This is a genomic window from Streptomyces sp. 63XJN7_1_ISO-PGPR-S23-121, from assembly GCF_056173025.1.
On sequence record NZ_CM149653.1, the window covers coordinates 1468453 to 1526123 of the forward strand.

Genomic DNA, 57671 nt, shown 5'->3' on the forward strand with positions numbered 1-57671 from the left:
TTCGATCCCGTGCTCGAGAGCAAGTCGACAAAGCCGTAATCCACGGCGGGTGTAGGCCGGTCACCACCGGCGAGAGGGGTCGGGTCACTGTGACCGCACCGATCGAGACCACCGGGGCGCAAGCCGAGGCACAGCCCGAGGCTGTCCTCGCCGGTGCCGATAAGGGGCAGATCGAGGGCCGTTCCCTGGGGCAGATCGCCTGGTCCCGTTTCAAGAAGGACAAGGTCGCCATGGCCGGCGGGGTCGTCGTGATCCTGCTGATCCTCCTCGCGATCCTCTCCCGCCCCATCCAGGCGATCCTCGGCCTGGACCCCAACGCCCTCAACCAGGACCTGATCGACCCCAACACCTCGCTGCCCAAGGGTGACTTCGGCGGCATGAGCTGGGACCACCCGCTCGGTGTGGAGCCGAAGTTCGGCCGGGACATCGCCACCCGCATCCTCGAGGGCTCCTGGGTCTCGCTGGTCGTCGCCTTCGGCGCCACGATCCTGTCCAACACCATCGGCGCGGTCCTCGGCGTGGTGGCCGGCTACTACGGCGGACGCGTCGACACGATCATCAGCCGGCTGATGGACACCTTCCTGGCCTTCCCCCTCCTGCTGTTCGCGATCGCCATCTCGGCGACCCTGCAGGGCGGCGCCTTCGGACTGGAGGGCCTGCCGCTGCACATCATGGTGCTGGTCTTCGTCATCGGCTTCTTCAACTGGCCCTATCTGGGACGCATCGTCCGCGGCCAGACGCTGGCCCTGCGTGAACGGGAGTTCGTCGACGCCTCCCGGGGGATGGGCGCCAAGGGCCCCTACATCCTCTTCCGGGAACTGCTGCCGAACCTCGTGGGCCCGATCATCGTCTACTCGACGCTGCTCATCCCGACCAACATCATCTTCGAGGCGTCCCTGAGCTTCCTCGGCGTCGGCATCCAGCCCCCGCAGGCCTCGTGGGGCGGCATGATCAACCAGGCGGTCTCCTTCTACCAGGTCGACCCCCAGTTCATGATCGTTCCTGGTCTCGCCATCTTCGTGACCGTCCTGGCGTTCAATCTGCTCGGCGACGGTCTCCGTGACGCTCTCGACCCGCGCAGCCGCTGACCGGCGACTGCCGCGAGAGTCCCAAAGATTTTGCCAACAATGGAGGGGAAGCAGACCATCATGCGAAGGTCAGCGCTGGCCGCGGTCGCGGCCATCGGCAGTGCGAGTTTGCTGCTTTCGGCTTGCAGCAAGGCCGATGACAACTCGGACAACAACGGTAAGAAGTCGGCTGAGGCCAACGCTGCGACCAAGGGTGTCGTCAACGCCTCTACCCAGAAGGGTGGGACGGTCACGTACGAGTACTCGGACGTGCCGGACTCCTTCGACCCCGGCAACACGTACTACGCGTACATGTACAACCTCAGCCGGCTGTACGCCCGCCCGCTGATGACCTTCCAGCCCGGCGCGGGCGAGAAGGGCAACACCCTGGTCCCGGACCTCGCCGCGAGCAAGGGCGTGCCGAGCGAGGGCGGCAAGACCTGGACGTACAAGCTGCGCCCGGGCCTGAAGTACCAGGACGGCACCCCGATCACCGCGAAGGACGTCAAGTACGCGGTCGAGCGCTCCAACTTCGCGCGTGACGTGCTCTCGCTCGGTCCGAACTACTTCCAGCAGTTCATGAAGGACGGCGACAAGTACAAGGGCCCGTACAAGGACAAGAGCCCCGAGGGCCTGAAGTCCATCGAGACGCCGGACGACACCACGATCGTCTTCCACCTCAACCGGTCCTTCCAGGAGTTCGACTACCTGGTCGCCACGCCGCAGACGGCTCCGGTGCCCAAGTCCAAGGACAAGGGCGTCGACTACGTCAAGAGCATCGTGTCCTCGGGCTCGTACAAGTTCGAGAGCTACGAGGAGGGCAAGCAGGCCGTCCTCGTCCGCAACGAGAACTGGGACCCGAAGACGGACCCGCTGCGCAAGCAGTACCCGGACAAGATCGTCGTCAAGCTCAAGGTCAACGCCGAGACGATCGACCAGGACGTCCAGGCCGGCACCGCGATCGACCTCGGCGGCACCGGTGTCCAGGCCGCGACGCAGGCGAAGGTCGTCAACGACACCGCCCTGAAGGCCAGCACCGACAACACCTACGGTGGCCGCCTGGTCTACATGGCGATCAACTCGCAGGTCGCGCCGTTCGACAAGGTCGAGTGCCGCAAGGCCGTCGAGTACGCCGTCGACAAGGTCTCCGTGCAGACCGCCCTCGGCGGCCCGATCCGCGGTGAGATCGCCACCACCGTCCTCCCGCCGGACATCACCGGCTACGCGAAGGCCGACACCTACGCGACGGACGGCAACAAGGGCGACGTCGCCAAGGCCAAGGAGCAGCTGAAGGCCTGCGGCAAGACCAGCATCAACACCAACATCTCGGCGCGCAGCGACCGCCCGCAGGAGATCGACGCGGCCACCGCCATCATCGCCTCGCTGAAGAAGGTCGGCATCAACGCCAGCCTGAAGCAGTACCCGTCGGGCAAGTACTTCACCGACTACGCGGGTGTGCCGACGTTCGACAAGAAGCAGAACATCGGCCTGCACATGATGCAGTGGGGTGCCGACTGGCCGTCCGGCTACGGCTTCCTCCAGCAGATCCTGCACGGTGACGCCATCGGCGCCTCGGGCAACACCAACCTGTCGTACATCAACGACAAGCAGATCAACGAGACGCTCGAGAAGGCCATCGCCACCGAGAGCGACAGCGAGCGCAACGCGCTGTACGGCCAGATCGACAAGCGTGCGATGGACCTGGCCACCATGGTCCCGCTGACCTACTTCAAGGTCCTGCTGTACCGCCCGTCCAACTTCACCAACCTGGTGTCCACGGCGGCCTTCAGCGGTCAGTACGACTACCTCAACATCGGCACGACCAAGAAGTAGCCCCGGAAGGCAGGTGAAGGCATTGGTGCCCGCGGGCTTCGCGGCCCGCGGGCACCAGCGCCGGTCCCCGTGATCTCGTACATCCTCCGTCGGACGTTCGCGGCAGTGATCCTGCTGCTGGTCGTCACCGCGGTCACCTTCGCGATCTTCTTCCTGCTGCCGCGGCTCGCCGGTCAGACCGCCGACCAGCTCGCGCAGCAGTACATCGGAAAGAGCCCGACGAAGGCGGACATCCTCGCGGTCAAGCAGAACCTCGGTCTGGACGAGCCCCTCTACGTCCAGTACTGGCACTTCATCAAGGGGATCGTCAGCGGCGCCACCTACAACCTGGGCCCCACCACGGCGCAGTGCGACGCGCCCTGCTTCGGCTACTCCTTCAAGACCCACGAGGCCATCTGGCCTCAGCTCACCTCGCGCCTCCCGGTGACCCTCTCGCTGGCCGGCGGCGCCGCCGTGCTGTGGCTGGTCTCCGGCGTCCTGATCGGCGTGATCTCCGCCCTCAAGCCCCGCAGCGTCTTCGACCGTACCTTCATGGGCGTCGCGCTCGCCGGTGTGTCGCTGCCCATGTTCTTCACGGGCAACCTGCTGCTCCTGCTGTTCACCTACCAGTGGCCGATCTTCGGCCGCACCTATGTGCCGTTCACCGAGAACCCGGCCCAGTGGGCCAACACGCTCATCCCGGCCTGGTGCTCGCTGGCCCTGCTGTACTCCGCCATCTACGCGCGGCTCACCCGCTCGGGCATGCTGGAGACGATGAACGAGGACTTCATCCGCACGGCCCGCGCCAAGGGCCTGCGGGAGCGCAGGGTGGTGGCCCGGCACGGGCTGCGGGCCGCGCTGACGCCGATCATCACCGTCTTCGGCATGGACCTCGGCCTGCTGCTCGGCGGTGCCGTGATCACCGAGAAGGTGTTCTCGCTGCCCGGCATCGGCCAGTACGCGGTGCAGGGCATCACCGACAACGACCTGCCCAAGATCCTCGGCGTCACCCTGCTCGCAGCCTTCTTCGTCGTGATCGCCAATCTCCTGGTGGACCTGTTGTACGCCGCCGCCGACCCACGCGTGAGGCTCTCGTGACCGAACTCTCCAAGACCGGGGCCGCCGTGGGTGAGCCCACGACCCCGCCGTCGAACGCGCCCGACGCGTTCCTCGCGGTCCGCGACCTCAAGGTGCACTTCCCCACCGACGACGGCCTGGTCAAGTCCGTCGACGGGCTCAGCTTCCAGGTGGAGAAGGGCAAGACCCTCTGCATCGTCGGCGAGTCGGGATCGGGCAAGTCCGTCACCTCGCTCGCGATCATGGGCCTCCACCGGCTCGGCTCGCGCGGCAAGGACGTGCGGATGTCCGGCGAGATCTGGCTCGGCGGCAAGGAGCTCGTCTCCGCCGACCCGGACGAGGTCCGCCGGCTGCGCGGCCGCGAGATGGCGATGATCTTCCAGGACCCGCTGTCCGCGATGCACCCGTACTACACGATCGGCAACCAGATCGTGGAGGCGTACCGGGTCCACCACGACGTCAACAAGAAGACCGCGCGCAAGCGGGCGATCGAGATGCTCGACCGGGTCGGCATCCCCGAGCCCGGCAAGCGGGTCGACAGCTACCCGCACGAGTTCTCGGGCGGTATGCGCCAGCGCGCCATGATCGCCATGGCGCTGGTCAACAACCCCGAGCTGCTCATCGCGGACGAGCCGACGACCGCCCTGGACGTGACCGTCCAGGCGCAGATCCTCGACCTCATCCGCGACCTGCAGAAGGAGTTCGGCTCCGCGGTCGTCCTCATCACCCACGACCTCGGCGTCGTCGCCGAGATCGCCGACGACGTCCTGGTGATGTACGGCGGCCGGTGCGTGGAGCGCGGTTCGGTCGACGACGTCTTCGAGCGGCCGCAGCACCCGTACACCTGGGGCCTGCTCGGCTCGATGCCGCGCATCGACCGCGACACCTCCGAGCGGCTCATCCCGGTCAAGGGCTCGCCGCCGAGCCTCATCAACGTCCCCTCGGGCTGCGCCTTCCACCCCCGCTGCCCGTACGCGGACATCCCCAAGGGCGATGTCACCCGTACCGTGCGGCCGGAACTCCAGGTGGTCGGCAGCGGGCACTTCTCCGCCTGTCACCTCTCGCAGGAGGACCGCACGCGGATCTGGACCGAAGAGATTGCGCCGAAGCTGTGAGCGATACGAAGAAGACGGACGCGAAGACGGTCCCGGCCCAGGCATCCTCACCCGAGGAGCGTGAGGTGCTGCTGAAGGTCGAGGGCCTGCAGAAGCACTTCCCGATCCACAAGGGTGTTCTCCGGCGCCAGGCCGGCGCGGTCAAGGCCGTCGACGGCATCGACTTCGAGGTGCGCAAGGGCGAGACCCTCGGCGTGGTCGGCGAGTCGGGCTGCGGCAAGTCGACCATGGGCCGGGTCATCACCCGGCTCCAGGACCCGACGGGCGGCTCGATCCACTTCGAGGGCAAGGACATCACGCGGCTGAACACGGCCGGGATGCGCCCGCTGCGGCGGGACATCCAGATGATCTTCCAGGACCCGTACGGCTCGCTGAACCCGCGCCACACCATCGGCGGCATCGTCTCGGCGCCGTTCCGCCTCCAGGGCGTGGAGCCCGAGGGCGGGGTGAAGAAGGAGGTCCAGCGGCTCCTGGAGCTGGTGGGTCTCAGCCCCGAGCACTACAACCGCTACCCGCACGAGTTCTCCGGCGGTCAGCGCCAGCGCATCGGCATCGCCCGCGCGCTCGCGCTGAAGCCGAAGCTGGTCGTGGCGGACGAGCCGGTCTCCGCGCTGGACGTGTCCATCCAGGCGCAGGTCGTCAACCTCATGGACGACCTCCAGCAGGAGCTCGGCCTGACGTACGTGATCATCGCGCACGACCTGTCCGTCGTCCGGCACGTCTCGGACCGGATCGCGGTGATGTACCTGGGCAAGATCGTCGAGCTCGCCGACCGCACCTCGCTGTACGAGGCGCCGATGCACCCGTACACCAAGGCGCTGATGTCGGCGGTGCCGGTGCCGGACCCGAAGCGCCGGGGCGCCAAGAGCGAGCGGATCCTGCTGCGCGGCGACGTGCCCTCGCCGATCTCCCCGCCGAGCGGCTGCCGCTTCCACACGCGGTGCTGGAAGGCGACGCAGATCTGCAAGACCACGGAGCCGCCGCTGAAGGAGCTGCGTCCGGGCCAGCAGGTGGCCTGCCACCACCCGGAGAACTTCGAGGACCAGGCCCCGCAGGACGTCGTCCTGCTCACCGCGGCCAAGGAGGCGGCGGAGACGGTCCCGGACGAGGCCCTGGCGGAGTCCGCGAAGACCTCCGCGGCGGTGGCCGCGGAGGTGGAGGGCACGAAGGCGGACCCCGCGAAGGCGGAGACCGCCGAGGCGGAGGCCTCGGAGGCGGAAGCGGCTGAGGCGGAAGCCCCGGCGGCGGTCGTCACGGAGCCGGAGGCCGCCGACGCGGAGCCCGCCGAGCCGGAGTCCGCCGACGCGGTCGCCGCGAAGGCGGAGGCCTCGGCGGCGGTGGTCGCGGAGGCGAAGGCCGCGAAGGCGGAGGCCGCAGACGAGAAGGCCGAGGCGGCCGCTCCCGAAGCGGAGGCCGGCTCGAAGCCGGAGGCCGGCGCCAAGCCGGAGGCCGGTTCCAAGGCGAAGGCGGCTCCCGAGGCCGGTTCGGACGAGCCCGAGGCCGCCGCGTCCGGTGCGGCGGAGACGGGCGGCGACGCCGGGCCCCCGGCCAAGAAGAAGAAGAAGAAGTAGCCCGGCCCGGCCCGTGAGCCCCCGCCTTCGTTCGCAAGGCGGGGGCTCACCGGCAGGTGAGAATGGCAGGGTGTACGAGCAACTCTTCAGCCCCACCGTGCAGCACACGCTCGACCTGATCGGCATCTTCGTCTTCGCCATCTCGGGCGCCCTGCTGGCCGTCCGCAAGAACTTCGACGTCTTCGGCATCGCCGTGCTCGCCGAGGTCACCGCGCTGGGCGGCGGGCTGTTCCGGGACCTGATCATCGGCGCGGTGCCGCCCGCCGCGTTCTCGGACCTGGGCTATTTCCTGACCCCGCTGCTCGCCACCGCGCTGGTCTTCTTCCTGCATCCCCACGTCGAGCGCCTCCAGACCGGCGTCAACGTCTTCGACGCGGCCGGCCTCGGCCTGTTCTGCGTCGCCGGCACGACCAAGGCGTACGACTACGGGCTCGGCCTGACCGCCTCCGCCTGTCTGGGCATGGCCACCGCGGTGGGCGGCGGTGTGCTGCGCGACGTGCTGGCCAACGAGGTGCCCTCGCTGCTGCGCTGGGACCGCGACCTGTACGCCGTCCCGGCCATCGTCGGCGCCACCATGGTCGTCCTGTGCATCCGCTTCGACGCGCTGAGCCCGTTCACGAGCGGTTTCGCGGTGGTCACCGCCTTCGTCCTGCGACTGCTGGCCCTGCGCTACCACTGGCGGGCACCGCGCGCGTGGAACCGGCGGTCGACGGTCGTCGAGGGGGAGTGAGAGGTCTCTCGCCGCCGTCCGCGCCCGAACGCCAGAAAAGCTACCGCTTAGTAGTCTCTTGTTGTACCGTGCAGCCATGCCAGAAGCAGCCTCCGCGCCGGCCACTCGGGCCACCATCGGCGACAGCGAGTTCGACCGGGACACCCGCGTCACCCGGCGCGCACCCGGTGTCTACGACATCGACCTCTCCGCCGGCTGGACGATCATCAACGCCGTCAACGGCGGCTACCTGCTGGCCGTCCTGGGCCGCGCCCTCGGGGACGCCCTGCCGCACCCCGACCCCTTCACCGTCTCGGCGCACTACCTCACCGCGTCCCAGCCGGGCCCGGCGGTCGTCCGCACGGAGACGGTCCGCGCCGGCCGCACGCTCTCCACCGGCCAGGCGTCCCTCTTCCAGTACGACGACGAGGGCAACGAGGTCGAGCGCATCCGCGTCCTCGCCTCGTACGGCGACCTCGACGCGCTGCCCGACGACGTCCGCACGTCCGCGAAGGCGCCCGTGTTCCCGCCGGTGAGCGAGTGCTTCGGCCCGGAGGACGGCCCCGCCCCGGTGGAGGGCAGCTCCGCCATCGCCGACCGGCTGATGCTCAAGCTGGACCCCGCCACCCTGGGCTGGGCCCTCGGGCAGCCCTCGGGCAAGGGGGAGATGCGGGCCTGGTTCGGGCTCGCCGACGGCCGCGACTCCGATCCCCTCTCCCTGCTCCTCGCGGTGGACGCGCTGCCGCCGACCGCCTTCGAGCTCGGGCTGAAGGGCTGGGTGCCGACGGTCGAGCTGACCGTGCACGTGCGCTGCCGCCCGGCGCCGGGTCCGCTGCGCGTCTCCATCACCACCCGCAACCTCGCCGGCGGCTTCCTCGAGGAGGACGCCGAGGTCTGGGACGGCGCCGACCGCCTGGTGGCCCAGTCCCGCCAGCTGGCCCGCGTCCGGCTCGGCTGACGGACCCCACGGGGGCGTCCACCCCCTCGCACCGCACACCGGGACGCCGGGACCGATGGTCCCGGCGTCCCGTGCGTGGGCCGGCGTTCCCCGCCCGGTCAGTCGAGCCAGTGCCGGCGGCCGATGCTGATCAGCCGCACGCGGCGGGTCGCGACGGCGGCGACGCGCCGGCGCTCCTCCTCCGGTGCCTCCAGCGTCTCCAGGAACAGCGAGGCCGTGATCAGCATCTGGTCGACGTAGAGGCCCGCGAGCATCAGCAGGTCGTCGTCGTTCCAGCCCGCCGACTGCGGGTCCTTGGCCAGCTCGGCCTGCACCTCCTCGGCGAACCGGGCCAGTTGGTCGCGTATGGCCTCGCGCACCGGCTGCACCCCGCCGTGGCGCTCCCGGGCGATGAACCGGACGTGGGCGGGGTGCGCGGCCACATGACCGGCGATCAACTCCACGGCACGGGCGATGCGTTCGTCACTGTCCTCCACGGGCGACACCGTCGTCCGGATCATCGGATGCAGGCTGCCCAGCGCCTCCTCCACCAGTGCCACGCCGAGGTCGGCGGTGGAACGGAAGTGCCGGTAGAAGGCGGTCGGCGCGACGCCGACCGCACGGGTGACCTCGCGCAGGCCCAGGCTGCTCAGGCTCTGCTCCTCCAGCAGCGCGAGGGCCGCGTCCAGGAGCGCCTGACGGGTCTTCTGCTTCTGGGCCTGCCGGACGCCGAGAGTGTGACTCATGCTATGCAGTTAACAACTGTTCTCTGGAATTGGAAAGCCATGGGGTGCGCTAGACTGGGAAGTCAGTGAACAACTGTAACTACAACCGTTCACCGAAGGTTGGGGGATCCGTTCCATGCTGTTTCTCGTCGTCGCGCTCCTGCTCCTCGGTGCCGTCCTGGGCACCGTCGCCCACGCGCCGCTCACCTTCTCCGTCGCCGTCGGCCTGGTCATCGCCGTCTGGCTGGGCGTCTTCGCGGTCCGGGAGCGGCACGGCCGCCACCGGAGCACCTCCGCCCACTGACCGCCGCCGGCCCATCGAGGCCCCGCCCGGTCCACCGACGCACCGTAAGGAGAACGCCGTGCAGCTCACCGCACCGGCCACCCGCCGGACCGGTATCCGGGACACCGACGGCATGGCCGTCGCGTCCTTCGTCCTCGGCCTCCTCGGCCTGCTCGTCCTCAACGTCTTCCTGGGCCCCGTCGCCATCGCGCTGGCCGGCGTCGCCCTGTGGCGGGGCACCGCCCGCCGCGGCCGGGCGCTCCTCGGTCTCGGCCTGGGCGTCGCCGACCTGCTGGTCCTGGTGGCCTTCATGTCCGCGGACAACACCATGTCGTGGAGTCTGTGAGCCACCCGACACCCGGACCGGTCCCGGTCCGCCGAAGAGACCGGCCTTGATCCGTGGCCGGGCCGGGCGGCCCCGTAGAATCGGCCCCACCATGGCTTACCTCGACCACGCCGCGACCACCCCGATGCTCCCCGAGGCGGTCGAGGCACTCACCGCGCACGTGGGCGCCACCGGCAACGCCTCCTCCCTCCACGCGTCCGGCCGCCGCGCACGGCGCACCGTCGAGGAGGCCCGCGAGACCCTCGCCGACGCCCTCGGCGCCCGCCCCAGCGAGGTCGTCTACACCTCCGGCGGCACCGAGGCCGACAACCTCGCCGTCAAGGGCCTGTACTGGGCCCGCCGCGACGCCGACCCGGCCCGCACCCGCGTCCTGGCCAGTCCCGTCGAGCACCACGCCGTCCTGGACGCCGTCCACTGGCTCGGTGAGCACGAGGGCGCGACCGTGGAGTACCTGCCGGTCGACGCGTACGGCCGCGTCCACCCCGAGGCGCTGCGCGAGGCCATCGCCCGCGACCCCGCGGACGTCGCCCTCGCCACCGTCATGTGGGCCAACAACGAGATCGGAACGGTCATGCCGGTCCGTGAACTCGCCGACGTGGCAGCCGATTTCGGCGTCCCGCTGCACGCCGACGCGGTCCAGGCCGTGGGGCAGCTCCCGGTCGACTTCGCCGCCTCCGGGCTCGCCGCGATGACGGTTTCCGGCCACAAGATAGGCGGCCCCTACGGCATCGGCGCGCTGCTGCTGGGCCGCGAGTACAGCCCCGTGCCCGTCCTGCACGGCGGCGGCCAGGAACGCCACGTCCGCTCCGGCACCCTCGACGTGCCCGCCGTCGCCTCCTTCGCGGTCGCCGGCCGCCTGGCCACCGAGCAGCGCGAGTGGTTCGCCCGCGAGATCGGCGCCCTGCGCGACGCCCTGGTCGACGCGGTCCGTTCGGCGGTCCCGGACGCCGTCCTCGGCGGCGACCCGGTGGACCGGCTGCCGGCCAACGCCCACTTCACCTTCCCCGGCTGCGAGGGCGACTCCCTGCTCCTCCTCCTCGACGCCCAGGGCATCGAGTGCTCCACCGGCTCCGCCTGCACCGCCGGCGTCGCCCAGCCCAGCCACGTCCTGCTGGCCACCGGCACGGATCCCGACCTCGCCCGCGGCACCCTGCGCTTCTCGCTCGGCCACACCTCCACGGCGGACGACGTGGAGGCGCTCGCCAAGGCGATCGGCCCGGCGGTGGAACGCGCGCGGGCGGCGGGGCTGTCCTAGGTGTACTGCCCAGCCAGGTTGGTCGAGTTTGTGTGACGACACGCTCCAGCCCGCGGCACCGCCGTACGCGACGGGCCGGGTCAGACGCCGGTGCTGCCGGCCCGCCCGGCGGTGGGACCGGGCGACGGCCCGCTCGTCGCGGCCCGCCGGACCAGCTTCATGTAGCGGTCCCAGTCCCAGTGCGGACCCGGATCGGTGTGGTCGGTGCCCGGCACCTCCACGTGCCCGATGACGTGCTCGCGGTCGACGGGTATGTCGTACCGCGCGCAGATGCCGGCGGTCAGCCGGGCCGAGGCGGCGTACATCGCCTCCGTGAAGTCCTCCGGCCGGTCCACGAAACCCTCGTGCTCGATGCCGACACTGCGTTCGTTGTAGTCCCGGTTGCCCGCGTGGTAGGCCACGTCCAGCTCGCGGATCATCTGGGTGACGTGCCCGTCCTGGCCGACGATGTAGTGCGTGGCCGCCTTGTGACCCGGGTCCTGGAACGCCTTCACCGCGCTCGCGAAGCTGCCCTGCGTGACATGGACGACCACCATGTCGATGCCGAAGTCGTCGGGCCGGTCCGCACGCCGCCAGTTCGCGTCCGACGCCGCCACCCACCGGGCGCCCGCGTAGTCGACGGCGCCCTCCTCGCGCGGCTTCTCCACGCCCGGCGTACGCCACCACAGCCGCGCCAGCTCGTCACGCGCCAGCACCGCCGTGCCCAGGGCCGCCGCCGCGCCGCCGACGATCAGCGTCCGGCGCCCGAGGTGCCGGTCCGCATCCCTGGGTCCGCCCGTGGACCCGCTCTTCGCCCCCATGCGATCTTCAACGCATACTCGCGCGCTCCGGTTCCCGCGCCCCCTTACTCTGGAAGGGTTATGACTGACACCCCGCAGCGCACCCGTCCCCTCCGCGTCCTCGCCGCCATGTCGGGCGGAGTCGACTCCGCCGTCGCCGCCGCCCGCGCGGCCGAGGCGGGGCACGACGTGACCGGCGTCCACCTGGCGCTCTCCGCCAACCCGCAGTCCTTCCGCACGGGCGCACGGGGCTGCTGCACCATCGAGGACTCCCGCGACGCCCGCCGCGCCGCGGACGTCATCGGCATCCCGTTCTACGTGTGGGACCTCGCCGACCGCTTCCGCGAGGACGTGGTCGAGGACTTCGTCGCCGAGTACGAGGCCGGGCGCACCCCGAACCCGTGCCTGCGCTGCAACGAGAAGATCAAGTTCGCCGCCCTGCTGGACAAGGCCCTCGCGCTCGGCTTCGACGCGGTCTGCACCGGCCACTACGCCAAGGTGATCCTGAGCGAGGACGGCACCCGCGAACTGCACCGCGCCTCCGACATGGCCAAGGACCAGAGCTACGTCCTCGGCGTGCTGGACGACCGGCAGCTCGCGCACGCGATGTTCCCGCTCGGCGACACGCTCACCACGAAGGACGAGATCCGCGCGGAGGCCGAGCGCCGGGGACTGGCCGTCGCCAAGAAGCCCGACTCGCACGACATCTGCTTCATCGCCGACGGCGACACCCGGGGCTTCCTCGCCGACCGCCTCGGCAGGGCCGAGGGCGACATCGTCGACGAGTCCGGCTCCAAGGTCGGCACCCACGAGGGCGCGTACGGCTTCACCATCGGCCAGCGCAAGGGCCTGCGGATCGGCACCCCCGCCCCCGACGGCAAGCCCCGCTACGTCCTCGACATCTCCCCGGTGGACAACACGGTCACGGTCGGCCCCGCGGCCGCACTCGACGTCACCGCCCTGTCCGCGATCAAGCCCCGCTGGTGCGGCGCCGCCCCGACGGGCCCCGGCACCTACACGGCCCAGCTGCGCGCCCACGGCGGCGAGACCGAGGTGACGGCGGAACTCGTCGACGGCTCCCTCGAGGTCTCCTTCACCGAGCCCGTCCGGGGCGTCGCCCCCGGTCAGGCGATCGTGCTGTACGACGGCACGCGCGTGGTCGGCTCGGCGACCATCGCCTCCACCGTGCGCGCGACGGCCGGCGTGGCCTGAACCACCCGGCGCGCGGACCGGTTCACGCGGCGAAGAACTCCGCCAGCACCGGCGCCAGCACGCCCGGCTCCACCATGTGGCTCTGGCCCCCGAGGGCCCGGTACGTGCCGTCGGGCACGGCGTCGGCGACGGCCCGTGCCGCCTCGCGCATCCACGCGGCGCCCGCGTCGCCCGCCAGGGCCAGCACGGGCACGGTGATCTCCGCCAGCCGGGACCGCGGCACCCGGGCGTCGCCCATCACCGCGTCGTCGTACGCGAGGCTCGGCGCGACCGACTCCAGGCCGGCCCACATCGGCGACTGGCGGGCGCCCCGGATCATCTCCTCGCCCAGGCCGGTGAGCCGCAGGAACAGCTCCACCGCGTCCCCGCGCCGGCCCTGCCCGAGCGCCTCGCCCAGCCGCTCGGTGTACTCCGCGCGGGCCCGCGCGGCGTCGTCGTCCATGGCGTACGGCACCTCGTACACGGCGGCCCGGCGCACCGGCAGGCCGCTCGCCGCCGCCCGCAGCACCAGCGCGCCGCCCGACGAGATGCCGTACAGGGACGCCTCGCCGCCGACCACCCCGATCAGGGCCGCCAGGTCCTCGACCTCGCGCTCCACGGCGTAGGGCGCCGTGTCACCGCTCTCGCCGCGGCCCCGGCGGTCGTACACGGTGACGTCGAAACGGTCCGACAACTCCGCGGCCAGGGGCGCCACAGTCGCACCCGTGGACATCGCGCCGCTGACCAGGATGACGGCCGGCCCCTGCCCGGCGCGCTCGTACGCGATGCGTGTGCCGTCAAGCGAAAGGGTCTTCTTGTTCATATTTGTGCACATTGCCCTACGGCACGCGTTTCATCCCTCAGGACACCTCGACGTCGTAGAAACACAGGTGGTCCTTGATCTCCGCCACGTCCGGCTTCGGGTCCGGGTAGGCCCAGACGAGGTCCGCCGTGTCCGGCAGCGACCAGTAGGACGCGTCGCCCTTGAACGGGCAGTGCGTGCGGGTGCCGGACGGCGTCAGCAGGTCCAGGCGTACGTCCTCGGCCGGGAGGTAGTACCGGTCGGGACAGCCCGTCTCGCGCAGGACCAGTGCCCCGTCGCTCTCCGCCAGGACCTGCCCGCCGTGCACCACGCGCACGTGCCGGTCGCTCCGCTCGATGGTGATGCGATGACCCTTCGTCACGATGCTCGCTCCTCCTCGGTTGGCCACGTCTGTCCTTACAGCGTGCGCCGGAGCCGGGTTCTTCCCGGGCGGCACCACCGCCGTACCGTGGGCGCATGAACATCTGCGTCTTCCTCTCCGCCGCCGACCTCGACGAGCGCTACAGGCGCCCCGCGAAGGAGTTCGGCACCCTCCTCGGCAAGGGCGGGCACACGCTCGTGTGGGGCGGTTCGGACACCGGGCTGATGAAGGTCGTCGCCGACGGCGTGCACGAGGCCGGAGGCAGGCTGCTCGGCGTGTCCGTGGACTTCCTGGCGGCCAAGGCGCGCGAGGGCGCGGACGAGATGGTGATCGCCAAGGACCTCGCCGAGCGCAAGCGGCTGCTGCTGGAGAGGGCCGACGCCGTGGTGATCATGGTGGGCGGCACCGGCACCCTGGACGAGGCGACGGAGATCCTGGAGCTGAAGAAGCACGGGCACACCGACAAGCCGGTCGTCCTGCTCAACACGGAGGGCTTCTACGACGGCCTCAAGGAGCAGTTCCGCCGCATGGAGGACGAGGGCTTCCTGCCGCGTCCCCTCACCGAGCTGGTCTTCTTCGCCGAGGAGCCGGTCGGCGCGCTGGCCTACCTGGAGGAGAGCCAGGGCGTGGCGTGAGCCGGCGATGATGCGAGCATGGCGGGCATGGCTACACATGTGATCACCGGAGCGGGCTCCGGCATCGGCGCGGCCGTGACCCGCCGCCTGCACGAGCGCGGCGACGAGGTCGTGCTGCACGCGCGCGACGCGGGCCGCGCTAAGGAACTGGCGGCCGCGTTCCCCGGCGCGAAGACGCTGGTCGGCGACCTGGCGGACCCCGAGAAGCTCTCCTGGGCGTTCTCCCACCAGACGCTGCCCGACCGCGTCGACTCCCTGCTGCACATCGCGGGCGTGGTCGACCTCGGCCCGGTCGGCGACCTCACCCCCAGGACCTGGCGGCACCAGCTCGGCGTCAACCTGGTCGCCCCCGCCGAGCTGACCCGTCTCTTCCTGCCCCAGCTCCGCGTCGCCCAGGGCCACGTCCTCTTCGTCAACTCCGGTTCCGGGCTCAACGCCCACGCCGGCTGGTCGGCGTACGCCGCCTCCAAGCACGGTCTGAAGGCCCTGGCCGACTCCCTGCGCCAGGAGGAGCACGCGAACGGCGTCCGCGTCACCTCCGTCTACCCCGGCCGCACCGCCAGCCCCATGCAGGCCAAGGTCCACCGGCAGGAGGGCAAGGAGTACGACCCCGCGCGGTGGATCGACCCCGAGTCGGTCGCCACGACGATCGTCATGGCCCTGGACCTCCCCCGGGACGCCGAGGTCAACGATCTGACGGTGCGCCCGGGGCGGTGACGGCGGCTTAGGCTGGCCGGGTGAGCGACAACAGCCAGACCAGCCCGCGTTTCGGCCCCGCGACCGGCGTCGGTTCCCTGCCGGGGGACGACGCGCGCGAGGCCGTCAAGACCGCCACCGGCACCTTCGAGGACTTCCCCTTCCTGCCCGAGCTGCCCGCCCGCGGCCCCGGCGCCGACATGATCGGCCGCAGCGCCGGGATGCTCGTCGAGCTGTACGCGCGCGTGGAGCCCAGCGGCTGGCGCCTCGGCGACCGCCCGGGCCGCGACACCAAACGGGCCCGGGCCTGGCTGCGGGAGGACCTCGACGCGCTCGAGGAGTTCACGCAGGGTTACGAGGGGCCGCTGAAGGTCCAGGCCGTCGGTCCCTGGACCCTGGCCGCCGCCCTGGAACTGCGAGGCGGCGAGGCCGTCCTGTCCGACGCCGGTGCCACCCGGGACCTCGCCGCCTCCCTCGCCGAGGGCCTGCGCCTGCACCTCGCCGAGGTGCGGCGCCGCGTGCCCGGCGCGACGCTCGTGCTCCAGCTCGACGAGCCGTCCCTCACCGCGGTGCTGCGCGGCCAGGTGCGCAGCGCCAGCGGCTACCGCACGTACCGGGCCGTGGACCGGCAGGTCGTGGAGGCGACCCTCCGGGACACCGTCGGGGTCCACGGCACAGGGCCCGTCGTGGTCCACTCCTGCGCCCCCGACGTCCCGTTCGCCCTGCTGCGCCGGGCCGGCGTCGCGGGCATCTCCTTCGACTTCTCCCTCCTCACCGAGCGTGACGACGAGGCGATCGGCGAGGCGGTCGAGGGCGGTACGCGGCTGTTCGCCGGTGTCGTCCCGGGCACGGACACGGCATTGTCGGACCCTGCCGGTAGCGTCATGGGTGTCAGGACGCTGTGGCGCAGGCTGGGGCTGCATCCGGGGCTTCTCGCGGAGGCGGTGACGGTCACTCCGTCGTGCGGACTCGCGGGCGCGTCCCCCGAGTATGCCCGCGGGGCCCTCGCCCACTGCGTCCGGGCGGCGAGATCCCTCGCGGACAACCCAGAGTAACGGGAGGACCACACGGTGGCCGGCGACAAGCAAGCGGAGACCACGAACGTGCCCGCCGAGGCGCGCGAGAAGCACGTGCAGCTCGCTGAGCAGATCGAGGAACACCGCTTCCGGTACTACGTGAACGACGCCCCCGTCATCACCGACGCGGACTTCGACCGGCTGCTGCGCTCCCTGGAGGAACTGGAGGAGGAGTACCCGGAGCTGCGCACCCCGGACTCCCCGACCCAGAAGGTCGCCGGGTCCTACGAGACGGAGTTCACGGCCGTCGAGCACCGTTCCCGCATGCTCTCCCTGGACAACACATTCAACGACGAGGAACTAGCCGCCTGGACCGAGCGCATCGCCAGGGAACTGGGGGAGCAGGAGTACCACTTCCTGTGCGAGCTGAAGGTCGACGGACTCGCCGTCAACCTCACCTACGAGCGCGGCCGCCTCGTCCGCGCCGCCACCCGCGGCGACGGCCGCACCGGTGAGGACATCACCCCCAACGTCCGCACCATCGCCGAGATCCCGGAGCGGCTGCACGGCGACCGGCTTCCCGACCTCGTGGAGATCCGTGGCGAGGTCTACTTCCCGATGGAGAAGTTCCAGGAGCTCAACGCCCGGTTGAACGAGGCGGGGGACAAGCCCTTCGCCAACCCGCGCAACGCGGCGGCCGGTTCGCTCCGCCAGAAGGATCCGCGGGTCACCGCCACCCGCCCCCTGCACATGGTGGTCCACGGCATCGGCGTCCTGGAGGGCTACTCGGGCATGACCCGGCTCTCCCAGGCCTACGACCTGCTCAAGACCTGGGGCCTGCCCACCTCCCCGCACAACAGGGTGGTCGACGGCCTCGACGGCGTACGCGAGTTCATCGCCCACTACGGCGAGAACCGGCACTCGGTGGCCCACGAGATCGACGGCGTCGTCGTGAAGCTCGACGAGATCCGCCTCCAGGGCCGGCTCGGCTCCACGGCCCGCGCCCCCCGCTGGGCCATCGCCTACAAGTACGCGCCGGAGGAGGTCAACACCAGGCTCGTCGACATCAAGGTGGGTGTCGGCCGCACCGGCCGCGTCACCCCGTACGCGCAGGTCGAGCCGGTCACCGTGGCCGGCAGCGAGGTGGAGTTCGCCACCCTGCACAACCAGGAGGTCGTCAAGGCCAAGGGCGTGCTCATCGGCGACACCGTGGTGCTGCGCAAGGCCGGTGACGTCATCCCGGAGATCCTCGGCCCGGTCGCCGACCTGCGCGACGGCAGCGAACGCGAGTTCGTGATGCCGGCCGAGTGCCCCGAGTGCGGTACGCCGCTGCGGGCCATGAAGGAGGGCGACATCGACCTCCGCTGCCCCAACGCCCGCAGGTGCCCGGCCCAGTTGCGCGGCCGCCTCTCCTACCTCGCCGGCCGGGAGTGCCTGGACATCGAGCACTTCGGCGACGTAGTGGCCGCCGCGCTGACCGCGCCGCTGGAGCCGGCCGACGCCCCGCTGGTGGACGAGGGGGACGTATTTGACCTCACCGTCGAGAAGCTGCTGCCCATCAGGGCGTACGTCCTCGACCCGGACAGCGGGCTGCCCAAGCGCGACCCGAAGACGGGCGAGGAGAAGATCGCCACGGTCTTCGCCAACAAGGAGGGTGAGCCCAAGAAGAACACCCTCGCGCTGCTGAAGCACATCGAGGAGGCGAAGACCCGGCCGCTGGCCCGCTTCCTCAACGGCCTCTCCATCCGGTACGTGGGGCCGGTCGCCGCCCAGGCCCTCGCCCGGGAGTTCCGCTCCATCGACCGCATCGAGCAGGCCACCGAGGAGGAGCTGGCGGGCACGGACGGGGTCGGCGGCACCATCGCCGCCGCCGTCAAGGAGTGGTTCGCCGAGGACTGGCACCGCGAGATCGTCCGCAAGTGGAAGGCGGCCGGAGTCCCGCTCGAGGACCGGTCGACGGGGGAGGACGAGGGCCCGCGCCCGCTGGAGGGACTGACGGTCGTCGTCACCGGCACCCTGGAGGAGTTCACCCGGGACGGAGCCAAGGAGGCCCTCCAGAGCAGGGGTGCGAAGGTGACCGGTTCGGTGTCCAAGAAGACCTCGTTCGTCGTGGTCGGCGACAGCCCGGGGTCGAAGTACGACAAGGCCGTGCAGCTGAAGGTGCCGGTCCTGGACGAGAGCGGTTTCACCGTCCTGCTCGAACAGGGACCCGAGGCGGCTGCCGATGCCGCGCTTTCGGCCGAGTAATAGCGGTTGAAGGCCACCCGATCGGCGCATACCAGATGCATACGGGTGGCCGGGTCGCATTCGGGCAACCGTCGGCGACCGGTGCCCCAGGAAGCCTTCCGCGGCCTACTGTTGAGGGGTGCGCCTGCCGTGCCCAGCCGCGGCCGGGGGCATCCCCCTGCCCCAAGGAACAGGGGGAAGGGTTTACCAGCGCGGAGCCGTTGAGGGTTGTCGGGCGCAGGGCCGCGTGGCGTGGGCACCGCCGGCTGTGAGAGGGACGGGAATGAAACCGACCGAGAGCGCCGCCGCGGGCTCACGGCCGCGTCCGCGGCACCTGGCGGGGACGTGGCACGTGAGCCGGTGGCTCGGGCAACGAGGTGGCGGCGCACGCCACCCCGCGGCGGACGCCCCGGGCACCGCGCCGTCGGCCGCCGGCCCGTCCGCGCCGGCCGGTACCGACGCCGAACGGCGCCCGTACTGGCCCGCGTTGCCCGCCGCGGTGGTGGCCGCGGCCGGATTGGTCCTCGCTGCCGGCTTCTACGGCGCCTTCGCCGAGGGCCACGCCCTCTTCCCGTCCGGCACCGCCGGCTGGTCCCTCGCCGTGCTGACCGGCATCGTCGTCGGCCACCTGGTCATGCTCGGCCGCTCCCGCTGGTGGGGCGGCACCGGCTCGGGCGCCGCCCTCACCCTCGCCGTGCTGCTGCTCTACGGCTGGGTTCCGGCCGGCATGGTCAGCCTCACCGTCGTCGTCCTGGTCGGCGTCGCCCGCCGGGGCCGCTGGCGCCAGGGCGTCCTGCACGGCGCGGTGGACATCCTCGGCGTCGCGGCGGGTGCCCTGCTGCTGGGCGTCTGCGGCTCCGTACCGTCCGTGGAGCACCCCTGGGACCCGAACACCTGGGGCGTGTACGCGGCGCCCAAGGTGGTGCTCGTCGCCGTCGCCTACCTCGCCGTCACCCGCGCCCTGCTCTGGTACCTGCACACGCCGCGCGCCGGACTGCCCACCGTCGCCCGCACCGCCCTGGTCAGACACGGCCTGGTGGCCGTCGCGCTGCTCGGCATAGCGCCGCTGGTCTGCGTGGTCGCCGTCGCCAAGCCGCTGCTGCTGCCGCTGTTCTCCATCCCGCTGATCGCCCTCGACTCCACGCTGTGGATCGCCCGCGCGCGGGCGGAGGAGCAGCTGCGCGACCCGCTGACCGGGCTGCCCAACCGGCAGTGGCTGCTGGAGCGGACCTGGGCCGCGCTGGACGACGCCGAACGGGTCGGCGCCCGCGCCGTCCTGATGCTCATCGACCTCGACCGTTTCCGGTCGGTCAACGACACCCTCGGACATCTTGCCGGTGACCGGCTGCTGTTGCAGACCGCCGACCGGCTGCGGCTGGCACTGCCGCGCGGGGCGGAGGCCGCGCGGCTGGGCGGTGACGAGTTCGCCGTCCTGCTGCCGGTCGCCGACTCCACCACCTCGGCGACCCGGGTCGCCCGGGGGCTCGTCGCCGCGCTCAGCTCCCCGCTCGACCTGGACGGGCTCACCCTCGTCCTGGAGGCCAGCGCGGGAGTCGCCGTCTTCCCCGACCACGCGCTGGACGCCGAGGGGCTGCTGCGCCGGGCGGACGTGGCGATGTACCAGGCGAAGCGGGACCGCACGGGGGTCGAGGTCTACGAGTCCAAGCGCGACTCCAACACCCCGGACCGGCTCGGGCTGCTGGGCGATCTGCGCCGGGCCCTGGACGCCCACGAGGTCCGGCTGCACTACCAGCCCAAGGTCCGCTTCGACGGGCAGGTGGCCGGCCTGGAGGCACTGGTCCGCTGGGTGCACCCCGAGCGCGGCAGCGTGCCGCCCGACGAGTTCATAGCGATCGCCGAGTCCTCCGGGCTGATGCCGCACCTGACGGAGTACGTGCTGGAGACGGCGCTCGGCCAGGTCGCCCAGTGGCGGGCCCAGGGCCTGTTCGTGCCGGTCGCGGTCAACGTCTCCCCGCGCGACGTCCACACCCCCGGCTTCGCCGGCTCGGTCGCCGCGCGGCTGGCCCGGCACGGTGTCCCGGCCGGGGCACTCCAGCTGGAGATCACCGAGCACGTCCTGCTGGAGGACCCGCAGCGCGCCGCCGACACCCTCGCGGGACTGACCGCGCACGGCGTGAAGATGTCCCTGGACGACTTCGGCACCGGTTACTCCTCCCTCGTGCACCTGCGCCGGCTCCCGGTCAGCGAACTCAAGATCGACCGCTCGTTCGTGGCCCGGCTGGCCGTCGACACCGAGGACGCCGAGATCGTGCGCTGCACCGTCGACCTCGCGCACTCGCTCGGCCTGCTGGTCGTCGCCGAGGGCGTCGAGGACGACGAGACCTGGGAACGCCTGCGCGACCTCGGCTGCGACGCCGTCCAGGGCTGGCTGGTCGCGGCGGCGATGCCGCCCGAGGAGACCACGGCGTGGCTGCGCGCCCGGGGCTCACGCGGCTGGGTCCGCCCCGCCGCGGCGCTCCCCGCGGCGGCGACCGACGAGTGACACGCCCGCCCGCCGGCGACCCGGTGCCGCATCCGGGGGTACCCGTGCGTGCGGCGCGCGGGCCGGCGCGTCGGCGGTGGTTTGATCGGGGCGGGCTGCCCCGAGCCGTCCGGACACACCCGTACCGTCGCCGAGAGGTCCGACGATGTCGCTGTTCGTTCCGAAGTCCCACGAGTCCGTGATCGTCCGCGAGGCCGAGGCGGAGGTCGTCGGCCGCGCGCCCACCACCGTGCGCCTGCTGGCCGACAGCAGCGCGACCGGTGGCGCCCTGTCCACCCAGCGCGTCACCCTCACGGCGGGCGCCGACGGCGCCAAGCCGCACTGGCACGACAACTCCGCCGAGATGTTCTTCCTGCTCGACGGCGCCGCCGACATCCTCTCGGGCGACGAGGTCGTCACCGCCGGCCCCGGCGACCTCGTCGTCGTCCCGCCCGGCAGGCCGCACGCCTTCGCCGCCGTGCCCGGAGCCGACGCCGACCTGCTCATCGTCCTCACACCCGGCGTGGAGCGCTTCGAGTACTTCCGCCACCTGCAGCGCATCCGTCTCGGCCAGGTCCCGCCGGAGAGCATCCTCGACGTCCAGGACCTCTACGACAACCACTTCCTGAGCAGCGAGATCTGGGACACCCGGCGCCGGGGAGCCGCACCGGGGGAAACCGTTTAACGGCCACCCGGCCCGGCCCCATAGGATTGGGCCCGAACCGATCGGCCCGAAAACACCCACACTCACCCCAGAGGAACGCTGCATGCCTGGCATCACGCGCGAGGAGGTCGCCCACCTCGCCCGGCTGGCGCGTCTGGAGCTGAAGCCCGAAGAGCTCGAGCACTTCGCGGGACAGCTGGACGACATCATCGGCGCGGTCGCCCGCGTCAGTGAGGTCGCCGACCAAGACGTACCGCCGACCTCTCACCCGCTGCCGCTGACGAACGTCATGCGCGCGGACGAGGTCCGTCCGTCGCTCACGCCCGAGCAGGCGCTCTCCGGCGCCCCGGCCCAGGAGCAGCAGCGTTTCAAGGTGCCGCAGATCCTGGGGGAGGAGTAACCGCCATGAGCGACATCATCAAGCTCACCGCGGCCGAGATCGCCGCGAAGATCGCCTCCGGCGAACTGACCGCGGTCGAGGTCACCGAGGCCCACCTGGCCCGCATCGACGCCGTCGACGAGAAGGTGCACGCCTTCCTGCACGTCGACCGCGAGGGCGCGCTCGCCCAGGCCCGTGCCGTGGACGAGAAGCGGGCGCGCGGCGAGAAGCTCGGCCCGCTGGCCGGCGTCCCGCTGGCGCTCAAGGACATCTTCACCACCGAGGGCGTGCCCACGACCGTCGGTTCGAAGATCCTCGAGGGCTGGATCCCGCCGTACGACGCGACCGTCACCAAGCGCCTGAAGGCCGCCGACGTCGTCATCCTCGGCAAGACCAACATGGACGAGTTCGCCATGGGGTCCTCCACCGAGAACAGCGCCTACGGACCGACCGGCAACCCCTGGGACCTCACCAGGATCCCCGGTGGCTCCGGCGGCGGCTCCTCCGCGGCCCTCGCCGCCTTCCAGGCCCCGCTCGCCATCGGCACCGACACCGGCGGCTCCATCCGCCAGCCCGCGGCCGTCACCGGCACGGTCGGCGTCAAGCCGACGTACGGCGGCGTCTCCCGCTACGGCATGGTGGCCTTCTCCTCCTCCCTCGACCAGGGCGGCCCCTGCGCCCGCACGGTCCTGGACGCGGCCCTGCTGCACGAGGTGATCGCCGGGCACGACCCGATGGACTCCACCTCCATCGACGCCCCGGTCCCCGCGGTCGTCGAGGCCGCCCGCAACGGCAGCGTCGCCGGCATGCGCGTCGGCGTCGTCAAGCAGTTCCGCGGCGAGGGCTACCAGGCCGGCGTCATCCAGCGCTTCGACGAGTCCGTCGAACTGCTCAAGGAACTGGGCGCCGAGATCGTCGAGCTGGACTGCCCGTCCTTCGACCTCGCCCTGTCGGCGTACTACCTGATCGCCCCCTCCGAGTGCTCCTCCAACCTCGCCCGCTTCGACGGCCTGCGCTACGGCCTGCGGACCGGCGACGACGGCACGCACTCCGCCGAGGAGGTCACCTCCCTGACCCGCGAGGCCGGCTTCGGCCCCGAGGTCAAGCGGCGCATCATGCTCGGCACGTACGCCCTGAGCTCCGGCTACTACGACGCGTACTACGGCAGCGCCCAGAAGGTCCGCACCCTCATCACGCGGGACTTCGAGAAGGCGTTCGAGCAGGTCGACGTGATCGTCTCCCCGACGACCCCGACCACCGCCTTCGCGATCGGCGAGCGCGCCGACGACCCGATGGCGATGTACCTGGCCGACCTGTGCACCATCCCCACCAACCTGGCGGGCAACGCGGCCATGTCGCTGCCCTGCGGCCTCGCTCCCGAGGACAACCTGCCGGTGGGTCTGCAGATCATCGCCCCCGCCATGAAGGACGACCGGCTGTACAAGGTCGGCGCCGCCGTCGAGGCCGCCTTCGTGGAAAAGTGGGGCCACCCGCTGATCGAGGAGGCTCCGTCGCTGTGAGCAAGGCACTGTCGAAGGCCAAGGGCTTCAAGAAGTCCAAGTCGGGCCTGTACCTGTCCATGGCCACCACCGCGTTCGGCGCGGTCAGCGTCGCCAAGCAGGCGAGGCTGGCCCGCACCGAGAGTGACACGCTCCGTCTGGTCGACGCCGCCGTGTCCGCCGCCGCCATCGTCACCGGCCTCGCCATCCTCTACCGCGAGCTGAAGCGGCTGGGCGACGACGACGTCCTGCTGGGCTGAGAGGGAAGTTTCACCGTGACCATCACGACCGACCTGGTGTCGTACGAGGACGCGCTGGCGTCGTACGACCCCGTCATGGGCCTCGAGGTCCATGTCGAACTCGGCACCCGGACCAAGATGTTCTGCGGCTGTTCGACCGCACTGGGCGCCGACCCCAACACCCAGACCTGCCCCGTCTGCCTCGGCATGCCCGGCGCGCTCCCGGTCGTCAACGCGACCGGCGTCGAATCGGCGATCAGGATCGGCCTCGCGCTGAACTGCGAGATCGCCGAATGGTGCCGCTTCGCCCGGAAGAACTACTTCTATCCGGACATGCCGAAGAACTTCCAGACGTCCCAGTACGACGAGCCGATCGCCTTCGACGGCTACCTCGACGTGCAGCTGGAGGACGGCGAGACCTTCCGCGTCCAGATCGAGCGCGCCCACATGGAGGAGGACACCGGCAAGTCGACGCACGTCGGCGGCGCCACCGGCCGTATCCACGGCGCGTCCCACTCCCTGCTGGACTACAACCGCGCCGGCATCCCGCTCATCGAGATCGTCACCAAGCCGATCGAGGGCGCGGGGGAGCGTGCGCCTGAGGTCGCGCGGGCGTACGTCCGCGAGCTGCGCGAGGTCATCCGCGCCCTCGGCGTGTCCGAGGCCCGGATGGAGATGGGCCAGATGCGCTGCGACGTCAACCTGTCGCTGCGCCCGAACGGGACCGAGAAGTTCGGCACCCGCTCGGAGACCAAGAACGTCAACTCGCTGCGGTCCGTGGAGCGCGCGGCCCGCTTCGAGATCCAGCGGCACGCGGCGGTCCTCTCCTCGGGCGGCACCATCGTCCAGGAGACCCGCCACTTCCACGAGGACACCGGGTCCACGACCTCGGGCCGGGTGAAGGAGGAGGCCGAGGACTACCGGTACTTCCCGGAGCCCGACCTGGTGCCGGTCGCCCCGTCCCGCGAGTGGGTCGAGGAGATCCGGTCCGCGCTGCCCGAACTGCCGCTGGTGCGCCGCAACCGGCTCCGCGAGGAGTGGGGCGTCTCCGGCACCGACATGCAGGCGATCCTCAACGCCGGCGCGCTGGACCTGATCGTCGCCACGATCGACGCCGGTGCCGACGCGGCCTCCGCCCGCAAGTGGTGGATGGGCGAGCTGGCCCGCAGCGCCAACGAGTCCCAGAAGGCGCTGGACGAGCTGGCGATCACGCCGCAGCAGGTCGCCCGGGTCACCGAGCTGGTCACGAAGGGCGACCTGAACGACAAGCTGGCCCGCCAGGTCATCGAGGGCGTCCTCGCCGGCGAGGGCACGCCGGACGAGGTCGTCGACAAGCGCGGCCTCAAGGTCGTCTCCGACGAGGGCGCGCTGACCGCCGCCGTCGACGAGGCCATCGCCGGCAACCCGGGTGTCGCCGACAAGATCCGCGGTGGCAAGGTGGCCGCGGCCGGCGCCCTGGTCGGCGCCGTCATGAAGGCGACCCGGGGCCAGGCCGACGCGGCCCGCGTCAAGGAGCTGATCCTGGAGAAGCTGGGCGTCGAGGGCTGACGCCGCTCCTCACCGCCTCGGGGGATGCACCGGTCACGGTGCGTCCCCCTCGGCGTACGGCACGGCGTCACGCCGTCCGGCGCCCCACGACCCGGGTGAAGCCCAGCGCATGCCCCTGGTCGGCGCGCGGCAGCTCCATCGAGTCGCGGGCCATCCCCGCCACGAACTCGCCCGGGCTCTCCGTCGCACACATCTCGCTCCACCGCGGCCAGTCCCGCCGGCCGTCCGGCTGCCAGCCGGCCGCCTCGACCCCGACGGCCCCGCTGCGCGTCCGGTGCCGCCGTCACCAGGCGGGCGAGTGGAACGCCAGAAGCCCGGATCCCAGTACGGCTGCGGATGCTCCGGCGGCTCCACGCCCTCCGGTTCCTCCCGCAGCGCCGGCACGACCACACCGGTCCGCCCGCCGGGCGGACCGTCTCCCGGTTCTGTGAATAAGGACACGAACTCCGCAAACGATCACGTTCGGCTGAAAGAGTGTCCTCGCATCGCTCATGCGTTCTTTGCGGGCTGTTCACACCATGAACGTCGGTTCCCGGACAAAGATCCACAATCAGACATCTGGGAGCACGTTCGTGGCAGCCCTCGCACGCTGGTGTGTTCGACGTCGCCTCACCGCCGTCCTGCTCTGGCTGCTCGCCCTCGGCGGCGTGGCCACGGCCGCCACGGTCGCCGGCTCCGCGTACTCCAACGACTACGGCATCCCCGGCACCGGCTCCGACCGCGCCTACCGGCTGCTCGAATCCGGCTTCCCCGGCCTCGGTGGCGACAGCGACACGATCGTCTGGCACACCACGGGCGGCAGCGTCCGCGCCGCCGACGTCGAACAGGCCATGACCCGGACCCTGGACCGCGTGGCGGACCTGCCCGGGGTGGCCGGGGTGACCAACCCGTACCAGGACCCCGACTCGCCCCGGATCAGCGAGGACGTCCGCACCGCGTACGCCACCGTCACCTTCGAGGACGCCTCCCAGGACATCGACGCCGGCCAGGCGCGGGCCGTGGTCGACACCGCCGAGGCGGCCGAGACCGACGGGCTCCGGGTCGAACTGGGCGGCAGCGCCATAGCGCTCACCGAGACCGGCGACGGGCACCTCGCCGAGGCCGTCGGCGTGGCCGTGGCCGCGGTCGTCCTCTTCCTCGCCTTCGGCTCCGTCGCCGCGGCCCTGCTGCCCATCGCCACCGCGCTGGTCTCCGTCGGCACCGCCTACGCCGGCATCACCCTCCTCGGCCACGCCATGACCGTCGCCGACTTCGCGCCCATGCTGGGCACCCTCATCGGCCTCGGCGTGGGCATCGACTACGCGCTGTTCATCGTCACCCGGCACCGGCGCGGACTGAAGCGGGGCCTGTCCGTCACCGAGGCCGCCACCGACGCCGTCGCGACCACCGGACGAGCCGTCGTCTTCGCGGGCGCCACCGTCTGCATCGCCCTCCTGGGCATGCTGATCCTCCGGCTCAGCTTCCTCAACGGGGTCGCCCTCGCCGCCTCGCTGACCGTGATCCTCACCGTCGCGGCCTCCGTGACCCTGCTGCCGGCCCTGCTGTCGTACATAGGCCCGCGCGCCCTGAGCCGGCGCGAGCGGCGCCGGCTCGCCGAGCACGGACCCGAGCCGGAGGTGCCCACCGGGTTCGCCGCCCGCTGGTCGGCCTTCGTCGAGCGCCGGCCCAAGCTGCTCGGCGCCCTCGCCCTCGTCGTCGTCACCGTCCTCGCCCTGCCCACCCTCGGCCTGCGCCTGGGCACCTCCGACCAGGGCAACGACCCCCGGGGCACGACCACCCGCCAGGCCTACGACCTGCTCGCCGACGGCTTCGGCCCCGGCGTCAACGGCCCGCTCACCCTGGTCGCCGAGGTCCGCGGCGCCGAGGACCGCCTCGCGCTGGACAACCTCGACGCCACCCTGCGCAGCACCGAGGGCGTCTCCTCGGTCACACCGGTGACGTACAACTCCGGCGGCGACGCCGCGTACCTCACCGTCGTACCCGAGTCGGCGCCGCAGTCACGGCAGACCAGCGACCTGGTCGAGCGGCTGCGCTCCGAGGTGCTGCCGCGCACCGAGTCCGGCACCGCGCTCGACGTCCACGTGGGCGGCGTGACGGCCGGCTACGACGACTTCGCCGACGTCATCGTCGGCAAGCTGCCCCTCTTCGTCGGCGTCGTCGTCGGTCTCGGCTGCCTGCTGCTCCTGCTGGCCTTCCGCTCCGTCGCCATCCCCCTCAAGGCCGCGGCCATGAACGTCGCCGCCGTGGCCGCCGCCTTCGGCGTCGTCGTGGCGATCTTCCAGTGGGGCTGGGGGAGCGAGCTGCTCCGCCTCGGCAGCGCGGGGCCGATCGAGCCCTTCCTGCCCGTGATCATGGTGTCGGTGCTCTTCGGGCTCTCCATGGACTACCAGGTCTTCCTGGTCAGCCGGATCTACGAGGAGTGGCTGGAGACCGGCGACAACCGCCGTGCCGTCCGGGTCGGCCTCGCCGAGACCGGCCGCGTGATCAACTCCGCCGCCGTCATCATGATCTCGGTCTTCCTCGCCTTCGTCCTCAGCGGCGACCGGGTGATCGCCATGTTCGGCATCGCGCTCGCCGCCGCCGTCGCCCTGGACGCCTTCGTCCTGCGCACTCTCCTGGTGCCGGCCCTGATGCACCTGCTCGGCCGCGCCAACTGGTGGCTGCCGCGCCGCCTGGACGCCGTCCTGCCGCGCATCAGCATCGAGCCGCCCGAATGCCGGGCCGCCCATGAGAGGCTGGCCGCGGTGACGGACGCCGAGGTGGCGGACGTCCTCGCGGAGGAGGAACGGCAGCGGGATGTACGCGATATCACTGGGTGACGACGGAGCCGAACTGCGCCCCCTGGAGACCTGGCACGCCGAGGAGTTCCTGGCCCACCTGGACCGCGGCCGGGACTTCATCACCGAGCACATCCCCTTCGGGGCGAAGGCCACCGACGTCGACTCCGCGCGCGAGGTGCTCCAGGCCTACGCCGACCGGCACGCCGCCGACAGCGGCTTCCTGCACGGGCTGTGGCTCGACGGCACGCTCGTCGGCGGGCTGCTGTACCGGGTCTTCGACGCCGCCACCGGCGTCTGCGAGATCGGCTGCTGGCTGGAGCCCGCCGCGACCGGCCGGGGCCTGGTCACCCGCGGCGCCCGCGTCCTGATCGACTGGGCCTTCGACGAGCGCGGCATGCACCGCGTGGAGTGGCACGCGTCGTCCGCGAACACCCCCAGTGTCAACGCGGCCCGGCGGCTCGGCATGACGCGTGAGGGCGTGCTGCGCGAGACCTTCCCCTACCGGGGCGTCCGCCAGGACACGGAGGTGTGGGCGGTGCTCGCACCCGAGTGGCGTGCGGCACGCGCGCGGGACGCTCACAACGATCATTAAGGGACCTCTCAGAGAGCGTCCGTACGGTGCGAGGCATGGGAACGAACACAGTGGACGAGACCGCCGGCAGGACCGACCTGGACAAGGTGGCCGCGACCGACGCCACCGAGAACCCGGCCGCGGACGGTGACGCCACCGCGGTCGACGACCCCGCGGTGGACAGGACCGACGCCGACACCGACGCCGACGCGGGTGCCGTCGAGAAGGACGGCCCGACGGGCGTCGGCCAGGGCGCCGGTGCCGTCGTCTCCGCCGGGCTGGGCATCGTGTCGCTCACCGGGAGCTGGGTCGGCACCGTGGCCTCCGCTCGAGAGCAGGTCTTCGGGCAGCTGGAGACGACCCAGTCCTCCGACGTCCAGACCATGCTCGAGAAGGGCTACGGCGACGCCTGGCAGGCCACGGCGCTGTGGGGCGGCCTGTTCGCCCTGGTCGCGCTGATCGTCGGCGTCGTGGTGCTGGTCCGGCCCGCGTTCGGCGCGCCCGGCAAGCCGCAGGCCGCGTGGATCAAGTCGGTCTCCTGGGCCGGCGTCGCGCTGGGCGTGATCGGCCTGATCCTCGCCGTGCTCAAGTACACCGACGTGCTGATGGCCGTGCCGTCCGTGGGCTGACGTCCCCGCGGCCCGTGAGGGGTCTTAGGGCAGCCACGCGCCCCCGGCGCGCGCCCTAAGGCCCCTCATCCGCGTCTAAGGCCCCGCCCGGGCGCCGAAGATGCGGAACCTGCCCGATGTGGCAGACCCCCCTGGGAGACGAAGGTTGAGGCATCGCAGCAAGCGACACCACCACCTCTCACCAAGGGACACACCATGTACGAGTACGAGGTCCAGCAGCTCCGCGCCGCCGAACTGGTCCGCCGGGCCGACCAGGCGAGGCTGGCCCGCGAGGCCGTCCGCGCCCGCCGCGCCGCCCGCCGGGATGCCCGCCAGGACGCCGCCCCGGCGGAGAGCCATAGGTCCCGGCCGCGCCGGCACCGGTTCGCCGGCATCGCGTGAACAGGGGCACCGGGGAGGGAGGCCGCACGGCCTCCCTCCCCGTCGTCGTGCCGGTCGCCGTCCGCCTGGCGAAAACCCGTGCCCCGGCGCCGGACCCGCGTGCGATGCTCGGGCGCGTGGAGACCAGGTCCGTCAGTCCCGTGTTCGTCGGCCGCGCGAGCGAACTGGACACGTTGCACGACTCACTCGTCCGCGCCGGGGGCGGGAACACCGCCCGGGCGTCCGGCGGCGGGGGAGAGCCGCAGGCCCTGCTGCTCGGCGGCGAGGCGGGCGTAGGCAAGACCCGGCTCGTCGAGGAGTTCGCCACCGCCGCCCGCCGGCAGGGCGCCGTCGTCGCGGTCGGCGGCTGCGTCGAGATCGGCGCCGACGGCCTGCCCTTCGCCCCCTTCTCCACCGCTCTGCGCGCCCTGCGCCGCGAACTGCCCGGGGAGCTGGCCGACGCCGCCGCGGGCCAGGAGGAGGAACTGGCCCGGCTGCTGCCCGAACTGGGCGAGACCGCCCCGGGCGCCGGCGGCGGACGGCACGACGAGGAGAGCATGGCCCGCCTCTTCGAGCTCACCGCCCGTCTGCTGGAGCGCGTCGCCGCCCGGCAGACCGTCGTCCTCGTCCTCGAGGACCTGCACTGGGCCGACGCCTCCACCCGCCACCTCATCGCCTACCTCTTCCGCACCCTGCGCACCGGCCGCCTCGTCGTCCTGGCCACGTACCGCTCCGACGACATCCACCGCCGCCACCCGCTGCGCCCCCTCCTCGCCGAACTCGACCGCCTGCGTACCGTCCGCCGCATCGAGCTCGGCCGCTTCACCCGCGACGAGGTCGGCCGCCAGGTCGCCGGCATCCTCGCCCAGGAACCCGACCCGCTCCAGGTCGACGAGATCTTCGAACGCTCCGACGGCAACGCCTTCTTCGTCGAGGAGCTCGCCGTCGCCGCCCACGAGGGCTGCTGCACCGGCCTCACCGACTCCCTGCGCGACCTGCTCCTGGTCCGCGTCGAAGCCCTGTCCGAGAGCGCGCAGCGGGTCGCCCGGATCGTCGCCGAGGGCGGCTCCACCGTCGAGTACCGGCTGCTCGCCGCCGTCGCCGGCCTCGCCGAGGACGACCTCATCGAGGCACTGCGCACCGCCGTGAACGCCAACCTCCTGCTCCCCGCGCCCGACGGCGACGGCTACCGCTTCCGGCACTCCCTGGTCCGCGAGGCCGTCGCCGACGACCTGCTCCCCGGCGAGCGCTCGCGCCTCAACCGCCGCTACGCCGAGGCCCTGGACGCCGATCCGACGCTGGTGCCCGCCGCCGAGCGCGTGATGCGCCTGGCCAGCTACTGGTACCACGCCCACGACCCGGCCCGGGCCCTGCCCGCCGTACTGGACGCCTCCGTGGAAGCCCGCCGCCGGCACGCCTACTCCGAGCAGCTCCGGCTGCTGGAACGGGCCATGGAGCTCTGGGACTCCGTCCCCGACGACGTACGCGCCACCCTGCGTCCCGTCGACCACACCGAGGTCTATCCGCCCTGCGGGTGCCACCCGGAGACCGCGCCCCTGCGCTACCTGGACCTGATGGCCGAGGCCGCCGTCGCCGGACGGCTGTGCGGCGAACGCGAGCGGGCGCTGAAGATCACCAAGCGGGCGCTGCGCCTGCTGGAGGAGGAGCAGGACGCCGGCCCCGACGGCCGGCCGAGCGGACGGGACCCGCAGCGCGCCGCCTGGTTCTGGACGCAGCGCTCCCTGCTGGTGCAGGCCCAGGGCCGCGGCGACGGCCGGCGGGAACTCGGCATCGCCCAGGAACTGGTCCGCGGCCTGCCGCCGTCCAAGGTGCACGCCGAGGTGCTGGCCATGGCCGCGAACTGGTCGATGCTCCACCATCCCGGTCCGGACGCCGTGACCGCCGCGGAACGCGCCGTGGAGTACGCGCGGATGGTGGGCGCCGCCGACATCGAGCTCAACGCCCGGCTCACCCTCGGCGGGCTGATGGTCGACGCCGGCCACATCGACGCGGGCCTCGCCGAGATGTACCAGGTCAGGGACCGGGTCGTGGCGCAGGGGCAGTCGATCGTGGTGGCCCGCAGCCATGTGAACCTGCCCTCCGTCCTGGAGGGCGTCGGCCGCTCCGAGGAGGCGGTCGGCATCCTGCGCGAGGGCATCGACCTCACCCGCCGGACCGGGCTGCTGGAGTCCGAGGCATGGGTGTGGGGCAACCTCGCCGAGTCCCTCATCTCCCTCGGCCGCTGGGACGAGGCGATCGAGGCCGCGCTCACCGCCGGGGCCCCGGGCCGGGGACCGGCACCGCGCGGCGGCGCCTGCCTCAAGCGGGCCGTCGTCGCGCTCGCCCGCGGCGAGACGGCCGAGGCCGCCCGGCTGCTCGCCGAGGCCCGCGCCGCCTACGGCACGCACAACCCCACGCCGCAGAACCACCTGCCGCTGGCCGCCCTCGCCATCGGCCTCGCCGCCGCCGAGGGACGCGTCCTCGACGCCCGGACCGAACTCGACCGGGCCCTGGCGGCCGGCTTCCCGCCCGGCACCCAGCGCTACGGCTGGCCCCTGCTGCTGGCCGCCGCCGAGGCCGAGGCCGACGCACAGGACTCGCCGGCGGCCGCCGAGGGCCGCGCCGAGGTGCTCGACCGCCTCGCCCGGGCCGCCAAGTCGCTCACCACGGGCGCCCCGGTCTGGTTCGCCCACGAGCGGTGGGTACGCGCCGAACTCGACCGCGCCCGCGGCCGGGACACCGCACGGAACTGGTCGGAGACGGTCACCGCGTTCGAGTCCCTGGAGCGGCCCTACGAACTCGCCCGCGTCCGCCACCGGCTGGCCGCCGCCCTGCTGGCCGCCGGCGGCGACGACGAGCGGGCCCGCGCCACGGAACTGCTCCGCCTCGCCCGCACCGTCGCCCGCCACCTCGGCGCCCGCCCGCTCGGCGACGCCGTGACCGTGCTCGCCCAGCGTGCCGGGCTCGTCCTCGGCCGCGCCGCCGAACCGGCCCCCGCACCCGCCGACCCGGCCGGCGCCCTCGGTCTCACCAGCCGGGAACGCGACGTCCTGCGCCTGGTCGCCGACGGCCGCACCAACCGCCAGATCGCCGAGGAGCTCTTCATCTCGCCCAAGACCGCCAGCGTCCACGTGTCCAACATCCTGGCCAAGCTCGGCGTCTCGGGCCGCGGCGAGGCGGCCGCCCTGGCGCACCGGCTGGTGCTGTTCCCGGCCGGGACGCCCACGCCGCATCCGGCGGGCTGAGGCTTACGCTGGAAGGACGCCGATCGAGGGAGGCCGCGTGTTCAACGCTTTCGACGAGTTGTTCGCCCCCGGCCGCAAGCACACCCGCGACGAGCAGAACCGGCTCGAACTGACCCGGGAGGACGTCGGCGACGGCGATCCGGGCCGGGGCCCGATAGACCTCGCGTCGGGCAGGGTCGTCGTCCACCCGGCGCCGTCCGGGAAGCCGGAGTCCGGACCGGAGGAGACCGCCGGGGACCCGCCGGACGAGGACCGGCCGAACGGCTGACGGGCGCCGCTCACGACACCTCCAGCTCCAGGATCCGGTCGTCCCCGTCCTTCGCGTCGCCCCGGCCGTCCGTGTTGCTGGTCACGAGCCACAGCTTGTCGCCGCCCGCCGCGGCCACCGTGCGCAGCCGCCCGTACTCGCCCTCCAGGAACGCCTGCGGGCCGGCCGAGGCCCGCGTGCCCTGCAGCGGAACGCGCCACAGCCGCTCACCGCGCAGGCCCGCCATCCAGACGCAGCCCTCGGCGTAGGCGATGCCGCTGGGCGAGGCCTCGTCGGTGTGCCACTGGGCGACCGGGTCGCGGAAGGCGGGGTCGCCGGACCTGCCCTCCGCCTCCGGCCAGCCGTAGTTGCCCCCGGGAGCGATCGCGTTCAGCTCGTCCCAGGTCTCCTGCCCGAACTCCGAGGCGAACAGCCGCTGCCGGGAGTCCCAGGCCAGCCCCTGCACGTTGCGGTGGCCGTACGAGTACACGGGCGAGTCCGGGAACGGGTTGCCGGGCGCCGCCTCGCCCTCCGGAGTGAGGCGCAGGATCTTGCCGCCGAGGGACTTCCTGTCCTGCGCCAGGCCCCTCTCGCCGCTCTCGCCCGTGCCCGCGTACAGCATCCCGTCCGGCCCGAAGGCGATCCGGCCGCCGTTGTGGACGACGCCCTTGGGGATGCCCTTGAACACCGTGTCCGGGGCACCCAGCTGCCGGCCCGCCGGCTTCTTCGCGTCGTACAGCATGCGCACGATGCGGTTGTCCGAGGCCGAGGTGAGGTACGCGTAGATCAGGTGGTCCGACGCGTAGTCGGGGGACAGGGCGATGCCCAGCAGGCCGCCCTCCCCGGCCGGCGACACCCCGGGCACCTCGCCGAGCTCCGTCGTGCGGCCCGTCTTCTCGTCTACGTGCGTGATCACGGCCTCGTCGCGCGAGGAGACCAGCAGGCCGCCGCCGGGCAGCGGCGCCAGGCCCCACGGGCTCTTCAGGCCCGTGGCGACCGTGCGGACCACCTTCACCGAGCCCTTCGCGGGCGGTGTCTCCTCTGTGGCCCGGCCCGGAGGCGACGACGCCGCCGCCGGGCGGCTCGCGGAGGCGCTGCCCTCGGCGCCCGACGGCTCCCCGTCGGAGGAGCAGCCGGCCGTCAGCAGCAGGGCGGCGGCCAGCACGGCCGTCACGGATCGACGTCGCACGATGTGAGTCCCTTCGACGCGGCGGGTTCTCCCCTGTCATACACCGCCGGGCCCCTCCAGGTTCCCGGTCACCGAATCCCGTACCCGGGGAACCGTCTCAGTCCCACGAGCCCTGCGCCGGCGGCAGCTCGCGGATCTCCGCCAGATCCCGCTCGGTCAGCCGCAGCGAGGCCGCCCCCGCGTTCTGCGTCACCCAGCACTCCCGCTTGGTCCCCGGCACCGGCACCACGTGGTGCCCCTGCGCCAGCACCCAGGCCAGGGCCACCTGCGCCGGCGTGACCTCGTCGCCGTGCCGGGCCGCGATCCGGCGCAGGCCGGCCACGATCGGCTGGTTCGCGGCCATCATATCGGCGGTGAAACGGGGGTGCCGGGCGCGCAGGTCCTCCGGTTCGAAGCCCTGCCCGGGCGTCAGCGTGCCGGTCAGGAAGCCGTTGCCGAGCGGCATCGCGGCGAGGAGGCCGACGCCCCGGCTCCCGCACCACGGCAGCAGCGTCCGCAGCGCCTCCGGCGACCACACCGACAGCTCGGCCTGCACGGCGCTCACCGGGAAGACCTGCTGCACCCGCTCCAGTTGCCGCACCGTCGCGTCGTGCAGCCGCGCGCCCGGCCGCCGGGCCGATCGGGCACCGACCGCGCAGAGCCCCAACGCCCGTACCTTCCCGGCCCTCACCAGCTCCGCCATGGCGCCCCAGGTCTCCTCGACGGGCACCTCCGGATCGGGGCGGTGCAACTGGTAGAGGTCGATGACGTCCGTCTGCAGCCGGCGCAGGGAGGCGTCGCAGGCGCGCTTCACATAGCCGGGGCGGCCGTTGGCCACGATGTGCTGATCACCGACGAGCAGTCCGACCTTCGTCGACACGAACGCGTCCGAGCGCCGCTCCTTCAACACCCGCCCCAGCAGCAGCTCGTTGGTGAACGGGCCGTACATGTCCGCCGTGTCCAGCAGGGAGACGCCCAGGTCGAGGGCCCGGTGCACCGCCCTGACCGACTCGTCGCCCCGCTGCCGCGACGCGCTGTACGCCCAGTTCATCGGCATGCACCCCAGTCCGACGGCCCCCACCGCGAGTGCCGTCGCGCCGATCGTCCTGCGCTCCACCTGGTCGTGACCCTCCCTCGTCAGGCCACCCAACCTAACCTCTGCCGTTCCACGGCCCTGACATAGCCTCCTGACATGACTGCTGACGTGTGGCTGCCCATCCCGCCGGACGAGATCGAGGGTCTCCCCGAGGGCCCCGCCTACCGTTACTGGAACGGCGAGGAGGACTTCCCCGCCGACCCGGCCGACTGCGCGTTCTACGTCGTCCCCTACATGAAGCCCAGCGGCATAGGGACGCGTCCGCTGCCGCGCATGCGGTCCGTCCAGGTCGTCCAGACGCTGTCCGCCGGCATCGACCACGTGGAGCCGGGGCTCGCCCGTCTTCCCGCGGGCGTGCGCCTGTGCAACGCGCGCGGTGTGCACGAGGCCAGCACCGCGGAGCTGACCCTGGCCCTGATCCTGGCGTCGCTGCGCGGTGTCCCCGACTTCGTGCGGGCGCAGGACCGGGGCGAGTGGCTCGGCGGCTTCCGGCCGGCGCTCGCCGACCGGAACGTGCTCGTCGTCGGATACGGATCGATCGGCGCCGCGATCGAGGACCGGCTCGTGCCGTTCGAGGTCGCGCGGGTGGCGCGCGTCGCGCGCTCCGCCCGCACCACGGCGCGCGGTCCGGTGCACCCGCTCACCGAACTGCCCGCCCTGCTCCCGGAGGCGGACGTCGTCGTCCTCTCCACGCCGCTCACCGAGGAGACCCGCGGCCTCGTGAACGCGGACTTCCTGGCCCGGATGAGGGACGGCGCCCTGCTCGTCAACGTGGCGCGCGGCCCCGTCGTCGACACCAAGGCGCTGCTCGCCGAACTGGAGAGCGGACGCCTCACCGCCGCCCTCGACGTCACCGACCCCGAACCGCTGCCGCCGGGCCACCCCCTGTGGCAGGCTCCGGGAGTGCTCGTCAGCCCGCACGCCGGCGGGCCGACGTCCGCCTTCCTGCCGCGCGCCGAGCGGTTGCTGGTGGACCAGTTGACCCGATTCGTGAACCACGAGCCGCTGCGCAACGTGATCCTGACGACGGGCGGGTAATCCGTTTCGGGTACCCTCCGCGACCTTCCGGGCGCGGTGGGTACCCGCATAGTCCCTGCTCGTCACGGAGCGTAGAGAAGCTATGTCCCTGAGTGACGAGACTGGTGTATCGTCCGACAGGGGATGCGCCGCGGACCGTTCGGCGCCGGGGACGGACAACTCGGACTGTGAGGGGGGCGACGGGCGATGCACGGCCTATGGACGAACGACCCGACGCGGCGGAGCCGCCGCCGGCGACCCTGGCGCACGGCCACGCTCAGGCGCGGCCGGCCCGGCCACCACGGTGGCCGTCGCGGTCGGCGCGGTCATCACCAGCACCGGCACAGCGGCCGCCGGGGAGCGGCGCCCCAGGCGCACCCCGCCGCGCGGGACGCGGCGGCGCGGACCGGGAGGCCCCGGTGAGTCCGCCCACGACCGTGCCCACGCTGGACGGAGCGACGCGGACGCCGCCCGCGTCCGAACCCCCTACGCCCGCGCCGACGCCGGCCGTCGGCGGGCCCGCCCTCGTCCGCCAGCTCACCCTGGCCCTGGTCTGCGCGGGGTACGCCGTGGGCTCCGCCTTCGGCTGGGGCTCCGAGTACGTCGCGACGGTCATGGGCGACTTCGGGCTGAGCGCCGCCGCGGGCGCCGCCGCCGTCTCCTGCCTCCTCTACGCCCGACGGCGGCGGGTCCGGTTCCGGCCCGCCTGGCTCCTGTTCGCCCTCTCCTCGGCGATGGCGGCCCTGGGGAACCTGGTCTGGGGGTGGTACGAGGTCGTCCTGCGGCAGCCGGTGCCCAGCCCCAGCTATGCCGACCTGTTCTTCCTGTGCTTCGCGCCGCCCGCCATCGTGGGGCTGCTGGTGCTGGCCAAGCGGCCGGTGACCAAGGCGGGCTGGATCTGCCTCGGCCTGGACGCCTGGCTGATCGGCGGTTCGCTGCTGACCCTGGCCTGGAGCCTGGCCCTCGCCCAGGCGGCCAAGGCGGAGGGCGGTTCCAGCGTGGCGCACGCCGCGCTCTCGGTGGCGTATCCCCTGCTCGACATCGCCCTGATCAGCATGGTGCTCGCGCTGCACTTCCGGCGACTGCCCGTGGGACGGTCCACGGTCAACACCGCCATCGGCGCGCTGGCCCTGACGGTGATGTGCGACGCGCTGTTCACCTCGCCGCTGCTGCACAACAGCTACCGCTCCGGCCAGTTGCTCGACGCCGGCTGGTTCGCGGGCTCGCTGCTCCTCGCGTACGCCCCCTGGGCCGCGACGTGGCGGGGACGGGCCCAGGACGAGGACGGGTCCGGCGGACCCACCCGCGTGGTCCGCGAGCACGTGCCCGGCCGGCGCACCCCGGGCCCGCGTCCGGTGCCCGGCCCCCAGCCCCCGCCGACACCGGGCGACGAGCACGGCCGCTATCCGGCCGCCCGGCCCATCGCCGGGTCGCTGGCCGCGCTCACGCCCTACCTCGCCGCCGCGGTCTGCACCCTCGGCATCCTCTACAACGTCCTCAACGGCCGCAGCGTCGACCGGGTGGTGCTCCTGACCTGCGGCACGGTGGTGCTCGCGCTGGTCGTGCGCCAGGGCATCATGCTGCTGGACAACATCACCCTCACCCAGGAACTGGCCCAGAAGGAGAACCACTTCCGCTCCCTGGTGCAGGGCTCCAGCGACGTCATCATGATCGCCGCGCCCAACGGCATCCTCCGCTACGTCTCCCCGGCCGCCGCCGGGGTCTACGGCCGTCCGGCGGAGGACCTCGTCGGCAGCGAACTGGCGGGGCTCATCCACCCGGAGGACCTCGGCTGCGTGGTGCACGAGGTGCGCCGCTTCCTCGCCGCCGACCCGGTCGGTGAGCCGACCACGCGCATCGAGTGCCGATTCCGGTCCGGGGGCGGCGGCTGGCTCAACGTCGAGTCGACCGTCAACAGGCACCACGGCGGCCTCATCTTCAACAGCCGGGACGTCACCGAGAGAGTGCGCCTCCAGGCGCAGCTCCAGCACAACGCCGAGCACGACCCGCTCACCGACCTGCCCAACCGCGCCCTGTTCACCCGGCGCGTCCAGCAGGCCCTGTCCGGCCGCCGCGCCTGCGACCGGGGCGCCGCCCTGCGCGGTACGGCGGTGCTCTTCATCGACCTCGACGGCTTCAAGGCGGTCAACGACACCATCGGGCACCAGGCCGGCGACGAGCTCCTCGTCCAGGCCGCGCGCAGACTCCAGGAGGCCGTCCGCAAGGGGGACACCGCATCCCGGCTGGGCGGCGACGAGTTCGCCGCCCTGATCGCCGGGGACGGCACCCGCGACCGCACCGCGCGCGAGGGCCACATCCTGGAGCTCGCCGACCGCCTCAGAGTCACCCTCTCGCAGCCCTACCTCATCGACGGCAACGATGTCCGCGTCAACGCCTCCATCGGCGTCGCCTTCGCCGAACCGGGCCTGGGCGCCGGTGAACTGCTGCGCAACGCCGATCTCGCCATGTACCGCGCCAAGGCCGGCGGCAAGGGGCGCGTCGAGCTGTACAGACCGCAGATGCAGCAGGACGTCGTACGCAAGGCCGAGCTGGCCGGGCGGCTGCGGGCCGCGCTGCACGACGGCGAGTTCGCGCTGCTGCACCAGCCGGTGGTGTCGCTGACGGACGGCCGGATCGCGTCCGTCTGCGCCCAGGCGCGCTGGCGCTCGTCCCAGGGCGTGCTGTTCACCCCCGCCGAGTTCCTGCGGGTGGCCGAGGGCGGCGACAGGACGGCCGAGCTGGACCGCTGGGTGCTCCAGGAGGCCGTCGAGCAGGCCGCGGAGCGGGCGGCGGCCGGCCTGTCCGTGCCGGTGACCGTGCGCATCGGCGCCCGCCGGCTGCTCGACCGCTCCATGCCGCTGGGCTCCGTCGAGGCCCTGCTGACCCGGCACGGACTGCCGCCGGGCTCCCTGATGATCGAGCTGTCCGACACCGACCCGCGGGTCGGCCTGGACGAGTTGGAGCGCAGGCTGAGCGCCCTGCGGCGGGTCGGCGTCCGGATCACCCTCGACGGTTTCGGCAGCGGCCACGCGGCGATCACCGCCCTGCGGCGGCTCCCCGTCGACGTCCTCAAGCTGGACCGCAGCCTGGTCGAGGGCGTCGTCGAGTCCGCCCGGCTGCACAAGATCACCAGTGGGCTGCTGCGCATCGCCGGCGACCTCGGACTCACCTCCGTGGCCGACGGGGTGGACGTGCCCGAGCAGATCGCCGCCCTGCGGGCGATGGGCTGCACGCACGGTCAGGGCATGGCCTTCTCCGGGCCGCTGGACGAGCACCGGCTGCGCAGGGCGCTCGGAACCGGCCACTACGCGGTGCCGCACGGTCCGGCCGAACCGGTGTACGCGGGCGGCGGCGCGGGGGTGTTCACCGGCGCCGTCGGCTCCGCACTGCCGGTCGCCCTGGGAGGCGGTACGGCCCTCCGCTCACATGCTGAGACGCCCGTCCCACCCACTTGACAGTGGGTGCGTGCCGGGGGGAGGGTCAGTGCCATGCGCACCCGAATTCTCGTACTTGGAAAGCGCGTCGGCTGAAGCAGGTGACGTCCGGACCGACCCGGACTCCCCGCGACCCACACCCGGCGCGCTCCCCTCGCTTGCCTTATGGCACGAGGGGTTTTTTGTTGCACAGGCACCTGCCGAGCAACAGCCGCAGATCGCCCAATCCTCGCAAAAACCCTCAGCATCGAGAAGAGAATGCCGATGACCGAGCAGGCCACCGGGGCCCATCACCCGCAGCCGCGGCCCCGATCCGGAGGACAGTCCGCCCCCGAGCACGTCACGGGTGCGAAGTCCCTCATCCGCTCGCTTGAGGAGGTCGGGGTCGACACCGTGTTCGGCATTCCCGGGGGCACGATCCTCCCGGCGTACGACCCGATGATGGACTCCAGCCGGGTGCGCCACGTGCTCGTCCGTCACGAGCAGGGTGCGGGCCACGCGGCCACGGGGTACGCGCAGGCCACCGGGAAGGTCGGCGTCTGCATGGCGACCTCGGGTCCCGGCGCCACCAACCTGGTGACACCGATCGCCGACGCGAACATGGACTCGGTGCCGCTGGTCGCGATCACCGGCCAGGTCGTCACCAAGGCGATCGGCACGGACGCCTTCCAGGAGGCGGACATCGTCGGCATCACGATGCCGATCACCAAGCACAGCTTCCTGGTCACCAGGGCCGAGGACATCCCGAAGACGATCGCGGAGGCGTTCCACATCGCCTCGACCGGCCGCCCCGGCCCGGTCCTCGTCGACATCCCGAAGGACGTGCTGCAGTCGCAGACGACCTTCTCCTGGCCGCCGGCCCTGGACCTGCCCGGCTACCGTCCGGTCACCAAGCCGCACGCCAAGCAGATCCGCGAGGCGGCCAAGCTGATCAGCGCCGCGAAGCGCCCCGTGCTCTACGTCGGCGGCGGTGTCCTCAAGGCCCAGGCCACCGCGGAGCTGAAGGTCCTCGCCGAACTCACCGGAGCGCCCGTCACCACCACCCTGATGGCGCTCGGCGCATTCCCCGACAGCCACCCGCTGCACGTGGGAATGCCGGGCATGCACGGTGCGGTCACCGCCGTCACCGCGCTGCAGAAGGCCGACCTGATCGTCGCCCTCGGAGCCCGCTTCGACGACCGCGTCACCGGCAAGCTGGACAGCTTCGCCCCGCACGCCAAGATCGTCCACGCCGACATCGACCCCGCCGAGATCGGCAAGAACCGCGAGGCCGACGTGCCGATCGTCGGCGACGCCCGCGAGGTCGTCGCCGACCTGGTCCAGGCCGTCCAGAAGGAGCACAGCGAGGGCAACCGGGGCGACTACACCGCCTGGTGGAAGGACCTCAGCCGCTGGCGCGACACCTACCCCCTCGGCTACGACCAGCCCGGGGACGGCTCGCTCTCCCCGCAGGCGGTCATCGAGCGCATCGGTCAGCTCGCGCCCGAGGGCACGATCTTCGCGGCCGGCGTCGGCCAGCACCAGATGTGGGCCGCGCACTTCGTCCAGTACGAGCAGCCCGCCACCTGGCTGAACTCGGGCGGCGCCGGGACCATGGGCTACGCCGTCCCGGCCGCCATGGGCGCCAAGGCCGGCCGGCCCGACCGCGTCGTCTGGGCGATCGACGGCGACGGCTGCTTCCAGATGACCAACCAGGAACTGACCACCTGCGCCCTGAACAACATCCCGATCAAGGTCGCCGTCATCAACAACGGCGCCCTCGGGATGGTCCGCCAGTGGCAGACCCTGTTCTACAACCAGCGGTACTCCAACACGGTGCTGCACTCCGGCCCCGAGGACGTCAACCCGGACGCCCGCGGCACCCGCGTCCCCGACTTCGTCAAGCTGTCGGAGGCCATGGGCTGCTACGCCATCCGCTGCGAGGACCCCGCCGACCTCGACAAGGTCATCGAGGAAGCGAATTCCGTCAACGACCGTCCCGTCGTCGTCGACTTCATCGTCCACGAGGACGCGATGGTCTGGCCGATGGTCGCCGCCGGCACCTCCAACGACGAGATCATGGCCGCCCGCGACGTCCGCCCCGACTTCGGCGACAACGAAGACGACTGAGAGCCGTAAAGGAAGCAGATCATGTCCAAGCACACGCTCTCCGTCCTGGTGGAGAACACGCCCGGCATCCTCGCCCGGATCGCCGCCCTCTTCTCCCGCCGCGGCTTCAACATCGACTCGCTCGCCGTCGGTGTCACCGAACACCCCGACATCTCCCGCATCACCATCGTGGTGAGCGTCGAGGAGTTCCCGCTCGAGCAGGTCACCAAGCAGCTCAACAAGCTGGTCAACGTCCTCAAGATCGTCGAGCTGGAGCCCACCCAGGCCGTGCAGCGCGAACTCGTTCTGGTGAAGGTGCGCTCCGACAACGAGACGCGCTCCCAGATCGTCGAGATCGTCCAGCTCTTCCGCGCCAAGACGGTCGACGTCTCCCCGGAGGCCGTCACCATCGAGGCCACCGGCAGCGGCGACAAGCTGTCCGCCATGCTCAAGATGCTGGAACCGTACGGCATCAAGGAACTCGTCCAGTCCGGCACGATCGCGATCGGCCGCGGCGCCCGTTCGATCACGGACCGCTCGCTGCGCGCACTCGACCGGTCCGCATAACGACGGAAACGGGCGGCCGGCGCCAGGCACGGCCGCCCGCATTCCGAGACCCCGAGACTTCCCTTCCCCTCACCGGCATACGGTGGGACGCAACACCTGCACACAAGGAGAGAACCCAGTGGCCGAGCTGTTCTACGACGCCGACGCCGACCTGTCCATCATCCAGGGCCGCAAGGTCGCGGTCATCGGTTACGGCAGCCAGGGCCACGCCCACGCCCTGTCGCTGCGCGACTCCGGCGTCGACGTGCGCGTCGGTCTGCACGAGGGCTCCAAGTCCAAGGCCAAGGCCGAGGAGCAGGGCCTGCGCGTGGTGAGCCCGTCCGAGGCCGCCGCCGAGGCCGACGTCATCATGATCCTCGTCCCGGACCCCATCCAGGCCCAGGTCTACGAGGAGCACATCAAGGACAACCTGAAGGACGGCGACGCGCTGTTCTTCGGTCACGGCCTCAACATCCGCTACGGCTTCATCAAGCCCCCGGCCGGCGTGGACGTCTGCATGGTCGCCCCGAAGGGCCCGGGCCACCTGGTGCGCCGTCAGTACGAGGAGGGCCGCGGCGTCCCCTGCATCGCGGCCGTCGAGCAGGACGCGACCGGCAACGCCTTCGCGCTGGCCCTGTCGTACGCGAAGGGCATCGGCGGCACCCGCGCCGGCGTCATCAAGACGACCTTCACCGAGGAGACCGAGACCGACCTGTTCGGTGAGCAGGCCGTCCTCTGCGGTGGCACCGCGGCCCTGGTCAAGGCGGGCTTCGAGACGCTGACCGAGGCCGGCTACCAGCCGGAGATCGCCTACTTCGAGTGCCTGCACGAGCTGAAGCTGATCGTGGACCTCATGTACGAGGGCGGCCTGGAGAAGATGCGCTGGTCGATCTCCGAGACCGCCGAGTGGGGCGACTACGTCACCGGCCCGCGGATCATCACCGACGCCACCAAGGCCGAGATGAAGAAGGTCCTCGCCGAGATCCAGGACGGCACCTTCGCCAAGAACTGGATGGACGAGTACCACGGCGGTCTGAAGAAGTACAACGAGTACAAGCAGCAGGACTCCGAGCACCTGCTGGAGACCACCGGCAAGGAGCTGCGCAAGCTCATGAGCTGGGTCGACGAGGAGGCGTAAGCCTCACGGCCGAGGGGCCGGAGCACACCGCTCCGGCCCCTCGGCGAGCCCGGGGCGACGTTCGTAGGCTCGGCGTTGTCCATCCCGTCCAGCCACGGACGGGTGATCCTTCCGCAGAGGCGCAGGACGACCCCCGCCACGCCACTAGACTGCTGCCTACATACGCGTCAGGCTCACAGCGTCGTGCGTCTTCCACGCGGCCACTCAACCCTCCACCGCCTGCGGCCGTCGGGACGGCCGTCCGCATTGGACTTGTGAGGACTCACGTGAGCTCGAAACCTGTCGTACTCATCGCTGAAGAGCTGTCGCCCGCGACCGTGGACGCACTTGGCCCCGACTTCGAGATCCGCCACTGCAACGGTGCGGACCGGGCCGAACTGCTCCCCGCCATCGCCGACGTGGACGCGATCCTGGTCCGCTCCGCGACCAAGGTCGACGCCGAGGCCATCGCCGCCGCCAAGAAGCTGAAGGTCGTCGCCCGCGCCGGTGTCGGCCTGGACAACGTGGACGTCTCCGCCGCCACCAAGGCCGGCGTGATGGTCGTGAACGCCCCGACCTCCAACATCGTGACCGCCGCCGAGCTGGCCTGCGGTCTGCTCGTCGCCACGGCCCGCAACATCCCGCAGGCCAACGCCGCGCTGAAGAACGGCGAGTGGAAGCGCAGCAAGTACACCGGTGTCGAACTCGCCGAGAAGACCCTCGGCGTCGTCGGCCTCGGCCGCATCGGCGCCCTCGTCGCGCAGCGCATGTCGGCCTTCGGCATGAAGGTCGTCGCCTACGACCCCTACGTACAGCCCGCGCGGGCCGCGCAGATGGGCGTCAAGGTGCTGTCGCTGGACGAGCTGCTCGAGGTCTCCGACTTCATCACCGTCCACCTGCCCAAGACCCCCGAGACCCTCGGTCTGATCGGCGACGAGGCGCTGCGGAAGGTCAAGCCGAGCGTCCGCATCGTCAACGCCGCGCGCGGCGGCATCGTCGACGAGGAGGCGCTGTACTCGGCGCTGAAGGAGGGCCGCGTCGCCGGCGCCGGCCTGGACGTGTACGCCAAGGAGCCGTGCACCGACTCGCCGCTGTTCGAGTTCGACCAGGTGGTCTGCACCCCGCACCTCGGCGCCTCCACCGACGAGGCCCAGGAGAAGGCCGGCATCGCCGTCGCCAAGTCCGTCCGCCTCGCCCTCGCCGGTGAGCTGGTCCCCGACGCGGTGAACGTCCAGGGCGGTGTCATCGCCGAGGACGTCAAGCCGGGTCTGCCGCTCGCCGAGCGACTCGGCCGCATCTTCACCGCGCTGGCCGGCGAGGTCGCCGTCCGCCTCGACGTCGAGGTCTACGGCGAGATCACCCAGCACGACGTGAAGGTGCTGGAGCTCTCCGCCCTCAAGGGCGTCTTCGAGGACGTCGTCGACGAGACCGTGTCCTACGTCAACGCCCCGCTGTTCGCCCAGGAGCGCGGTGTCGAGGTCCGCCTGACGACCAGCTCCGAGTCGGCCGACCACCGCAACGTCGTCACCGTGCGCGGCACCCTCGCCGACGGCCAGGAGGTCTCGGTCTCCGGCACGCTGGCCGGCCCGAAGCACGTGCAGAAGATCGTCGCCATCGGCGAGTACGACGTCGACCTCGCCCTCGCCGACCACATGGTGGTGCTGCGCTACGAGGACCGTCCGGGCGTCGTCGGCACCGTCGGCCGGATCATCGGCGAGGCGGGCCTCAACATCGCCGGCATGCAGGTGGCCCGCGCGACCGTCGGCGGCGAGGCCCTCGCGGTGCTGACCGTCGACGACACGGTGCCCACCGGGGTTCTGGCGGAGGTCTCCGCGGAGATCGGGGCCGCGTCGGCCAGGTCCGTCAACCTCGTCTGAGGTGACCGTCCCGGGGGCCGCCGCCCCCGGGACCCCCGCTTTCCTCATACGCCGGACGGACTGAGTGTGTCGGTCTGTCCGGCGTTCTCCGTGGCCGCTTCCGGCCGCACCCTGATGCCCCGCAGCCCCCTGGCGGCCAGTCCCGCCGCCCCGAGGAGCAGCAGCGCCGCCGCCATCGCGGCGCCCCGCATGCCGTCGGTGAACGCCTCGCGCGCCGCCGTCGCCAGGGCGTCTCCCGCGCGCCCCGGCAGTTCGGCGGCGACCGCCAGCGCGCCGCCCAGGGTCTCCCGGGCCGGGGCGGGGGCGTCCGCCGGGATGCCGCCGCGGTAGAGGGCCGTGCCGATCGAGCCGAGGACGGCCATGCCGAGGGCGCCACCGAACTCGGTGCCGGTCTCCAGCAGTGAGGAGGCCGCCCCCGCCTTCTCGACCGGGGCCGAGCCGAGGGCCAGGTCGGTGAGCTGGGACATCACGACGACGATGCCGGCGGCGAGGACGCCGCACGCGCCCAGCACCAGCCACAGCGAGTCCGTGCCGGCCAGGGCCAGCAGCCCGTAGCCGCCGGCGGCGATGCCGAAGCCGGCCGTCACGACGTAGGCGCGCTCGACACCACGCTGGACCAGCTGGGCGGCGACCGGTGCGGCGGCGCCGATGAGCACCGACGGCAGCAGGCTCCACAGGGCGGCCTCCAGCGCGCTCTTGTCCAGGACCGACTGGAGGTACTGGGTGGTGAAGTACGCCGAGCCCATCATCCCGAAGGCCGACACCGTGTTGAGGACGAGCGCCGGGGTGAAACCGTGTCCGCGGAAGAGGGCGGGCGAGACCATCGGCGAGGCCGCGGTGCGCTGGCGCCGCACGAACAGCGCCGCGAACAGCAGGCCGACCGTGATCGAGACGACGTAGCGGACGTTCCAGCCCTCGGAGGGCAGTTCCTTCAGGCCATAGATCACGGGCAGGACCGCCGCCATCGACAGCGGCACGCTCAGCAGGTCGAAGCGGCCGGGGGAGGGGTTCTTCGACTCGGGGAGCAGCACCGGGCCGAGGACCAGCAGCAGTGCCATGGCCGGCAGGTTGACCAGGAAGACCGAGCCCCACCAGAAGTGCTCGACGAGGACGCCGCTCATCACCGAGCCGAGCGCGATCCCGGCCGTCATCACACCGGACCACAGCCCGATCGCCTTCGCCCGCTGGGCGGGGTCGGTGAACATCGTGCGGACCAGGGCCATCGTCGACGGCATCAGGGTGGCGCCGCCGACACCGAGCACCGCGCGGGCCGCGATCAGCGTCTCGGCGGTGTGCGCGTAGGCCGCGAGCAGGGAGGCGGCGCCGAAGGCCATGGCGCCGAGGAGGAGCAGCCTGCGGCGGCCGATGCGGTCGCCCAGCGAGCCCATCGTCATCAGCAGGCCGGCCAGTACGAAGCCGTAGATGTCGAAGATCCACAGCTGCTGGGTGCCGCTCGGCTCCAGGTCCGCGCTGATCTCGGGAATCGCGAAGTAGAGGACGGAGACGTCCATCGAGACCAGCAGCAGCGGGAGCATCAGCACGGTGAGCGCGGTCCACTCGCGGCGGCCGGCGCGGGGCGGGTTCGTTGTCATGGAGGCGACTGTACGCATGTATTAAACGTCTGTCTAGAACGCTCGTTTAATACGTACGTATGGACAGGCGGGTAGGGTGGCGCCATGGGACACCGTGAGGATCTGCTCGAGGGCGCCAAGCGCTGCCTGCTCGAGAAGGGGTTCGCGCGCACGACCGCGCGGGACATCGTCAAGGAGTCGGGGACCAACCTGGCGTCCATCGGCTACCACTACGGCTCGAAGGACGCGCTGCTCGCGCAGGCCTACGTCGCCCTGGTCGAGGGGGTGGGGGACGCCTTCGTGGGCGACGGGACGGCCCTGAGCGGCACCGAACCCGGCTCGGTCGAGCGGTTCCAGGAGGTGTGGTCCAACATCATCGGAACCATGCGGGAGCCCGGTTCCCTCTGGCGCCTCAGTATGGAGGTCCTCGTCATGGGCGACCGGATGCCCGAGGTGCGCGAGCACCTGGCGCGCGCCCAGCGGGAGGCCGGGCGCGGTCTCGTCCCCCTGCTCATGGGCGGCCGGGAGGAGGACGTGTCGGACGAGACGGCGGACACCCTCGGCACGTTCTACTTGACCCTGATGACCGGTCTCATCGCGCAGTGGACCTTCGATCCGAAGGGCGCGCCGGAGGCCGGGCCCCTCACCGAGGGCCTCCGTCAGGTGATCGAGGCCGCTACAGCCGGCCGGCCTTGAGCGCCATGTGCAGCAGCAGCCGGTCCTCCCCGTCGTCCAGGTCCAGTCCCGTGAGCTGCTCGACGCGGGAGAGCCGGTAGTACAGCGTCTGCCGGTGGATGCCCAGCTCGGCGGCGGTACGGCCGGCCTGGCCCGCGCGGTCGAGGTACACCTCGGCGGTGCGGGCCAGCTCGCGGTGGGCGGGGGAGAGAAGGGCCCGGACGGCGGGGTCGTGCGCGGACCGCGGGGGCAGCGCGGCGAGCAGCCGGAACGGGCCGATGGACGCCCACTCGGCGACCGGCCCGAACCGGGTCTCGGCCAGCGCCGCACGGGCCGCCGCCGACGCCTCCCACCAGGCCTCCGCCAGCTCGCCCAGCCCGGCGCGCGGGGCGGCGACCCCCGCGGCCGCTCCGGTCCCCGCCATGCCGCGCGCCCGCTCCAGCAGCCGCCCCGCCGCCGACGTCGCCGGGGTCAGCACGTCCGTCGAGCGCAGCCGGACCAGCAGCGCCAGCGACCGGGCCGTCCCGGCCGTCCCGGTGGCGCCGGCCCACGGCACCGTGCACAGGGCCGTCGCCCCCGGCACCGTGCGCACCGAGGGCGCGTCGTCGGGGTCGGCGGACGGCCAGGGGGCCACGCACACCACCGTGTGCGGGGTGTCGGCGCGGGCGCCGAGGGCGGTGCGCAGTTCCGTCACGGCCATGTCCCGCTGCCAGTCCCGCTCGGCGGTCAGCACCGCCCGCAGCTCCCGGCTGAGGTCGGCGCCGTGCTGCGCCTCGTCCGCGAGCAGCGCGCCGATCCGGGCCGTCACCTCCATGGCCGCCGCGAGCTGCCGCTCCGTCGGACCCGGATCGGTGTCCAGGAGCCAGACGTACCCGAGGACGACGCCCCGGTGCCGCACGGGCAGACAGGTCCGCCCCCGGTACACCCCCGCCTCCGGGGTCGGCGGAATACGGACCGGTCCGGTGGCCCGCGTGATGCCGAAGCCCTCGAACCACGCCCGCACGGCCGCCGTCGAACGGCGGGTGAGGATCGAGCGGGTGCGCACCGGGTCCAGGGCGGAGGGGTCCAGTTCCCCCTCGCTGTCGTAGGCGCCGAAGGCGATCAGCTCGAAGTCGCGGTTCTCCAGGGTCGCCGGCGCGCCCAGCAGCTCGGAGACCTCGTCGACCAGCTCCTGGTAGTCGCCCCGGGAAGCCGCGGGACCTCTGGAATCCGACGTCACGCTGGGCATTCTGCCGCATTTGCGCGCGTCCTTCATACATCTGTCTGAGATCCGTGGCACGGATGCGTGACAGCTGTCGATGGCCGACGATCGGGGAGGTCCTTAGATTTCACGGTGGTTCTCCGTGCCGTTCCCGAATCGTCGGGTATCGGCCTTGTGTTGCTTGGTAAGTGGAGGTGCCCCGTGCTGGGTCCCGTGATTCTCGCCGCGTCGCGCAGCGACAAGATGCGACGTCTGGTCTCGGCCGCGCCGGTGACCAAGCCGGTCGTCGACCGGTTCATCCCCGGTGAGACGGTCGACGAGATCGTGCCGATCATCCAGGACCTCACCGGCAACGGCCTGGAGCTGACGATGGACGTCGTCGGCGAGGACATCACCAACCCCGCGCAGGCCGAGGCCGCCAGGGACGCCTACCTGGAGCTGATCGACCGGCTCAAGCCGCTGGACCTCGGCACCCGCGCCGAGATGTCGGTGAAGCTGTCGATGTTCGGCCAGGCGCTGGACGGCGGCCACGAGCTGGCCCTGAAGAACGTCCGCCCGGTCGTCGAGGCCGCCGCCGAGATCGGCACCACGGTCACCCTGGACGCCGAGGACCACACCACCCTCGACTCGATGTTCGCCATCCACGAGGAGCTCCGCAAGGACGTCCCGCAGACCGGCTGCGTCATCCAGGCATACCTCTTCCGCACCGAGGCCGACGCGCGCCGCCTCGCGGACAGCGGCAGTCGCGTACGGTTGGTGAAGGGCGCCTACAAGGAGCCCGCCGAAGTCGCCTACCAGCAGAAGCACGAGATCGACAAGGCGTACGTCCGCATCCTGCGCACCCTGATGGAGGGCGAGGGCTACCCGATGATCGGGTCGCACGATCCCCGCCTGATCTCCATCGCCCAGGAGCTGGCCCGCTCCGCCGGCCGCAAGCTCGACGAGTACGAGTTCCAGATGCTGTACGGCATCCGGAGCGACGAGCACCTGCGACTGGCCGCCGAGGGCCACCGCATGCGTGTCTACACCGCGTACGGCACCGACTGGTACGGCTACTTCATGCGCCGTCTGGCGGAGAAGCCGGCGAACCTGCGCTTCTTCGTCCGCTCGATGGTCAGCAAGGGCTGAGTACCACGGGCCGAGCCCGCGCCACAGCTCGAAACCGCTCAAGTCAAGGAGTCCCGGAACCCATGGACGCTGTGACCCAGGTCCCCACCCCCGTCAACGAGCCGGTGCACGGCTACGCCCCCGGCTCGCCCGAGCGCGCCCGGCTGGAGGCCAAGCTCAGGGAGCTGGCCGACAACCCGATCGACCTGCCCTGCACCATCGGCGGGGTCAAGCGGATGGGCGGCGGCGACCGCTTCGACGTCGTGCAGCCGCACAACCACAAGGCCCGCCTGGGCACGTACGCGAACGCCACCCGGCAGGACGCCCAGGACGCGGTCGACGCCGCCCTGGCCGCCGCCCCGGCGTGGCGTGCCATGTCCTTCGACGACCGTGCGGCGATCATCCTGCGCGCCGCCGAGCTGCTGTCCGGCCCGTGGCGCGAGACCATCGCCGCCTCCACCATGCTCGGCCAGTCCAAGACCGCCCAGCAGGCCGAGATCGACAGCCCCTGCGAGCTGGTCGACTTCTGGCGCTTCAACGTCCACTACGCACGGAACATCCTGGCCGAGCAGCCCCCGGCCAACTCGCCGGGCGTGTGGAACCGCATGGACCACCGCCCGCTGGAGGGCTTCGTCTACGCGATCACGCCCTTCAACTTCAGCGCCATCGCGGCCAACCTGCCCACCGCCCCGGCCCTGATGGGCAACGTGGTGGTCTGGAAGCCGTCCCCGACGCAGACCCACGCCGCCGTGCTGCTCATGGAGCTGCTGGAGGAGGCCGGTCTGCCCAAGGGCGTCATCAACCTGGTCACCGGCGACGGCCTGGAGGTCTCCGAGGTCGCCCTGAACCACCGGGACCTCGCCGGCATCCACTTCACCGGCTCGACCAAGACCTTCCAGCACCTGTGGAAGACGGTCGGCAACAACATCGAGAAGTACCGCACCTACCCGCGCCTGGTCGGCGAGACCGGCGGCAAGGACTTCCTGGTCGCCCACCCGTCGGCCGACCGCGCGGTGCTCAAGACCGCCCTGACCCGCGGCGCCTTCGAGTACCAGGGCCAGAAGTGCAGCGCCACCTCCCGCGCCTACATCCCGGCGTCCATCTGGAACGACGGGTTCAAGGAGGAGTTCGCCGCCGAGGTCGACTACCTGACCATGGGTGACGTCACCGACCTGTCGAACTTCATCGGCGCCGTCATCGACGAGCGGTCCTTCGCCAAGAACAAGGCCGCCATCGACCGCGCCAAGGCGGACGACGCCTGCACCATCGTCGCCGGCGGCTCCTACGACGACTCGGTGGGCTACTTCGTCCGCCCGACCGTCATCGAGTGCTCCGACCCGGAGAACGAGGTGTTCCGCACCGAGTACTTCGGCCCGATCCTCGCGGTGCACGTCTACGAGGACGACAAGTACGACGAGATGCTGACCCAGATGGAGTCCGTCTCCGACTACGCCCTCACCGGCTCGGTCATCGCGGGCGACCGCGCGGCGGCGGCGTACACGATGGAGAAGCTGCGCTACGCGGCCGGCAACTTCTACATCAACGACAAGTCGACCGGTGCCGTCGTCGGCCAGCAGCCCTTCGGCGGCGGCCGCGCCTCGGGCACCAACGACAAGGCCGGTGCCCCGCAGAACCTGATGCGCTGGACCCTGACCCGCGCCATCAAGGAGACGCTGGTCGCGCCGACCGACTACACCTACCCGCACATGGGCTGACACCCGCACGCGAACGCCCGACGGGCCAGGTCCTCCGACCTGGCCCGTCGGGCTGTCCGGCGCCGGTGTACGGGCCGGGCTAGCCGGGCATCTCCGTCCGCTCCCACCACTCGTACACCGGCAGCCGGCCCTCCGGGGTGTCCGCGTCGCGGTCGGCGCGCCGGAAGTGCTCGTAGCCGTTGCGCAGCTCGATCTTCACGTCGTCGCCGGTGGGCGGGACGGGGACGATCCGCTCGGGCAGGTCCTGCGGGCCGCCCTCGAGAAGTGCCTTGGCCGTGTCGGTCATGCCCGCACCCGTTCCCCGTCCGCCGCCCGGCGCCACACGCCGCGCCCAAGGATCAGCCGTGTGGTCGACACGGCGGGCCGGCCGTCGGCGCACACCTGTCCGACCGGCGTGCGGGCCGGTGAAACCCCAGGTCGGCGCCGTACGGCTCGATTCGCCGTCTCAGATAGTAGGAAGTCCGAGTAATTGTGCAGACAGACGCTCCCGGCTCCCCTAGTTTTGTAGGAGCCGAACGTCTCGCTCGATCAAGCGAATGGCGGTCGTGAGCCGGGCCCCGTGCAGGCAACCCCTGCGGCCCGCGGCTCCCCGCCCCTTCCGGCGTCTCGAAGTCCCTTTCCGCACTCCGCATCCGTGCATCCGTGCCATCCGTGTCGAAGGAGTCGATCCCCCATGGCCGAGACGACCGTCCGCCGCCGAGTCCGCCACGCCTCCCGTACGAGCGACTCCGACCGCAAGAACGCGGCCGCCGCCCTCCAGCGCTCCCTCGACCGCCGGGACAACGGCGGCTCCACCGGCCACTGAGCAGGGGCCGGGCCCGGATCCACGCGTGCGGTGTCCGCATGTCGGACGCCGCATGTCATCCCGTGGGACGAGGGGTAGGGTGCGGTCATGTCTCGCAGCCTCAATCTCGCAGTGATCCCGGGTGACGGCATCGGCCAGGAGGTCGTGGCCGAAGGTCTCAAGGTCCTCTCCGCCGTCCTTCCGCAGGATGTGAAGCTGGAGACCAGGGAGTTCGGCTTCGGCGCCCGGCGCTACCACGCCACCGGGGAGACCCTCACCGACGCCGACCTCGACGCCCTCAAGGCGCACGACGCCATCCTGCTCGGCGCGATCGGCGACCCGTCGGTGCCCTCCGGAGTGCTGGAGCGCGGCTTCCTGCTCAAGCTCCGCTTCGCCTTCGACCACCACGTGAACCTGCGTCCGTCGAAGCTCCTGCCCGGTGTCGCCACGCCGCTCGCCGGCCAGCCGGAGATCGACTTCGTCGTCGTCCGCGAGGGCACCGAGGGTCCGTACACGGGCAACGGCGGCACCATCCGCAAGGGCACCGAGCACGAGGTCGCCACCGAGGTCTCCGTCAACACGGCCTACGGTGTCGAGCGCGTCGTCCGCGACGCCTTCGCCCGCGCCCAGGCCCGCCCGCGCAAGAAGCTGGCGCTGATCCACAAGAACAACGTGCTGACCTTCGCCGGTCACCTGTGGACCGACGTCTTCAACAAGGTGGCCGAGGAGTTCCCCGAGGTCACCACCGAGTACATGCACGTGGACGCGGCGACGATCTACCTCGTCACGCAGCCCGAGCGCTTCGACGTGATCGTCACCGACAACCTCTTCGGCGACATCATCACCGACCTCGCCGCGGCCGTCTCCGGCGGCATCGGCGTCGCCGCGAGCGGCAACATCAACCCGTCCGGCGAGTTCCCCTCGATGTTCGAGCCGGTGCACGGTTCCGCGCCCGACATCGCCGGCCAGGGCAAGGCCGACCCGACCGCCACGGTCCTGTCCGTCGCCCTGCTGCTGCGCCACCTCGGCCACGAGGCCGAGGCGACCCGGATCGAGGAGGCCGTCGCCGCCGACCTCGGCGAGCGTGTCGGCAAGCCCGCCCGCAGCACCTCCGAGATCGGCGACGCGCTCGCCGTACGAGTAGCCGGCTGACCTGTCGCGCTATTCGATCCCCACCCTTTCGAAGCCGTCGGGTCCCCCACACAAGGCGCCCGGCGGCTTTCTCCTGCGTCCGCCGGGTGCGACCATCGAACCCTGGGCCGCATTCACCCTGTTTCATCCGTCGCAGCCCGCGCGCGATAATCGGACGCGAAGCCGCGACATGAGGGAATGCTCGGACGTCCTAGCACTGGCCACCGGCCGTACGGGCGTGAACGCGGCCCGTCACGACAACCGGTGAAGGACATCAGCCCATGACGACGCCCACGATCGAGCTCAAGCCGTCCGCCAACCCGCTCTCCGACGCCGAGCGGCAGGCGATCCTGGCCAACCCGGGGTTCGGCCGCCACTTCACCGATCACATGGTGACGATCAAGTGGACGGAGGGGCGCGGCTGGCACGACGGGCAGCTCGTCCCGTACGCCCCCCTTTCTCTCGACCCGGCCACCATGGTCCTGCACTACGCGCAGGAGATCTTCGAGGGCCTGAAGGCCTACCGCCGCCCCGACGGCTCCGTCGCCACCTTCCGCCCGGAGAAGAACGCGCAGCGCTTCCAGGCGTCCTCGCGCCGCCTCGGCATGCCGGAGCTGCCGGTGGAGACGTTCATCGAGGCGTGCGACGCGCTGGTGAGCCAGGACCGGAACTGGGTCCCGGCGCACGGCGGCGAGGAGTCCCTCTACCTGCGCCCCTTCATGATCGCGACCGAGGTCGGCCTGGGCGTCAAGCCCGCCAACGAGTACCTCTTCATCGTCATCGCCTCCCCGGCCGGCGCCTACTTCCCGGGCGGCGTGAAGCCGGTCTCCATCTGGGTCTCCGAGGACCGCGTCCGCGCCGTCCCCGGCGGCATGGGCGACGCCAAGACCGGCGGCAACTACGCCGCTTCGCTGCTCGCGCAGGCCGAGGCCGCCGCGAAGGGCTGCGACCAGGTCTGCTACCTCGACGCGATCGAGCGCACGTGGGTCGAGGAACTCGGCGGCATGAACCTGTACTTCGTGTACGGCGACAGGATCGTCACGCCGTCCCTCACCGGCTCCATCCTGGAGGGCGTCACCCGGGACTCCCTGCTCACCGTCGCCCGCGACCTCGGCTACAAGGCCGAGGAGGGCCGCGTCTCGGTGGAGCAGTGGCAGCGTGACTCGGAGAACGGCACCCTCACCGAGGTCTTCGCCTGCGGCACGGCCGCCGTCATCACCCCGGTCGGCACGGTGAAGCGGGCCGGTGCGGAGTGGCAGCAGAGCGGGGGCGAGCCGGGTGAGGTGACGCAGCGCCTGCGCGCCGCGCTGCTCGACATCCAGCGCGGCACCGCCGAGGACACGCACGGCTGGATGCACCGCCTGGCCTGAGCCGCGCGACATCGAAGGGCGGGGCCCGCTGAGGGCCCCGCCCTTCGACGTTCCACCGCCCCTCCGGCCCATTAGAGCGTTACTCAAACTTATCTCGCTCATTCAGGCCCCCTCCCTTTCCTCCCGCACGTCTCGTGCTTAGAGTGTCGTTCAAACGCGAGTGACGCAAGGAGGTGCCGTGGCGTGCGACTGACTCCCACGGAACGTGACCGGCTGCTGCTCTTCGGGGCCGCGGAGCTGGCCCGTGCCCGCCGGGCCAGAGGGCTCCGGCTCAACGTGCCGGAGGCGACCGCCCTGATCGCGGACACCGTGTGCGAGGCCGCCCGCGACGGTGCGCGGCTCGCCGAGGCCGTCGAACGCGCCCGGTCCGTCCTCGGCCCCGACGACGTGCTGCCCGGGGTCGCCGACGTGGTCACCGAGGTCCACGTGGAGGCGGTCTTCGACGACGGCACCCGGCTCGCGGTCGTCTCCGACCCCATCGGCTGGGGGTCCCCCCGCGAAGCAGGGGGAGGGCTGGGCGACCGGGCCCCGGGCGCGCTGCTGCCCGGACCGGGGCACTCCGAGCCGGAGGCGGTGATCCGGCTGACCGTCGCCAACACCGCCACCGTCCCGGTCTCCGTCACCTCCCACTTCCACTTCTTCGAGGCCAACCCGCGCCTGGACTTCGACCGCGGGCGGGCCTACGGCATGCGCTTGGCCGTGCCCGCCGGGTCCTCCGTCCGCTTCGGGCCGGGGGAGAGTGCCGAGGTCGGGCTCGTGCCCATCGGCGGGCGCCGCGTCGCGATCGGGTTCGCCGGTCTGGTCGACGGCCCGCTGGACGCGCCGGGCGCCAAGGAGGAAGCCCTCCGCAGGGCCGCTGCCTGCGGATATCTGGGCGCCGCACAGGAAACGCCGGAAGGAGGCGAGCGATGAGCCGCTCGAAGGGACGGGAGATCAGCGAGGCGATCCACGTCGACCCCCGCGCCTACGCCGCCACGCACGGCCCGCGTGCCGGTGACCGCGTCCGCCTAGGCGACTCGGGGCTGACGATCCGCGTCGAGTCCGACGCCCAGCGGTACGGTGACGAGTTCCTCGCCGGCTTCGGCAAGACCGCCCGCGACGGACTGCACCTCAAGGCCGCGGCCGTGCGCGAGACCTGCGACGTCGTCATCGGCAACGTCGTCGTGATCGACGCCGTGCAGGGTATCCGGAAGGTCTCCATCGGCATCCGCGAGGGCCGGATCCACTCCATCGGCCGGGCCGGCAACCCCGACACCCTCGACGGCGTCGACGTCGTGGTCGGCACCGGCACGTCCATCGTGTCCGGCGAGGGCCTCGTCGCCACCGCCGGAGCCGTCGACACCCACGTCCACCTGCTCTCCCCGCGCATCATGGAGGCCTCGCTCGCCTCCGGCGTGACGACGATCATCGGCCAGGAGTTCGGCCCGGTCTGGGGCGTCGGCGTCAACTCGCCCTGGGCGCTGAGGCACGCGTTCGGCGCGTTCGACGCCTGGCCGGTCAACATCGGCTTCCTCGGCCGGGGTTCCTCCTCCCACGAGGCGCCGCTCGTGGAGGCCCTGGCCGAGGGCGGGGCGAGCGGCTTCAAGGTGCACGAGGACATGGGCGCCCACACGCGCGCGCTCGACACGGCGCTGCGCGTCGCCGAGGAGCACGACGTCCAGGTCGCCCTGCACAGCGACGGCCTGAACGAGTGCCTCTCCGTGGAGGACACCCTCAGCGTCCTGGAGGGCCGCACCATCCACGCCTTCCACATCGAGGGCTGCGGCGGCGGACACGTCCCCAACGTGCTGAAGATGGCCGGCGTCCCCAACGTCATCGGCTCCTCCACCAACCCCACCCTGCCCTTCGGCCGGGACGCGGTCGCCGAGCACTACGGCATGATCGTCTCCGTCCACGACCTCAAGACCGACCTGCCGGGCGACGCCGCCATGGCCCGCGACCGCATCCGCGCCGGCACCATGGGCGCCGAGGACGTGCTGCACGACCTGGGCGCGATCGGCATCACCTCCTCCGACGCCCAGGGCATGGGCCGGGCCGGCGAGACGGTCCGCCGCACCTTCGCCATGGCCGGCAAGATGAAGGCCCAGTTCGGCGCCCCGGACGACGACAACGACAACGACCGCGTCCTGCGCTACATCGCCAAGCTGACCATCAATCCCGCCATCGCCCACGGCCTGTCCCACGAGGTCGGCTCGATCGAGACCGGCAAGCTCGCCGACATCGTCCTGTGGCGCCCGGAGTACTTCGGCGCCAAGCCGCAGCTCGTCCTCAAGTCCGGCTTCCCGGCCTACGGCGTCGTCGGCGACCCGAACGCGGCCACCGACACCTGCGAACCCCTCGTCCTCGGCCCGCAGTTCGGCGCGCACGGTGCCACACCGGCCGATATCTCGGTGGCCTTCGTCGCCCGGGCCGCCCTCGACCAGGGCCACGACACCATGCCGACCCGGCGGCGCAGGGTCGCCGTGCGCGGCACCCGCGGCATCGGCCCCGCCGACCTGCGCCTGAAC

50 protein-coding genes and 1 pseudogene (1 of these 51 running past the window's edge) are annotated in these 57671 nt (G+C 71.9%); 41 read left to right on the top strand and 10 right to left on the bottom strand.

What is annotated here, in order from left to right; translation table 11 throughout:
* Nucleotides 1-89 precede the first annotated feature (89 nt).
* From AC0VYN_RS06835 to AC0VYN_RS06865, 7 genes are all read left to right on the top strand, one after another.
* Entirely contained in the window at nt 90-1088 is a 999-nt protein-coding gene (locus AC0VYN_RS06835) for an ABC transporter permease (protein ID WP_475535205.1), read from the top strand.
* A gap of 60 nt (nt 1089-1148) precedes the next feature.
* Nucleotides 1149-2900, top strand: a complete 1752-nt coding sequence (locus AC0VYN_RS06840; RefSeq protein WP_475535206.1) for an ABC transporter substrate-binding protein — start codon at nt 1149-1151, stop codon at nt 2898-2900.
* A 69-nt stretch (nt 2901-2969) separates the two neighbouring features.
* Entirely contained in the window at nt 2970-3977 is a 1008-nt protein-coding gene (locus tag AC0VYN_RS06845; RefSeq protein ID WP_475535207.1) for an ABC transporter permease, read from the top strand.
* Complete coding sequence (locus AC0VYN_RS06850) at nt 3974-5071, top strand: ABC transporter ATP-binding protein (protein WP_475535208.1); 1098 nt, start codon at nt 3974-3976, stop codon at nt 5069-5071. The genes AC0VYN_RS06845 and AC0VYN_RS06850 overlap by 4 nt, the downstream gene beginning before the upstream one ends.
* Nucleotides 5068-6642, top strand: a complete 1575-nt coding sequence (locus AC0VYN_RS06855) for an ABC transporter ATP-binding protein (RefSeq protein WP_475535209.1) — start codon at nt 5068-5070, stop codon at nt 6640-6642. The genes AC0VYN_RS06850 and AC0VYN_RS06855 overlap by 4 nt, the downstream gene beginning before the upstream one ends.
* A gap of 70 nt (nt 6643-6712) precedes the next feature.
* A complete protein-coding gene (locus AC0VYN_RS06860) occupies nt 6713-7372 on the top strand; it encodes a trimeric intracellular cation channel family protein (RefSeq protein WP_475535210.1) in 660 nt (219 codons plus the stop codon).
* Between the two features lie 76 nt (nt 7373-7448).
* Complete coding sequence (locus AC0VYN_RS06865) at nt 7449-8309, top strand: thioesterase family protein (RefSeq protein WP_475535211.1); 861 nt, start codon at nt 7449-7451, stop codon at nt 8307-8309.
* Nucleotides 8310-8407: 98 nt separating this feature from the next.
* Here AC0VYN_RS06865 and AC0VYN_RS06870 read toward each other — a convergent pair whose 3' ends face one another.
* Nucleotides 8408-9034: a TetR family transcriptional regulator gene (locus tag AC0VYN_RS06870; RefSeq protein WP_475535212.1), complete on the bottom strand. Its 627-nt coding sequence runs from the start codon at nt 9032-9034 to the stop codon at nt 8408-8410.
* Between the two features lie 115 nt (nt 9035-9149).
* Between AC0VYN_RS06870 and AC0VYN_RS06875 the strand changes: the two genes are divergently transcribed.
* The 3 genes from AC0VYN_RS06875 (at nt 9150) to AC0VYN_RS06885 (ending at nt 10897) form a co-directional block, all read left to right on the top strand.
* Nucleotides 9150-9317 (top strand): hypothetical protein, encoded by a 168-nt coding sequence (locus AC0VYN_RS06875; protein ID WP_385462732.1) that lies wholly within the window; start codon nt 9150-9152, stop codon nt 9315-9317.
* A gap of 58 nt (nt 9318-9375) precedes the next feature.
* Nucleotides 9376-9642, top strand: coding sequence for a DUF4190 domain-containing protein (locus AC0VYN_RS06880; protein ID WP_475535213.1), 267 nt, complete (start codon nt 9376-9378; stop codon nt 9640-9642).
* 91 nt (nt 9643-9733) lie between these two features.
* Entirely contained in the window at nt 9734-10897 is a 1164-nt protein-coding gene (locus AC0VYN_RS06885) for a cysteine desulfurase family protein (protein WP_475535214.1), read from the top strand.
* 80 nt (nt 10898-10977) lie between these two features.
* On the opposite strand, the gene AC0VYN_RS06890 is transcribed toward AC0VYN_RS06885, so the two are convergent.
* The gene (locus AC0VYN_RS06890; protein WP_475535215.1) at nt 10978-11697 is read right to left on the bottom strand and encodes an N-acetylmuramoyl-L-alanine amidase; all 720 of its coding nucleotides are present in this window, start codon (nt 11695-11697) and stop codon (nt 10978-10980) included.
* A gap of 60 nt (nt 11698-11757) precedes the next feature.
* Between AC0VYN_RS06890 and mnmA the strand changes: the two genes are divergently transcribed.
* Nucleotides 11758-12888, top strand: a complete 1131-nt coding sequence (gene mnmA, locus AC0VYN_RS06895; RefSeq protein WP_475535216.1) for a tRNA 2-thiouridine(34) synthase MnmA — start codon at nt 11758-11760, stop codon at nt 12886-12888.
* Nucleotides 12889-12910: 22 nt separating this feature from the next.
* On the opposite strand, the gene AC0VYN_RS06900 is transcribed toward mnmA, so the two are convergent.
* Nucleotides 12911-13690: an alpha/beta fold hydrolase gene (locus tag AC0VYN_RS06900; protein ID WP_475535217.1), complete on the bottom strand. Its 780-nt coding sequence runs from the start codon at nt 13688-13690 to the stop codon at nt 12911-12913.
* A 37-nt stretch (nt 13691-13727) separates the two neighbouring features.
* Complete coding sequence (locus AC0VYN_RS06905; protein ID WP_475535218.1) at nt 13728-14051, bottom strand: DUF427 domain-containing protein; 324 nt, start codon at nt 14049-14051, stop codon at nt 13728-13730.
* Between the two features lie 95 nt (nt 14052-14146).
* On the opposite strand from AC0VYN_RS06905, the gene AC0VYN_RS06910 reads away from it, so the two are divergent.
* The 10 genes from AC0VYN_RS06910 (at nt 14147) to gatB (ending at nt 25435) form a co-directional block, all read left to right on the top strand.
* A complete protein-coding gene (locus AC0VYN_RS06910; RefSeq protein ID WP_475535219.1) occupies nt 14147-14686 on the top strand; it encodes an LOG family protein in 540 nt (179 codons plus the stop codon).
* A gap of 27 nt (nt 14687-14713) precedes the next feature.
* On the top strand, nt 14714-15403 hold the full coding sequence (locus AC0VYN_RS06915) for an SDR family oxidoreductase (protein WP_475535220.1): 690 nt from the start codon (nt 14714-14716) through the stop codon (nt 15401-15403).
* A gap of 20 nt (nt 15404-15423) precedes the next feature.
* Nucleotides 15424-16437 carry a methionine synthase gene (locus AC0VYN_RS06920; RefSeq protein WP_475535221.1) on the top strand — a complete coding sequence of 338 codons (1014 nt, stop codon included), beginning with the start codon at nt 15424-15426 and terminating at the stop codon, nt 16435-16437.
* 15 nt (nt 16438-16452) lie between these two features.
* Nucleotides 16453-18645, top strand: coding sequence for an NAD-dependent DNA ligase LigA (gene ligA / locus AC0VYN_RS06925; protein ID WP_475535222.1), 2193 nt, complete (start codon nt 16453-16455; stop codon nt 18643-18645).
* 262 nt (nt 18646-18907) lie between these two features.
* Nucleotides 18908-21127 (top strand): putative bifunctional diguanylate cyclase/phosphodiesterase, encoded by a 2220-nt coding sequence (locus tag AC0VYN_RS06930; RefSeq protein ID WP_475535223.1) that lies wholly within the window; start codon nt 18908-18910, stop codon nt 21125-21127.
* Between the two features lie 145 nt (nt 21128-21272).
* Entirely contained in the window at nt 21273-21791 is a 519-nt protein-coding gene (locus tag AC0VYN_RS06935) for a cupin domain-containing protein (RefSeq protein ID WP_475535224.1), read from the top strand.
* Between the two features lie 82 nt (nt 21792-21873).
* A complete protein-coding gene (gatC, locus tag AC0VYN_RS06940; protein ID WP_070023066.1) occupies nt 21874-22170 on the top strand; it encodes an Asp-tRNA(Asn)/Glu-tRNA(Gln) amidotransferase subunit GatC in 297 nt (98 codons plus the stop codon).
* A 5-nt stretch (nt 22171-22175) separates the two neighbouring features.
* Complete coding sequence (gene gatA, locus AC0VYN_RS06945; protein WP_385462666.1) at nt 22176-23669, top strand: Asp-tRNA(Asn)/Glu-tRNA(Gln) amidotransferase subunit GatA; 1494 nt, start codon at nt 22176-22178, stop codon at nt 23667-23669.
* Nucleotides 23666-23908: a hypothetical protein gene (locus AC0VYN_RS06950; RefSeq protein WP_475535225.1), complete on the top strand. Its 243-nt coding sequence runs from the start codon at nt 23666-23668 to the stop codon at nt 23906-23908. Before gatA ends, AC0VYN_RS06950 begins: the two co-directional genes overlap by 4 nt.
* A 15-nt stretch (nt 23909-23923) precedes the next feature.
* The gene (gatB, locus tag AC0VYN_RS06955; RefSeq protein WP_475535226.1) at nt 23924-25435 is read left to right on the top strand and encodes an Asp-tRNA(Asn)/Glu-tRNA(Gln) amidotransferase subunit GatB; all 1512 of its coding nucleotides are present in this window, start codon (nt 23924-23926) and stop codon (nt 25433-25435) included.
* Between the two features lie 67 nt (nt 25436-25502).
* Here the strand turns inward: gatB and AC0VYN_RS06960 are convergent.
* A pseudogene (locus tag AC0VYN_RS06960) lies at nt 25503-25843 on the bottom strand (SAM-dependent methyltransferase); the annotation flags it as partial.
* Nucleotides 25844-26007: 164 nt separating this feature from the next.
* On the opposite strand from AC0VYN_RS06960, the gene AC0VYN_RS06965 reads away from it, so the two are divergent.
* The 6 genes from AC0VYN_RS06965 to AC0VYN_RS06990 all read left to right on the top strand — a co-directional run bounded on the left by AC0VYN_RS06965 (nt 26008) and on the right by AC0VYN_RS06990 (nt 33288).
* Entirely contained in the window at nt 26008-28254 is a 2247-nt protein-coding gene (locus AC0VYN_RS06965) for an MMPL family transporter (protein ID WP_475535227.1), read from the top strand.
* Nucleotides 28232-28807 carry a GNAT family N-acetyltransferase gene (locus AC0VYN_RS06970; RefSeq protein ID WP_451691217.1) on the top strand — a complete coding sequence of 192 codons (576 nt, stop codon included), beginning with the start codon at nt 28232-28234 and terminating at the stop codon, nt 28805-28807. Before AC0VYN_RS06965 ends, AC0VYN_RS06970 begins: the two co-directional genes overlap by 23 nt.
* Before the next feature lie 35 nt (nt 28808-28842).
* Complete coding sequence (locus AC0VYN_RS06975; RefSeq protein ID WP_475535228.1) at nt 28843-29415, top strand: hypothetical protein; 573 nt, start codon at nt 28843-28845, stop codon at nt 29413-29415.
* Between the two features lie 195 nt (nt 29416-29610).
* Nucleotides 29611-29796, top strand: a complete 186-nt coding sequence (locus AC0VYN_RS06980) for a hypothetical protein (RefSeq protein WP_385462650.1) — start codon at nt 29611-29613, stop codon at nt 29794-29796.
* Between the two features lie 104 nt (nt 29797-29900).
* Nucleotides 29901-33020: a helix-turn-helix transcriptional regulator gene (locus AC0VYN_RS06985; protein ID WP_475536825.1), complete on the top strand. Its 3120-nt coding sequence runs from the start codon at nt 29901-29903 to the stop codon at nt 33018-33020.
* 37 nt (nt 33021-33057) lie between these two features.
* Nucleotides 33058-33288, top strand: coding sequence for a DUF6191 domain-containing protein (locus tag AC0VYN_RS06990; RefSeq protein WP_385462644.1), 231 nt, complete (start codon nt 33058-33060; stop codon nt 33286-33288).
* Nucleotides 33289-33298: 10 nt separating this feature from the next.
* Here the strand turns inward: AC0VYN_RS06990 and AC0VYN_RS06995 are convergent, their stop codons facing one another.
* Together AC0VYN_RS06995 and AC0VYN_RS07000 are read right to left on the bottom strand one after the other, a co-directional pair.
* Nucleotides 33299-34456 (bottom strand): PQQ-dependent sugar dehydrogenase, encoded by a 1158-nt coding sequence (locus tag AC0VYN_RS06995; RefSeq protein ID WP_475535229.1) that lies wholly within the window; start codon nt 34454-34456, stop codon nt 33299-33301.
* A gap of 97 nt (nt 34457-34553) precedes the next feature.
* Nucleotides 34554-35552: an aldo/keto reductase gene (locus AC0VYN_RS07000; protein ID WP_475535230.1), complete on the bottom strand. Its 999-nt coding sequence runs from the start codon at nt 35550-35552 to the stop codon at nt 34554-34556.
* 75 nt (nt 35553-35627) lie between these two features.
* Here AC0VYN_RS07000 and AC0VYN_RS07005 point away from each other — a divergent pair, with 75 nt between their 5' ends.
* From AC0VYN_RS07005 to serA, 6 genes are all read left to right on the top strand, one after another.
* Nucleotides 35628-36569 carry a 2-hydroxyacid dehydrogenase gene (locus AC0VYN_RS07005; protein ID WP_475535231.1) on the top strand — a complete coding sequence of 314 codons (942 nt, stop codon included), beginning with the start codon at nt 35628-35630 and terminating at the stop codon, nt 36567-36569.
* A 398-nt stretch (nt 36570-36967) separates the two neighbouring features.
* Nucleotides 36968-40003: a putative bifunctional diguanylate cyclase/phosphodiesterase gene (locus AC0VYN_RS07010; RefSeq protein WP_475535232.1), complete on the top strand. Its 3036-nt coding sequence runs from the start codon at nt 36968-36970 to the stop codon at nt 40001-40003.
* 243 nt (nt 40004-40246) lie between these two features.
* Nucleotides 40247-42091: an acetolactate synthase large subunit gene (locus tag AC0VYN_RS07015; protein ID WP_475535233.1), complete on the top strand. Its 1845-nt coding sequence runs from the start codon at nt 40247-40249 to the stop codon at nt 42089-42091.
* Nucleotides 42092-42112: 21 nt separating this feature from the next.
* A complete protein-coding gene (gene ilvN, locus AC0VYN_RS07020) occupies nt 42113-42637 on the top strand; it encodes an acetolactate synthase small subunit (protein ID WP_475535234.1) in 525 nt (174 codons plus the stop codon).
* Nucleotides 42638-42755: 118 nt separating this feature from the next.
* Entirely contained in the window at nt 42756-43754 is a 999-nt protein-coding gene (gene ilvC / locus AC0VYN_RS07025; RefSeq protein ID WP_189234139.1) for a ketol-acid reductoisomerase, read from the top strand.
* Between the two features lie 266 nt (nt 43755-44020).
* Nucleotides 44021-45610 (top strand): phosphoglycerate dehydrogenase, encoded by a 1590-nt coding sequence (gene serA, locus AC0VYN_RS07030; RefSeq protein ID WP_385462625.1) that lies wholly within the window; start codon nt 44021-44023, stop codon nt 45608-45610.
* Between the two features lie 44 nt (nt 45611-45654).
* Here serA and AC0VYN_RS07035 read toward each other — a convergent pair whose 3' ends face one another.
* Nucleotides 45655-47202, bottom strand: coding sequence for an MFS transporter (locus AC0VYN_RS07035; protein WP_475535235.1), 1548 nt, complete (start codon nt 47200-47202; stop codon nt 45655-45657).
* Between the two features lie 84 nt (nt 47203-47286).
* On the opposite strand from AC0VYN_RS07035, the gene AC0VYN_RS07040 reads away from it, so the two are divergent.
* Entirely contained in the window at nt 47287-47877 is a 591-nt protein-coding gene (locus tag AC0VYN_RS07040; protein WP_475535236.1) for a TetR/AcrR family transcriptional regulator, read from the top strand.
* On the opposite strand, the gene AC0VYN_RS07045 is transcribed toward AC0VYN_RS07040, so the two are convergent.
* Entirely contained in the window at nt 47858-49084 is a 1227-nt protein-coding gene (locus AC0VYN_RS07045; RefSeq protein ID WP_475535237.1) for a PucR family transcriptional regulator, read from the bottom strand. The two genes, AC0VYN_RS07040 and AC0VYN_RS07045, sit on opposite strands and share 20 nt — an antisense overlap.
* Before the next feature lie 174 nt (nt 49085-49258).
* On the opposite strand from AC0VYN_RS07045, the gene AC0VYN_RS07050 reads away from it, so the two are divergent.
* A complete protein-coding gene (locus AC0VYN_RS07050; protein WP_451691236.1) occupies nt 49259-50185 on the top strand; it encodes a proline dehydrogenase family protein in 927 nt (308 codons plus the stop codon).
* 62 nt (nt 50186-50247) lie between these two features.
* The gene (pruA, locus tag AC0VYN_RS07055; RefSeq protein ID WP_451691238.1) at nt 50248-51879 is read left to right on the top strand and encodes an L-glutamate gamma-semialdehyde dehydrogenase; all 1632 of its coding nucleotides are present in this window, start codon (nt 50248-50250) and stop codon (nt 51877-51879) included.
* Nucleotides 51880-51958: 79 nt separating this feature from the next.
* On the opposite strand, the gene AC0VYN_RS07060 is transcribed toward pruA, so the two are convergent.
* Complete coding sequence (locus AC0VYN_RS07060) at nt 51959-52165, bottom strand: DUF5988 family protein (RefSeq protein ID WP_385472481.1); 207 nt, start codon at nt 52163-52165, stop codon at nt 51959-51961.
* 387 nt (nt 52166-52552) lie between these two features.
* Between AC0VYN_RS07060 and AC0VYN_RS07065 the strand changes: the two genes are divergently transcribed.
* The 5 genes from AC0VYN_RS07065 to AC0VYN_RS07085 all read left to right on the top strand — a co-directional run.
* The gene (locus tag AC0VYN_RS07065; RefSeq protein ID WP_385472484.1) at nt 52553-52684 is read left to right on the top strand and encodes a hypothetical protein; all 132 of its coding nucleotides are present in this window, start codon (nt 52553-52555) and stop codon (nt 52682-52684) included.
* A gap of 87 nt (nt 52685-52771) precedes the next feature.
* Complete coding sequence (locus AC0VYN_RS07070; RefSeq protein ID WP_475535238.1) at nt 52772-53815, top strand: 3-isopropylmalate dehydrogenase; 1044 nt, start codon at nt 52772-52774, stop codon at nt 53813-53815.
* Nucleotides 53816-54075: 260 nt separating this feature from the next.
* Entirely contained in the window at nt 54076-55164 is a 1089-nt protein-coding gene (locus AC0VYN_RS07075) for a branched-chain amino acid aminotransferase (RefSeq protein ID WP_475535239.1), read from the top strand.
* A gap of 183 nt (nt 55165-55347) precedes the next feature.
* Nucleotides 55348-56076, top strand: coding sequence for an urease subunit gamma (gene ureA / locus AC0VYN_RS07080; protein WP_475535240.1), 729 nt, complete (start codon nt 55348-55350; stop codon nt 56074-56076).
* Nucleotides 56073-57671 carry the 5' portion of an urease subunit alpha gene (locus tag AC0VYN_RS07085; RefSeq protein ID WP_475535241.1) on the top strand. The gene runs 117 nt beyond the window's last position, so only the first 1599 of its 1716 coding nucleotides appear in the window; it begins with the start codon at nt 56073-56075; its stop codon lies off the right edge, out of view. The genes ureA and AC0VYN_RS07085 overlap by 4 nt, the downstream gene beginning before the upstream one ends.

Excerpts from the sequence above, each read along its gene's own strand:
- AC0VYN_RS06840 (WP_475535206.1), top strand. The coding sequence starts at position 1,149 with ATGCGAAGGTCAGCGCTGGCCGCGGTCGCGGCCATCGGCAGTGCGAGT.
- AC0VYN_RS06865 (WP_475535211.1), top strand. The coding sequence starts at position 7,449 with ATGCCAGAAGCAGCCTCCGCGCCGGCCACTCGGGCCACCATCGGCGAC.
- AC0VYN_RS06870 (WP_475535212.1), bottom strand. The coding sequence starts at position 9,034 with ATGAGTCACACTCTCGGCGTCCGGCAGGCCCAGAAGCAGAAGACCCGT.
- AC0VYN_RS06875 (WP_385462732.1), top strand. The coding sequence starts at position 9,150 with ATGCTGTTTCTCGTCGTCGCGCTCCTGCTCCTCGGTGCCGTCCTGGGC.
- AC0VYN_RS06885 (WP_475535214.1), top strand. The coding sequence starts at position 9,734 with ATGGCTTACCTCGACCACGCCGCGACCACCCCGATGCTCCCCGAGGCG.
- AC0VYN_RS06890 (WP_475535215.1), bottom strand. The coding sequence starts at position 11,697 with ATGGGGGCGAAGAGCGGGTCCACGGGCGGACCCAGGGATGCGGACCGG.
- mnmA (WP_475535216.1), top strand. The coding sequence starts at position 11,758 with ATGACTGACACCCCGCAGCGCACCCGTCCCCTCCGCGTCCTCGCCGCC.
- AC0VYN_RS06900 (WP_475535217.1), bottom strand. The coding sequence starts at position 13,690 with ATGAACAAGAAGACCCTTTCGCTTGACGGCACACGCATCGCGTACGAG.
- AC0VYN_RS06910 (WP_475535219.1), top strand. The coding sequence starts at position 14,147 with ATGAACATCTGCGTCTTCCTCTCCGCCGCCGACCTCGACGAGCGCTAC.
- AC0VYN_RS06915 (WP_475535220.1), top strand. The coding sequence starts at position 14,714 with ATGGCTACACATGTGATCACCGGAGCGGGCTCCGGCATCGGCGCGGCC.
- AC0VYN_RS06930 (WP_475535223.1), top strand. The coding sequence starts at position 18,908 with ATGAAACCGACCGAGAGCGCCGCCGCGGGCTCACGGCCGCGTCCGCGG.
- AC0VYN_RS06935 (WP_475535224.1), top strand. The coding sequence starts at position 21,273 with ATGTCGCTGTTCGTTCCGAAGTCCCACGAGTCCGTGATCGTCCGCGAG.
- gatC (WP_070023066.1), top strand. The coding sequence starts at position 21,874 with ATGCCTGGCATCACGCGCGAGGAGGTCGCCCACCTCGCCCGGCTGGCG.
- gatA (WP_385462666.1), top strand. The coding sequence starts at position 22,176 with ATGAGCGACATCATCAAGCTCACCGCGGCCGAGATCGCCGCGAAGATC.
- AC0VYN_RS06970 (WP_451691217.1), top strand. The coding sequence starts at position 28,232 with ATGTACGCGATATCACTGGGTGACGACGGAGCCGAACTGCGCCCCCTG.
- AC0VYN_RS06975 (WP_475535228.1), top strand. The coding sequence starts at position 28,843 with ATGGGAACGAACACAGTGGACGAGACCGCCGGCAGGACCGACCTGGAC.
- AC0VYN_RS06980 (WP_385462650.1), top strand. The coding sequence starts at position 29,611 with ATGTACGAGTACGAGGTCCAGCAGCTCCGCGCCGCCGAACTGGTCCGC.
- AC0VYN_RS06985 (WP_475536825.1), top strand. The coding sequence starts at position 29,901 with ATGCTCGGGCGCGTGGAGACCAGGTCCGTCAGTCCCGTGTTCGTCGGC.
- AC0VYN_RS07005 (WP_475535231.1), top strand. The coding sequence starts at position 35,628 with ATGACTGCTGACGTGTGGCTGCCCATCCCGCCGGACGAGATCGAGGGT.
- AC0VYN_RS07015 (WP_475535233.1), top strand. The coding sequence starts at position 40,247 with ATGACCGAGCAGGCCACCGGGGCCCATCACCCGCAGCCGCGGCCCCGA.
- ilvN (WP_475535234.1), top strand. The coding sequence starts at position 42,113 with ATGTCCAAGCACACGCTCTCCGTCCTGGTGGAGAACACGCCCGGCATC.
- AC0VYN_RS07035 (WP_475535235.1), bottom strand. The coding sequence starts at position 47,202 with ATGACAACGAACCCGCCCCGCGCCGGCCGCCGCGAGTGGACCGCGCTC.
- AC0VYN_RS07040 (WP_475535236.1), top strand. The coding sequence starts at position 47,287 with ATGGGACACCGTGAGGATCTGCTCGAGGGCGCCAAGCGCTGCCTGCTC.
- AC0VYN_RS07045 (WP_475535237.1), bottom strand. The coding sequence starts at position 49,084 with ATGCCCAGCGTGACGTCGGATTCCAGAGGTCCCGCGGCTTCCCGGGGC.
- pruA (WP_451691238.1), top strand. The coding sequence starts at position 50,248 with ATGGACGCTGTGACCCAGGTCCCCACCCCCGTCAACGAGCCGGTGCAC.
- AC0VYN_RS07060 (WP_385472481.1), bottom strand. The coding sequence starts at position 52,165 with ATGACCGACACGGCCAAGGCACTTCTCGAGGGCGGCCCGCAGGACCTG.
- AC0VYN_RS07065 (WP_385472484.1), top strand. The coding sequence starts at position 52,553 with ATGGCCGAGACGACCGTCCGCCGCCGAGTCCGCCACGCCTCCCGTACG.
- AC0VYN_RS07070 (WP_475535238.1), top strand. The coding sequence starts at position 52,772 with ATGTCTCGCAGCCTCAATCTCGCAGTGATCCCGGGTGACGGCATCGGC.
- AC0VYN_RS07075 (WP_475535239.1), top strand. The coding sequence starts at position 54,076 with ATGACGACGCCCACGATCGAGCTCAAGCCGTCCGCCAACCCGCTCTCC.